General features: G+C 69.8%; 56 protein-coding genes and 2 pseudogenes (1 of these 58 running past the window's edge). 23 read left to right on the top strand and 35 right to left on the bottom strand.

Annotated elements, in window-relative coordinates; all coding sequences use genetic code 11:
* Positions 1-404, bottom strand: partial view of an adenylosuccinate synthase gene (locus tag M2271_RS39125; protein WP_280892223.1) — the beginning only. Its footprint begins 880 nt before the window's first position; 404 of the gene's 1,284 nt are visible here — the first part of the coding sequence; its start codon is at positions 402-404; the stop codon falls past the left edge of the window.
* 210 nt (positions 405-614) lie between these two features.
* Here M2271_RS39125 and M2271_RS39120 point away from each other — a divergent pair, with 210 nt between their 5' ends.
* Both M2271_RS39120 and M2271_RS39115 read left to right on the top strand, forming a co-directional pair.
* Positions 615-1,517 (top strand): diacylglycerol kinase family protein, encoded by a 903-nt coding sequence (locus tag M2271_RS39120; RefSeq protein WP_280892222.1) that lies wholly within the window; start codon positions 615-617, stop codon positions 1,515-1,517.
* Between the two features lie 123 nt (positions 1,518-1,640).
* Complete coding sequence (locus M2271_RS39115; protein WP_280892221.1) at positions 1,641-1,916, top strand: hypothetical protein; 276 nt, start codon at positions 1,641-1,643, stop codon at positions 1,914-1,916.
* Here M2271_RS39115 and M2271_RS39110 read toward each other — a convergent pair.
* On the bottom strand, positions 1,899-3,164 hold the full coding sequence (locus M2271_RS39110) for a cytochrome P450 (RefSeq protein ID WP_280892220.1): 1,266 nt from the start codon (positions 3,162-3,164) through the stop codon (positions 1,899-1,901). The genes M2271_RS39115 and M2271_RS39110 overlap by 18 nt on opposite strands.
* Positions 3,165-3,376: 212 nt before the next feature.
* A complete protein-coding gene (locus M2271_RS39105) occupies positions 3,377-4,702 on the bottom strand; it encodes an alpha/beta hydrolase (protein WP_280892238.1) in 1,326 nt (441 codons plus the stop codon).
* Positions 4,703-4,879: 177 nt separating this feature from the next.
* Here M2271_RS39105 and M2271_RS39100 point away from each other — a divergent pair, with 177 nt between their 5' ends.
* The gene (locus M2271_RS39100; RefSeq protein WP_280892219.1) at positions 4,880-5,044 is read left to right on the top strand and encodes a hypothetical protein; all 165 of its coding nucleotides are present in this window, start codon (positions 4,880-4,882) and stop codon (positions 5,042-5,044) included.
* Between the two features lie 183 nt (positions 5,045-5,227).
* Here M2271_RS39100 and M2271_RS39095 read toward each other — a convergent pair whose 3' ends face one another.
* Positions 5,228-6,169 carry an alpha/beta hydrolase gene (locus tag M2271_RS39095; RefSeq protein WP_280892218.1) on the bottom strand — a complete coding sequence of 314 codons (942 nt, stop codon included), beginning with the start codon at positions 6,167-6,169 and terminating at the stop codon, positions 5,228-5,230.
* 208 nt (positions 6,170-6,377) lie between these two features.
* Between M2271_RS39095 and M2271_RS39090 the strand changes: the two genes are divergently transcribed.
* On the top strand, positions 6,378-6,986 hold the full coding sequence (locus tag M2271_RS39090) for a TetR/AcrR family transcriptional regulator (protein WP_280892217.1): 609 nt from the start codon (positions 6,378-6,380) through the stop codon (positions 6,984-6,986).
* Positions 6,987-7,186: 200 nt separating this feature from the next.
* Here the strand turns inward: M2271_RS39090 and kynU are convergent, their stop codons facing one another.
* The 8 genes and pseudogenes from kynU to M2271_RS39055 form a co-directional block, all read right to left on the bottom strand.
* Positions 7,187-8,422 (bottom strand): kynureninase, encoded by a 1,236-nt coding sequence (gene kynU / locus M2271_RS39085; protein ID WP_280892216.1) that lies wholly within the window; start codon positions 8,420-8,422, stop codon positions 7,187-7,189.
* A 415-nt stretch (positions 8,423-8,837) separates the two neighbouring features.
* Complete coding sequence (locus M2271_RS39080) at positions 8,838-9,032, bottom strand: hypothetical protein (RefSeq protein ID WP_280892215.1); 195 nt, start codon at positions 9,030-9,032, stop codon at positions 8,838-8,840.
* 90 nt (positions 9,033-9,122) lie between these two features.
* Entirely contained in the window at positions 9,123-9,719 is a 597-nt protein-coding gene (locus tag M2271_RS39075; protein ID WP_348539230.1) for a DUF5753 domain-containing protein, read from the bottom strand.
* Between the two features lie 48 nt (positions 9,720-9,767).
* Positions 9,768-9,974, bottom strand: a pseudogene (locus M2271_RS42675) (helix-turn-helix transcriptional regulator); the annotation flags it as partial.
* A 12-nt stretch (positions 9,975-9,986) separates the two neighbouring features.
* Entirely contained in the window at positions 9,987-10,511 is a 525-nt protein-coding gene (locus tag M2271_RS39070) for a DUF6879 family protein (RefSeq protein ID WP_280892213.1), read from the bottom strand.
* Positions 10,480-10,716, bottom strand: coding sequence for a hypothetical protein (locus M2271_RS39065; protein ID WP_348539229.1), 237 nt, complete (start codon positions 10,714-10,716; stop codon positions 10,480-10,482). The genes M2271_RS39070 and M2271_RS39065 overlap by 32 nt, the downstream gene beginning before the upstream one ends.
* A 338-nt stretch (positions 10,717-11,054) precedes the next feature.
* The gene (locus tag M2271_RS39060; RefSeq protein ID WP_280892211.1) at positions 11,055-12,818 is read right to left on the bottom strand and encodes a recombinase family protein; all 1,764 of its coding nucleotides are present in this window, start codon (positions 12,816-12,818) and stop codon (positions 11,055-11,057) included.
* Positions 12,819-12,864: 46 nt separating this feature from the next.
* A complete protein-coding gene (locus M2271_RS39055; protein ID WP_280892210.1) occupies positions 12,865-13,707 on the bottom strand; it encodes a tryptophan 2,3-dioxygenase family protein in 843 nt (280 codons plus the stop codon).
* A gap of 161 nt (positions 13,708-13,868) precedes the next feature.
* On the opposite strand from M2271_RS39055, the gene M2271_RS39050 reads away from it, so the two are divergent.
* Positions 13,869-14,288, top strand: a complete 420-nt coding sequence (locus M2271_RS39050) for a DUF3151 domain-containing protein (RefSeq protein WP_280892209.1) — start codon at positions 13,869-13,871, stop codon at positions 14,286-14,288.
* A gap of 248 nt (positions 14,289-14,536) precedes the next feature.
* On the opposite strand, the gene M2271_RS39045 is transcribed toward M2271_RS39050, so the two are convergent.
* Both M2271_RS39045 and fbaA read right to left on the bottom strand, forming a co-directional pair.
* A complete protein-coding gene (locus M2271_RS39045) occupies positions 14,537-16,003 on the bottom strand; it encodes an MFS transporter (RefSeq protein WP_280892208.1) in 1,467 nt (488 codons plus the stop codon).
* Between the two features lie 69 nt (positions 16,004-16,072).
* Entirely contained in the window at positions 16,073-17,104 is a 1,032-nt protein-coding gene (fbaA, locus tag M2271_RS39040) for a class II fructose-bisphosphate aldolase (RefSeq protein WP_280892207.1), read from the bottom strand.
* Between the two features lie 135 nt (positions 17,105-17,239).
* Between fbaA and M2271_RS39035 the strand changes: the two genes are divergently transcribed.
* Positions 17,240-17,365: a hypothetical protein gene (locus M2271_RS39035; protein WP_280892206.1), complete on the top strand. Its 126-nt coding sequence runs from the start codon at positions 17,240-17,242 to the stop codon at positions 17,363-17,365.
* 21 nt (positions 17,366-17,386) lie between these two features.
* On the opposite strand, the gene pyrE is transcribed toward M2271_RS39035, so the two are convergent.
* The 6 genes from pyrE to M2271_RS39005 form a co-directional block, all read right to left on the bottom strand.
* Positions 17,387-17,935 carry an orotate phosphoribosyltransferase gene (pyrE, locus tag M2271_RS39030; RefSeq protein WP_280892205.1) on the bottom strand — a complete coding sequence of 183 codons (549 nt, stop codon included), beginning with the start codon at positions 17,933-17,935 and terminating at the stop codon, positions 17,387-17,389.
* 48 nt (positions 17,936-17,983) lie between these two features.
* Entirely contained in the window at positions 17,984-18,781 is a 798-nt protein-coding gene (locus tag M2271_RS39025; protein ID WP_280892204.1) for an aldose 1-epimerase, read from the bottom strand.
* A gap of 81 nt (positions 18,782-18,862) precedes the next feature.
* Positions 18,863-19,825, bottom strand: a complete 963-nt coding sequence (locus M2271_RS39020; RefSeq protein ID WP_280892203.1) for an SRPBCC domain-containing protein — start codon at positions 19,823-19,825, stop codon at positions 18,863-18,865.
* A gap of 105 nt (positions 19,826-19,930) precedes the next feature.
* Positions 19,931-21,571, bottom strand: a complete 1,641-nt coding sequence (locus tag M2271_RS39015) for a polyamine aminopropyltransferase (RefSeq protein ID WP_280892202.1) — start codon at positions 21,569-21,571, stop codon at positions 19,931-19,933.
* Positions 21,572-21,676: 105 nt separating this feature from the next.
* On the bottom strand, positions 21,677-22,225 hold the full coding sequence (locus tag M2271_RS39010; RefSeq protein WP_280892201.1) for a DUF2617 family protein: 549 nt from the start codon (positions 22,223-22,225) through the stop codon (positions 21,677-21,679).
* 1,002 nt (positions 22,226-23,227) lie between these two features.
* A complete protein-coding gene (locus tag M2271_RS39005; protein ID WP_280892237.1) occupies positions 23,228-24,358 on the bottom strand; it encodes a transposase in 1,131 nt (376 codons plus the stop codon).
* 80 nt (positions 24,359-24,438) lie between these two features.
* Between M2271_RS39005 and tnpA the strand changes: the two genes are divergently transcribed.
* The 5 genes from tnpA to M2271_RS38980 all read left to right on the top strand — a co-directional run bounded on the left by tnpA (position 24,439) and on the right by M2271_RS38980 (position 28,016).
* The gene (gene tnpA / locus M2271_RS39000) at positions 24,439-24,777 is read left to right on the top strand and encodes an IS200/IS605 family transposase (RefSeq protein WP_280892236.1); all 339 of its coding nucleotides are present in this window, start codon (positions 24,439-24,441) and stop codon (positions 24,775-24,777) included.
* A gap of 372 nt (positions 24,778-25,149) precedes the next feature.
* Positions 25,150-25,608 (top strand): hypothetical protein, encoded by a 459-nt coding sequence (locus M2271_RS38995; RefSeq protein ID WP_280892200.1) that lies wholly within the window; start codon positions 25,150-25,152, stop codon positions 25,606-25,608.
* A 140-nt stretch (positions 25,609-25,748) separates the two neighbouring features.
* Positions 25,749-26,939: a pyridoxal phosphate-dependent aminotransferase gene (locus M2271_RS38990; RefSeq protein ID WP_280892199.1), complete on the top strand. Its 1,191-nt coding sequence runs from the start codon at positions 25,749-25,751 to the stop codon at positions 26,937-26,939.
* A 427-nt stretch (positions 26,940-27,366) separates the two neighbouring features.
* The gene (locus tag M2271_RS38985; RefSeq protein ID WP_280892198.1) at positions 27,367-27,627 is read left to right on the top strand and encodes a hypothetical protein; all 261 of its coding nucleotides are present in this window, start codon (positions 27,367-27,369) and stop codon (positions 27,625-27,627) included.
* Positions 27,624-28,016 (top strand): hypothetical protein, encoded by a 393-nt coding sequence (locus M2271_RS38980; protein WP_280892197.1) that lies wholly within the window; start codon positions 27,624-27,626, stop codon positions 28,014-28,016. The genes M2271_RS38985 and M2271_RS38980 overlap by 4 nt, the downstream gene beginning before the upstream one ends.
* A gap of 48 nt (positions 28,017-28,064) precedes the next feature.
* Here the strand turns inward: M2271_RS38980 and M2271_RS38975 are convergent, their stop codons facing one another.
* Together M2271_RS38975 and M2271_RS38970 are read right to left on the bottom strand one after the other, a co-directional pair.
* Positions 28,065-28,469 (bottom strand): type II toxin-antitoxin system PemK/MazF family toxin, encoded by a 405-nt coding sequence (locus M2271_RS38975; protein ID WP_280892196.1) that lies wholly within the window; start codon positions 28,467-28,469, stop codon positions 28,065-28,067.
* Between the two features lie 490 nt (positions 28,470-28,959).
* A complete protein-coding gene (locus tag M2271_RS38970) occupies positions 28,960-29,688 on the bottom strand; it encodes an SDR family oxidoreductase (RefSeq protein ID WP_280892195.1) in 729 nt (242 codons plus the stop codon).
* Positions 29,689-29,764: 76 nt separating this feature from the next.
* Between M2271_RS38970 and M2271_RS38965 the strand changes: the two genes are divergently transcribed.
* The gene (locus M2271_RS38965) at positions 29,765-30,142 is read left to right on the top strand and encodes a MerR family transcriptional regulator (protein WP_280892194.1); all 378 of its coding nucleotides are present in this window, start codon (positions 29,765-29,767) and stop codon (positions 30,140-30,142) included.
* Positions 30,143-30,190: 48 nt separating this feature from the next.
* Here the strand turns inward: M2271_RS38965 and M2271_RS38960 are convergent, their stop codons facing one another.
* Positions 30,191-31,159, bottom strand: a complete 969-nt coding sequence (locus M2271_RS38960; protein ID WP_280892193.1) for a hypothetical protein — start codon at positions 31,157-31,159, stop codon at positions 30,191-30,193.
* A 282-nt stretch (positions 31,160-31,441) separates the two neighbouring features.
* Positions 31,442-31,646: pseudogene (locus M2271_RS38955) on the bottom strand (DUF397 domain-containing protein).
* A gap of 253 nt (positions 31,647-31,899) precedes the next feature.
* Here M2271_RS38955 and M2271_RS38950 point away from each other — a divergent pair.
* From M2271_RS38950 to M2271_RS38940, 3 genes are read left to right on the top strand one after another with little or no spacing between them, the layout of a single operon-like run.
* A complete protein-coding gene (locus M2271_RS38950; protein ID WP_280892192.1) occupies positions 31,900-33,114 on the top strand; it encodes a cytochrome P450 in 1,215 nt (404 codons plus the stop codon).
* Between the two features lie 43 nt (positions 33,115-33,157).
* The gene (locus M2271_RS38945; protein WP_280892235.1) at positions 33,158-33,352 is read left to right on the top strand and encodes a ferredoxin; all 195 of its coding nucleotides are present in this window, start codon (positions 33,158-33,160) and stop codon (positions 33,350-33,352) included.
* Positions 33,349-34,020, top strand: a complete 672-nt coding sequence (locus tag M2271_RS38940; RefSeq protein WP_280892191.1) for a TetR family transcriptional regulator — start codon at positions 33,349-33,351, stop codon at positions 34,018-34,020. The genes M2271_RS38945 and M2271_RS38940 overlap by 4 nt, the downstream gene beginning before the upstream one ends.
* A gap of 212 nt (positions 34,021-34,232) precedes the next feature.
* On the opposite strand, the gene M2271_RS38935 is transcribed toward M2271_RS38940, so the two are convergent.
* The gene (locus M2271_RS38935; protein WP_280892190.1) at positions 34,233-35,168 is read right to left on the bottom strand and encodes a LysR family transcriptional regulator; all 936 of its coding nucleotides are present in this window, start codon (positions 35,166-35,168) and stop codon (positions 34,233-34,235) included.
* Positions 35,169-35,372: 204 nt separating this feature from the next.
* Between M2271_RS38935 and M2271_RS38930 the strand changes: the two genes are divergently transcribed.
* Complete coding sequence (locus M2271_RS38930; RefSeq protein ID WP_280892189.1) at positions 35,373-36,725, top strand: MFS transporter; 1,353 nt, start codon at positions 35,373-35,375, stop codon at positions 36,723-36,725.
* 302 nt (positions 36,726-37,027) lie between these two features.
* Here M2271_RS38930 and M2271_RS38925 read toward each other — a convergent pair whose 3' ends face one another.
* Positions 37,028-37,561 carry a YbjN domain-containing protein gene (locus tag M2271_RS38925; RefSeq protein ID WP_280892188.1) on the bottom strand — a complete coding sequence of 178 codons (534 nt, stop codon included), beginning with the start codon at positions 37,559-37,561 and terminating at the stop codon, positions 37,028-37,030.
* Between the two features lie 138 nt (positions 37,562-37,699).
* Between M2271_RS38925 and M2271_RS38920 the strand changes: the two genes are divergently transcribed.
* On the top strand, positions 37,700-37,831 hold the full coding sequence (locus tag M2271_RS38920) for a hypothetical protein (RefSeq protein WP_280892187.1): 132 nt from the start codon (positions 37,700-37,702) through the stop codon (positions 37,829-37,831).
* A 143-nt stretch (positions 37,832-37,974) separates the two neighbouring features.
* Here M2271_RS38920 and clpB read toward each other — a convergent pair whose 3' ends face one another.
* The 3 genes from clpB to M2271_RS38905 all read right to left on the bottom strand — a co-directional run bounded on the left by clpB (position 37,975) and on the right by M2271_RS38905 (position 41,509).
* Positions 37,975-40,572, bottom strand: coding sequence for an ATP-dependent chaperone ClpB (clpB, locus tag M2271_RS38915; RefSeq protein ID WP_280892186.1), 2,598 nt, complete (start codon positions 40,570-40,572; stop codon positions 37,975-37,977).
* A 411-nt stretch (positions 40,573-40,983) separates the two neighbouring features.
* Positions 40,984-41,280 (bottom strand): (2Fe-2S)-binding protein, encoded by a 297-nt coding sequence (locus tag M2271_RS38910; RefSeq protein ID WP_280892234.1) that lies wholly within the window; start codon positions 41,278-41,280, stop codon positions 40,984-40,986.
* Positions 41,281-41,320: 40 nt separating this feature from the next.
* The gene (locus M2271_RS38905; protein WP_280892185.1) at positions 41,321-41,509 is read right to left on the bottom strand and encodes a hypothetical protein; all 189 of its coding nucleotides are present in this window, start codon (positions 41,507-41,509) and stop codon (positions 41,321-41,323) included.
* Between the two features lie 170 nt (positions 41,510-41,679).
* Here M2271_RS38905 and M2271_RS38900 point away from each other — a divergent pair, with 170 nt between their 5' ends.
* Entirely contained in the window at positions 41,680-42,648 is a 969-nt protein-coding gene (locus M2271_RS38900) for a helix-turn-helix transcriptional regulator (protein WP_280892184.1), read from the top strand.
* An 81-nt stretch (positions 42,649-42,729) separates the two neighbouring features.
* Here the strand turns inward: M2271_RS38900 and M2271_RS38895 are convergent, their stop codons facing one another.
* Positions 42,730-43,785: a LuxR C-terminal-related transcriptional regulator gene (locus tag M2271_RS38895; RefSeq protein ID WP_280892183.1), complete on the bottom strand. Its 1,056-nt coding sequence runs from the start codon at positions 43,783-43,785 to the stop codon at positions 42,730-42,732.
* A 460-nt stretch (positions 43,786-44,245) separates the two neighbouring features.
* Between M2271_RS38895 and M2271_RS38890 the strand changes: the two genes are divergently transcribed.
* Positions 44,246-44,815, top strand: coding sequence for a TetR/AcrR family transcriptional regulator (locus M2271_RS38890; protein WP_280892182.1), 570 nt, complete (start codon positions 44,246-44,248; stop codon positions 44,813-44,815).
* Complete coding sequence (locus M2271_RS38885; protein WP_280892181.1) at positions 44,812-46,041, top strand: GDSL-type esterase/lipase family protein; 1,230 nt, start codon at positions 44,812-44,814, stop codon at positions 46,039-46,041. Before M2271_RS38890 ends, M2271_RS38885 begins: the two co-directional genes overlap by 4 nt.
* Positions 46,042-46,065: 24 nt before the next feature.
* On the opposite strand, the gene M2271_RS38880 is transcribed toward M2271_RS38885, so the two are convergent.
* On the bottom strand, positions 46,066-46,191 hold the full coding sequence (locus M2271_RS38880) for a hypothetical protein (protein WP_280892180.1): 126 nt from the start codon (positions 46,189-46,191) through the stop codon (positions 46,066-46,068).
* 17 nt (positions 46,192-46,208) lie between these two features.
* Positions 46,209-47,366, bottom strand: coding sequence for a Dyp-type peroxidase (locus M2271_RS38875; RefSeq protein ID WP_280892179.1), 1,158 nt, complete (start codon positions 47,364-47,366; stop codon positions 46,209-46,211).
* 88 nt (positions 47,367-47,454) lie between these two features.
* Between M2271_RS38875 and M2271_RS38870 the strand changes: the two genes are divergently transcribed.
* Complete coding sequence (locus tag M2271_RS38870) at positions 47,455-48,798, top strand: right-handed parallel beta-helix repeat-containing protein (protein ID WP_280892178.1); 1,344 nt, start codon at positions 47,455-47,457, stop codon at positions 48,796-48,798.
* A 7-nt stretch (positions 48,799-48,805) separates the two neighbouring features.
* On the opposite strand, the gene M2271_RS38865 is transcribed toward M2271_RS38870, so the two are convergent.
* From M2271_RS38865 to M2271_RS38855, 3 genes are all read right to left on the bottom strand, one after another.
* Positions 48,806-49,480, bottom strand: a complete 675-nt coding sequence (locus tag M2271_RS38865; protein WP_280892233.1) for a hypothetical protein — start codon at positions 49,478-49,480, stop codon at positions 48,806-48,808.
* Positions 49,481-49,799: 319 nt separating this feature from the next.
* Entirely contained in the window at positions 49,800-52,229 is a 2,430-nt protein-coding gene (locus M2271_RS38860) for an SdrD B-like domain-containing protein (RefSeq protein ID WP_280892177.1), read from the bottom strand.
* 962 nt (positions 52,230-53,191) lie between these two features.
* Positions 53,192-53,725, bottom strand: a complete 534-nt coding sequence (locus M2271_RS38855) for an ATP-binding protein (protein WP_280892176.1) — start codon at positions 53,723-53,725, stop codon at positions 53,192-53,194.
* 238 nt (positions 53,726-53,963) lie between these two features.
* Here M2271_RS38855 and M2271_RS38850 point away from each other — a divergent pair, with 238 nt between their 5' ends.
* Both M2271_RS38850 and M2271_RS38845 read left to right on the top strand, forming a co-directional pair.
* The gene (locus M2271_RS38850; RefSeq protein ID WP_280892175.1) at positions 53,964-54,845 is read left to right on the top strand and encodes a helix-turn-helix transcriptional regulator; all 882 of its coding nucleotides are present in this window, start codon (positions 53,964-53,966) and stop codon (positions 54,843-54,845) included.
* Between the two features lie 10 nt (positions 54,846-54,855).
* On the top strand, positions 54,856-55,001 hold a 146-nt coding region (locus tag M2271_RS38845), incomplete at its 3' end, for a DUF397 domain-containing protein (protein WP_280892232.1).

Genomic DNA, 55,001 nt, shown 5'->3' with positions numbered 1-55,001 from the left:
GTCGGGCCGATGCCGCGACCGGTCGTGCCGATCTTCCGCTTTCCGAGGAAGCGTTCCGTCACCTTGTCGACGGTGACGTTGTACGGCGTGATGACGTGGGCGTTACCACTGATCAGGAGCTTGGACGTGTCGACGCCACGCTCGTTCAGTCCGCTCAGCTCGGAGAGCAGGACCGACGGGTCGACGACGACTCCGTTGCCGATGACCGGGGTGCACCCCGGGGAGAGGATTCCGGAAGGGAGGAGGTGGAGGGCGTACTTCTGATCGCCCACGACTACCGTGTGGCCGGCGTTGTTGCCGCCCTGGTAGCGCACCACATAGTCCACCGAGCCACCGAGCAGGTCGGTTGCCTTTCCCTTGCCTTCGTCACCCCACTGAGCACCGAGCAGCACAAGTGCGGGCACGCGCGTACACCCCTTCCGAGCGGGGCATGTCCAAGGCCAGGGGCGTACGCCACATTGACTGTGCCTCGCACAGCCTGTTTCGTACACCGGCGGCCTTCGTTGGCCGCAACCTGTCGGACCGGATGCCCCGGAACAGACGAAGCCCCTGGCGCAATAGCGCAAGGGGCTCTTGCACAAAGATGCTACCCGAGGAAGCGAGGCAGGACCGAGGTGGTGACTTTCGCGACGTCCGACCAGCTGTTGGTGGTCATAGATCCGATCGCCCGGAGGATGGACGGAGAGTCCGTACGGATCGCGAAAGACGTGCTCAGCGCCGGTGCGGCGAGAACGAAGGTGTGTCTGCCGGAGGATCCGGAGGAATTCGCCCGGGTGCTGGCGCGGCGGGGCTCACGGCGACCGGTGGTCATAGGCGACGACCACGCGCTGGTCCGGACGGTGTCCCTGCTGCACCGGCAGCGGGAGCTGGCGGGGTGCGCGCTGTCGGTCGTGCCGGTGGGGAGCGCGGTGTCCCTGGCCCGCTCCCTCGGGGTGCCGGTCGGGGCCGTGGCGGCGGCGCGGGCGGTGCTGGAGGGGACCGAGCGGCGGCTGGACCTGCTCGTGGACGAGAGCGACGGGGTGGTGCTGGGCTCGCTCCGAATACCGCCGGTACTTGCTCGGGAGGCATCGGCGGCGGATTCGGAGTCGAGGGCGGGGGCGGGGCCTGGGGCGGACTCCGGGCCGGACTCGGGGGCGTCGGCGCGTCCCTGGCTGCGGACGTGCCAGTCCCTCGTACGGACTCTCGTGCCCGCCCGGCCGCTCCGGCCGGCCCAGTCCGTCCCCGGCCCCGCCGGGCCCTCCCGGCTGCGCATCGAGGTCGACGGAGAAATTCTGGTCGACCTGGACCAGCCGGTCGAGGCGGTCTCCGTGACCCCGGACGGCTCCGGTACGGCGGCGGTGGAGGTCCGCCCGGTGTCGGTGGGCGCGGAGGCGTCCCCGCTGCTGGCACGAGGGCGCCTGGTGACCGTCTCGGGAGCGGACTTCCGCTACCGCGCGGACGCGGCGGTCTCGGGGCCGGTACGGAGACGGACGTGGACGGTGTGGGAAGAGGCCTGGAGGTTGACCTTGCCGAGGTGAGGGGCTGGTGATCCCTCACGGTGGGTGATCATGTGCTGGGCCGACGCCCGCCGCCGGCTTGCTGTGGTGGACAGGCTGGACAGGCGTGCGAACCGCGCGGGGGTGACACGCGTCCTCCCGGGCATGAACCGGAATGTCGTGACGTGCGGTGGCTGTGTGCTGTCGATGGTGGGCGCGTTGGCGGCCACACTGCTGTGGCTCTCCTCAGCCCGCACCCGTATCCACCTGGGCCGCGGCTTCGAGAACGAGGGCATGGGCATGAGCGTCCTGTTCACCGAGCTCCCGCTGGCGTTCCTCGCGGGAGCCGTCCTGCCGGCCCTCGTCTACGCCCCGCTCGCACGGGTGCTGGGCGGCAAGCGGGCCGTCTCAGACGATCACCGGTCAGACGATCACAGGTAGGCCCTCCAGGCCCCGGATCACAAAGTTCGGCTTCCTCTCCGGCTCCGCCGCCAGGGCGAGGGTCGGTGCCTTCTCCAGGAGTGCCGTCATGGAGGCCGCCAGCTCGATCCGGGCCAGGGGTGCGCCGATGCAGTAGTGGATGCCCGCGCTGAAGGAGATGTGCGGGTTGTCCCGACGGGTCAGATCGAGCCGCTCGGGGTCCCGGAAGACCTCCGTGTCGTGGTTGGCCGACCCGAAGAGCAGCGCGATCTCCGCTCCCCTCGGGATCGTCGTCCCGGCGATCTCGATCTCGTCCAACACCCAGCGTTCGAAGAGCTGGAGCGGGGTGTCGTACCGCATCAACTCCTCCACGGCGGACGGGACGAGAGAGTGGTCCGCGCGAAGCGCCGCCAGCTGGCCGGGGTTGCGGAACAGCGCCCACCAGCCGTTGACGGTGGCGTTCACCGTGGCCTCGTGGCCGGCGTTCAGCAGCAGCACGCAGGTCGAGATCATCTCCTGCTCGGTGAGCCGGTCAGTGCCGCGGTCGGTGCGGCGGTCGGATTGCCATCCGGTTTGCCGGTCGCTCTCGTCGTGCGCCGCGATCAGCCCGGAGATCAGGTCCTCCCCCGGCTCCTTGCGCCGCTCGGCGATCAGCTCCCGCAGATAGTCCGAGAACTCCACCGACGCCCGTACCGCTCTCGTCGCCGCCTCCTCGGAGGGGTTCAGCTCGTACATCCCGCAGATGTCCGCCGACCAGGGCCGCAGCGGCGCCCGGTCCGCCTCCGGGATGCCCAGCATCTCCGCGATCACCGCGACCGGCAGCGGCTCCGCCACATCGGTCAGCAGATCACCGCCGCCCGCCTCCACCAGCGCGGTCACCAACTCGTCCGCCAGGTCGTGCACATACGGTTTCAGCCGCTCCACCGTGCGCGGGGTGAACGCCTTCGACACCAGGCGCCGGATCCGGGTGTGGTCCGGCGGCTCCAGGTCGAGCAACCCATGGTCGTTGAGCGCGTGGAACGGCTCGTGCTCCTCATGCGGCGCCATCCGCCCGAACTCCTCGTGCGTGAACCGGTGCTGGTACGTCCGCCCCAGCCGTCGGTCCCGCAACAGCGCCGAGACGTCCGCGTGGTGCGGTACCAGCCACTGGCCGGTCGGCTCGTAGTGGAGCACCCGGCCCCTGGCCCGCAGTTCGGCGTAGGCCGGGTACGGGTCGGCGAGGAACCCCGGGTCCCAGGGGTCGAAGGCGAGGGAGGAAGCAGCTGCCATGCACGGACGTTAGACCGGCACCTCCCTCCCTGACCAGGGCCTCCCACCGGCTCCTGGAACCCGAGGACGTCGAAATCCGAGGACTCCGGCATCCGAGGACTCCGGCACCCGGGAGGGCGGGGGCGCGGTCGTCACCAGTGAGAGGGGTCCTTCGCCGTCCCTCTCAGGTACTACGAGTACCGGCTGGTGCGCGCACACGGGGTCGGCGCAGGTCAGTACCCGGAAGGTCGCACCAGCCCCGACTCGTACGCGAACACCGCCGCCTGGGTGCGGTCCCGCAGGCCCAGCTTCACCAGGATGCGGCCCACGTGTGTCTTCACCGTCTGCTCGGCGACCACGAGCCGTTCGGCGATCTCCGCGTTCGACAGGCCTTGCGCGATCAGCGCCAGCACCTCCGTCTCCCGCTCGGTCAGACCACCGACACGTTCCTTGAGCGGGGCGCGGGGACGGTCGTCCAGCCGGGAGAACTCGGCGATCAGCCGCCGGGTGATGCCCGGCGCGAGGAGCGCGTCGCCGGCCGCCACCACCCGTACCGCCTCGGCGAGCTTGTCCGCGGAGGCGTCCTTCAGCAGAAACCCGGACGCCCCGGCTCTGAGCGCCTCGTACACGTACTCGTCGAGGTCGAAGGTGGTGAGCACCAGCACCTTGATGTCCGGACGCTCGCCCGTGATGCGGCGGGCGGCCTCGATGCCGCCGAGTTCGGGCATGCGGATGTCCATGAGGACGACGTCCGGGGCGAGTTCGGCGGCCTTGCCGACCGCGTCCAGACCGTCCACCGCCTGACCGATCACGTCGATGTCCGGCTGGGTGTTGAGCAGCACGGTGAAGCCCTGCCGGACCATCTGCTGGTCGTCGGCGATCAGTACGCGGATGGTGCCGCTCGTCACGGCGGAGTCGGCGCCGGTGCCGGGGCTGCCGACCAGGGCGATGTCGTCCACGTCCAGGCCGGGAGCGGCCCGGCCGCAGACGACCGAGCCGTACGAGTGGCACAGCAGTGAGAGGCGGGCCTTCCGGCCGACGATGCCACGCAGCTGCCGTATGAACTCCCGTAGGTGCGGAGCGGCTTGCTCGGCGCGGCCGGTCGTGGTGACCGTCGTACTGATCGTGCCCGGCGTCTCATAGCCCAGCCAGGCCACGACGGCGGTGCGGGAGGCGACGCCGGCCGTACGGGAGGCGACGCCGGAACGGGAGACGACGCCGGAACGGGAGGCGACGGCAGAACGAAGGGGAGCGCCGGAACGGAGAGGGTCCGCGGAACGAAGGGGGACCGCGTCGCCGGCGGTCTCGGTGGTCCGCTGTGCGGACTGTCGGGTCAGTTCCGTTCGCAGTTGTGTCGCCGTGGCGCGGAAGCGGTCGTATGTGTCGAGTGAGGTGTCCGAACCGGGGACCAGGACCGCAATACGGTCGGCGTGGGCCAGGTCGCCGAGGACCTCCGCCGAACGACCGGAACCGCGGCCGTCGAAGGCGAGGAGGTACCGGGAAGGGGCGGCTATCGCGCGGTCCGCCGCCGCGCGTGCCCGGTCGCCGTGGGCGGCCATTCGGGACGCTGTCTCGGCGTTGACCCGGTTCGCCGCGTACGCCTCGTCCAGCGTGCCCGCGGTCAGGAGACCCAGCGCGGCGGGGGCCGGTGCGGGGACCTCCGGTCGGGTGGCGGCGGAAAGGGGGACCACGACAGCGGCGGTGACGAGCGCGGCAAGGAGACCTCGGCGCCATCGGTGCGCGCGCCGCCGCTCGGCGTCCGCACCATCGTCCATATCGGCGTCCGTATCGGCGTCCGTATCGGCGTCCGTACCGGCGCCCGTATCGGCCCCCGCACCAACGTCTGCATCGTCCGTACCGGCGTCCCCAGCACCGCCCGTACCAGCGTCCGTGCGCCGTAGGTTCTCCGTACGTCGCAGTTCCGCTGACCTGTCACGGGTCTTCAGCTCAATCCCCACGGTCGTCCCCCTCCCAGTCCGCCCGGCCATCGGGCTTGTCTGGAAGGGAAATTACGGATCCGCGCTCGTCGTCCGCGTCCCGCCAGGGAACTCACCTGCGCCGTAGCTCTCAGGTATTACGGGTACTCACCACGCCAGCTGCGCGATCTCCTCCCCCACCACCGCGCACGCGTCCGCCGCCGGGTCGATCAGCGGGAAGTGGCCGACGTCCTCCAGGAGCGTCACGCCCACCACCTCGCCCGCCTTCGCCGCCGCGTCCGCGTAGGACTCGGCGACCGCCTCCGGGACGACCAGGTCGCTGCGGCCCTGGACGAGGGTCGTCGCGATGCCGGTGGGGAGCAGGAGGGACGGGTCGGCGTACGGCCGGCGTTCGGTGAACGCCTCGTCCCCGCCCAGCAGTTGGCGGCAGGCACCTCCGCACACATCCAGCTTCTCCGCGACCTCGAAGTCGGCGATCGGGGCAAGGGCGACCACGCCCCGCAGCGGGGCCGGTCGGTCGGTACGCCACGGGGCGTCGGCGGGGAGCAGGTGCCGGGCCGACACCCACAGCGCGAGGTGGCCGCCCGCGGAGTGACCGGTGACCACCATGCGGCGCGGGTCGGTCTGCGGGAGGGCCGCACGCGCGAGGGCCGGCAGCGCGTCCAGCGCGGCGGCGACGTCGTCGAAGGTGTCCGGCCAGCGACCGGCGACCGGCCCGCTCCGCCCCCCGCTCTGCCCCTCGTCCGCGTCCTCACCCCCACGCCGATACTCCACACTCGCCACCCCGAACCCCCGTCGCGCCAGAAAGTCCGCGAACGGCGAGAGGTGCCGGCGGTCGTACGGTGCCCGCCAGGCACCGCCGTGCAGCAGGACGACCAGCGGCGCCGGACCGCCCGGCCCCGTCCCACCGTGCGGAGCGTAGAAGTCGATCACCTGGTCGGGGTGGTCGCCGTACGCCGCCGTGGCGTCGGGCGCGACCGCCGGGTGCGAGAAGGCCGACTCCTCTTCGGCGGCGGCACGGGCAGCTGCGGCATCATGTGCTGCGACATCACGTGATGCGGCGTCGTGTGCGGCGGCGTCGTCCGGCATGCTCCAACCTCTCAGCGTCGAAACGGATTTGGCGGACCGGGAAGGATTTCCAGAAGGGAAATGCGGCCGTAGGCCGGGACGGTATCAGGCCCATGACGTGCGCGGACCCGGGGATGTCACGCTCGGTGAGGGTCAAACGGTTCCGCTGTTTCGTTACGCTGGCACCGTACCCCCGCACTCGTCCCGTCCGTGCCCCAAGGAGGCCGTTATGTCCGCCGAGCCCGGCACCGTACGTCCCGGAGGGCGCACCGCACGTGTCCGTACGGCGGTGCTGCGGGCGGCCGGGGACGTTCTCGCCGAGCAGGGCTTCGACCGGCTCGACCTCGCGGATGTCGCACGGCGCGCGGAGGTCGGCAAGACGACCGTGTACCGGCGGTGGGGTTCGGTGACCGGGCTGGTCGCCGATCTGCTCGCCGACATGGCCGAACAGTCCCTCCCGCGCGCGCGGACCGGCTCCGTACGCGGGGACCTGAGGGAGAACGCCGCGCTGGTGCAGCGGACGCTCGCCGATCCCCGGCAGTGCGCGCTGTTCCGCGCGGTCATCGCCGCGGCGACGTGCGACGAGCGTACGGCCCAGGCGCTGCGGCGGTTCTACGAGGTGCGGGTGGCCGAGTGGGCGCCCTGTGTGGCGGAGGGCGTCGCCCGCGGGGAGCTGCCCGCCGGGACGGACCCGGGGACGGTCGTACGGGCGGTCTCGGCGCCCCTCTACTACGGCCTCCTCACCACCGGAACCGCTCCCGGCCCGGCCGCCGCCGAACGCGCGGCGGACGCGGCGCTCGCGGCGGCGGAGGCGGGCGTGTACACAGCACCTGCGTGACCTCGCCTGCCCGCCCGCCCGCCCGTCCGCCCGTCCGTCCGTCACCACCGCACCCGCGCACGGCCCGCCCGTACCACCCCGCCCCCGCACCGACACCCGCACGCGCGCCCGCCCGTACCACCCCGCCACCACCCCGCCACCCGCACGCGCGCCCGCCCGTACCACCCCGCCACCCGCACGCGCCCGTCGACGCGTCAGCGTCAGCCGGCCGCCCCTCCACCGGCCCCCAACGTCTCGCCCAGCGCCCGCGCCGCCCGCTCCACGTCCCCGAAACCGACGTACAACGGCGTGAATCCGAAGCGCAGGACGTCCGGGTGGCGGAAGTCGCCGACGACGCCCCGCTCGATCAACCGTTCCATCACCTCGCCCGCGTCCGCGCACCGCAGTGCGACCTGGCTGCCCCGTTCCTCGTGCGCCGCGGGCGTCAGCGACTCCACGCGGCCCGTCGGGACGTACCGGGCCACGCACTCGAGGAAGAAGTCCGTCAGAGCGAGGGACTTGGCCCGGACGCTCTCGACCGAGACCCCGTCCCACACCTCCAGGGCGGCCTCCAGGGCGAGCATGGACAGGATGTCGGGCGTGCCCACGCGGCCACGCAGGGCGCCGTCGGCCGGTTCGTAGTCCGGGCGCATGCCGAAGGGTTCGGCGTGCGAGTTCCAGCCGGGGAGAGGGGAGTCGAAGCGGGCCTGGAGGTCGCGGCGTACGTACAGGTACGCCGGTGAACCCGGGCCGCCGTTCAGGTACTTGTAGGTGCAGCCGACCGCCAGGTCGACCCCGTGTTCGTCGAGCCCGACCGGCAGGGCGCCCGCGCTGTGGCACAGGTCCCAGACGGCGACGGCGCCCGCGGCGTGCACGGCGGCGGTCAGGGCGGGCAGGTCGTGCAGCCGGCCGGTGCGGTAGTCGACGTGGTTCAACAGGACCGCCGCCGTACGGTCGCCCAGGACCCCCGGCACCTCCGCCGGCGTGACCGGCCGCAGGGTGCACCCGGTCATCCGGGCCGCCGACGTGGCGATGTACCCGTCCGTGGGGAAGGTCGTCGCGTCGACGACGATCTCGTCACGACCCGGGTCGCCGAGCCGCGCCAGCCGTACCGCCCCCACAAGTGCCTTGAAGATGTTGACACTTGTCGAGTCGCCGACCACGATCTGCCCGGCCCCCGACCCCACCAGCGGAGCGATCCGGTCGCCGATCCGCTCGGGCGCGGTCCACCAGCCGCTCTCCTCCCAGGACCGGATGCGCAGCTCGCCCCACTGCCGCCGTACGACGTCCTCGACGCGCCCGGGGACGGCCGCCGGCAACGCGCCCAGCGAGTTCCCGTCCAGGTACACCACGTCGTCCAGGACGAACCGCGACCGCACCCCCGCCAGTTCGTCAGAGGCGTCCAACTCACGCGCCTTGAAGGCTGGTTCAGAAGCCCGTCCACCGCTCTCAGACATGTGACCGGGCCGTCCAGAGTACTCGACTATTGGGCACTACTAGCAAGAGGCGCACTGACCTGCGGAAACGTGTTGTCATAGACTCAGAGTAGGCGAGCGAGCCGCACCCTTCTAGGGCCACATGAAAGCCCCGGCTCAGCGCACGGGGAGCGCCGAACCGGGGCCGTATGAGCCCGCCCCTACCGCGCTGCGCCGCCGCAGTCACGGGAGCGGCGGGAGACTATTCGGTCCGCTGCACGCTGCCGGGCGGGGCCGTCCACTCACGACCCCCGCCCTCGGGCCAGAGGAACGCCGTAGCCGCGACACTCGCCGGGCGACTCGGCCGGGTCCTCCCACGCAGGGTCTACCTCCCGCAGGACGCCCACCCGTCCGGCGCCGTCGCGTACGCGCTGCCCGATGTCAGCTTGTGTGACCATCAGTGCCCCTCGGGGTGGCGCCGCAAGTACACGTTGCAGTCAGTCACCGTGGTCATGTCGCCCCCGGCGCGTGCACGGTCCCGCACATTCGCCAGCTCTCGACAACCGGCGCAACCGTCGACCGGCTCAGGGTCGCGCCCGAGTCTCAGCGGCAAGTCGATGGGGCGTTCGGGGTAGGTCATCGGGTTCGTCATCTGCGTCCCCTCGCGTGATCCGATGACAATCACGCTAGAGATGGAGGAGCACCAACTCCTAGCCAGTTCTACGTTGTTGCACGCGACTTCTCAGCGCACCGCATCGAGTGCAGCTGTCACCAGCGCGCGGGCATCCGGGCCGTACACCGCCAGTTCCTTGAGGTCTGCCCATGCCTTCACGTACATCCCCACTTCGCCGGGTGCAGTGAGCGTTACCTGAGCCGTCAGGAGTTCCACATGCACGCGCTGATCATCGAAAATGTCGAAGGTCTCAAGGGTCCACATGCCTCGCTCACGCGCGGCGAACGGGATGATCCCAAGGGAGACAGCGGGCAGCGACATGACGGACAGCAGGTGCCCCAATTGGCCGGCCATTGCTGCGGCGTCGCCCACCTGGTAGCGCAAGACAGCTTCCTCGACCAACAGCGCGAAGCGGTGCGTTCCCTCGTGCAGTACGCGGGCGCGGGCCATCCGGGCGCCTACGGCTTCCGCTGTGTCGTTGGGGGTGCCATGAAACCGGCTGATGGATGAGAGCAGCGCGGCGGCGTAGGCGGGCGTCTGGAACAGTCCCGGCACGACGTGTGAGGCGTAGCCCCGGTGCAGCTTGGTGCGCTGGTAGAGCGGGATGCGAGCCTCTTGCAGCCGACGCAGGCCGGTGCGCTGTAGGCGCTTCCACTCCAGATGCATGGAGTCCGCCGTACGGGATGCGGCCACTATGTCGGCCGCTTCATCATTCGCCCCGCAGGCAGCACACCATGCGCGAATATCCGCGTCAGACGGGGGTGTACGCGCGCTTTCAATCCGAGAGGTCTTGGACTTGTGCCAGCCGCAACGGTCGGCCAGCTCATGCCCCTTCAGGCCCGCGTCTAGGCGTACTTCGCGGAGTCGTGCCGCTACCGCTTTGCGGGCGCTCTCGACACTTGATGACTGGTACTGGGGCATGAGCCGGGACGGTTAGACCGTGTACCTCTCGTGCGGGGTGGCGCGCTGCCACACGGCCTCGAATGCCTCGCTGAACTTCTTGATCACTGCCGGGTCGTCGCACATCTCTTGGCAGTCCAGCGCGCCATTTCCGGTGAAATGCCCGAACCTGATCAGCCGGTCATCGAAGATCCACAGATCAGCGCCCGGCAGGAGGAGGGTTGCGGCGTCCCTTCGCGGCAACCACCGCACCTGTTCCCCGGCTTCCTGGTTGAGGCGTGTTGCCTCGTACTCAAACCGGATGTAGTCGGTGACCGGTTCGGACACGACACGGGCCCGGCGCATCTCCACGCCACGGGCAACCGCTCCCCGCACTAGATCGGTCCACACCCGGAAGTCCTCGACAAAGGCCGGAGTGATCCCGCCCGCCTGCTTCCACTCGGCGAAGCGGCCCCCGTCGTCGTACCCCTCGTACGTGTCCCGCAGTTCGAGGTGCACAGCGGAGCGGTGACAGTCCCCGATCAGCTCACTGAACGGCGGAACGCTGCTCGGCCTCATCACACGCCTTCCTGATCAGATGCACCATGCTCGCTGGAACGCGGATCACTGCCTCAGAGTCGGGGATGTGCCCGACCGTCAGACACTCCGCTTCCGTCTCCTCGTCCGCCTTCCACCCCTGGAACACCATGTCGGCCGACTTCTCGTCTACCCACACGGTGGGGCAGTTGTCGCCGTTGGTATTCGGGTCCTTGCCGAAGAACATTAGAGCCATGACCTTGACCCCTGACCTACTCGGTTCTACCTGGTTGCACGAGCGTCACCCTGTCGGGGGCACAGCGTCAAGACCGCCTGTTTGCATGCCAGTTGGCCCGGCCATGCCGGAGCCCTCGCAGCGATTCGGTGCGGCTGTCCGCCAAGGACCACGAGCGAGCGAGCCAGCCGGTACACGGACGCGAAGTGCAGATGCGCGCCGAAGCCCCCAAGATTCCGGGCGCCGAGTATGGCCGTCCCTACGTCGTGGGTGGTCTCCTGTTCCCTGCATGACGAAGCCCCGCCCGGATCGCTCCGAACGGGGCCCTTCCTCCATCTACTTGACCAGCATCACGCCACTTGGTCGCGCTCCTCGTCGGCAAGGCCCTCAGCGGCCCATGTGATCACCACTCGGTCCCCCTTCCAAGCCTTCCCCCTCACCGCCCGTTCGCGGGTCTCGGCCTTGCGAACGACCACCCGCGTGATGAACAGCTTGACCAATTCGCGCCGCGCGCTGAGGTTCGCCTTGGCCCACCACGTACCGGGCCCGATCGAGTCCCCGTCGTCCTCGCCGTAGGTGTCACGCTCCAGCCATGACGCAATAGGAAGCTCGGGGGTGTCCATGGCGGCCAGTGCGGCAATGCGTTCCTCAGCAGCCTCCATGCGGGCTTCCTGGTCGCTCACGGCCTTGGCGAATCGCCTACGGCCGATCTCGTTGCCCATGTACGACGGCTGCATGTCGTAGAGCGTTTCCAGCGCCCGCGCAGCGTCGGCCCGATCTGCTACCAGGGCAGCGCGCTCCTGGGCAGTCTCCGGCGCTTCCGTGGACTCTCCGAAGCGCTTCTGTGCCTCTTGCAGGATCAGCGAAGCGTCATCATCGTCTTCGGCTGCGCCGATGATCGCGAAGATTCGCCGCGCCACGTAGTCATCCAAGAGGGGCTGCGAAACCGCAGAGGTGCCCTTGTGCTGGCCGGGAATCTCCATGCCTGTCGGGCGCGAGCACCGGTACATGCTCTGCCGTACGTCGCTGCGGACTGCTGCCGACGACTTCATGGAGCGTCCGCACTCGCAGTGCAGCAGCCCGATCGACGTGAGCAGGTTCCGGGATGTGCCGTCCCACTTACGGGATGAGCGCACCTTGATCCACTCTTGGAGCTGCCACCAGTCGGCGGGCGCGAGGATGGGTTCCCACGCTGTGACGGGCTCCCCGTGCTCGTCGCGCACAATCCGGTACTCGGCAACGGTGTTGGTGCGCGTACCGTCCTCACGGAGCTTGTAGACCGCCTCCGTGCGGTATCCGGCAAGGGTGGGGTCCTTGAGAATCCGCGTGAGGGTGTTCGCCCGCCACCCGCTGTTCGCGTGCGCCTTTCCCTTTGAGGCGCCCCTAGTTGGGACTCCGTCCCGGTTGAGCATGGCCGTGATCCATCCGATTGAGCCGGGCACAACCCGCCCTTCGCCGGGCTTGGGCGGGGCGGGGTTCTCCTTGTGGTGCTTGATGAGAGCCCACACGTCCCGGATCACGTCGGCCTCATCGGGGCGGGTCGTGAGGGTCTGCACGACGATCGGACGGCCGTCCGGGGTATAGCGAGTCTCCGGGGTGAGGTCGCGCCCGTACGGGGCAGTCCCGCCGATGTACCCGCCCGCCTCCTTGGCGAGCTGCTTGGCGCCGTAGACCGCCGCGCTGCGGTTCTTGCTCTCGTTGTGGGCAGCGTCAAGGCGCATGATCAGGTGGATCAGGTCCATGAGGTTGCCCTTGCGGAACTCCCCCTCGGTGACACTGACGATCGTGACACCGAGGTTCAACAGCTCCGTGACGACAGGGATTGCGTCCAGCGGCTCCATCCGCGACAGGCGCGAGATGTAGTAGACGATGAGCATGTTCACGCGTCCGGCACGGCAGTCCTTGAGGAGGCGCTCATAGGCCGGGCGTTCCTTACCGCTGAACGCCGAGATGCCTATGTCCTCGTAGTGGCCGACCCAGTGCAGGTCGGCCCCTGCCGCCTTCCGTCGATCCGCTTCGCCCTTGTTCGCAGCACGCTGCGTGGCGGGGCTTGCTTCGCTCTTGTTGGCGCGTGCGGCGGACTGCCGTTCGTACCCGGCTGCGTGGATGCTCATGCCTGTGACCACTCCTGGCGGACTCATGGCCACACGTTACGTGACTTCACGTGGCCAATGTACGAGAACTCCACAGCTCGGGGAACACGTTCTTCCGCGCGCGTTTCTCCAGCCAGGCCACCCCGGCGGAGCCGCCCGTGCCGGCCTTCGAGCCCATGGCCCTGCGCGTGGCGACGAGATGGTCGTTGCGCCAGCGCCACACCAGTTCGGCCACATCGGTCAACGCCTCACCGAGACGGGCGAGTTCGTCGCTCTCGTCACCCGAGTAGAGGGCCGTCCACACCGCCTCGACCTCCTCGGACGGCTCGTACCGCCGTGACACGTCACGCTCCAGGACGGACGCGGGGATCGCGTGCCCGCGCCGTGCCAGCAGCTGCAGCGCCTCGTCGTACAGGCTCGGCTCGTGCAGCGCCTTCTCCAGCTCCGCGTGGACGCGCGGCGCGCCCCGGTGCGGGACCAGCATGGACGCGGACTTGTCGCCGAGCAGGAACTCCATGCGGCGGTACATCGCCGACTGGAAGCCGGAGCCCTCGCCCAGCGCACTGCGGTACGCGTTGAACTGGGCCGGAGTGAGCTGGCCGAGCGGCTTCCAGGAGGCGTTGAGCGCCTCCAGTTCCCGTACGGAACGCTTCAGCGCGGCGACCGCCGTGGGCACGTCATCGGAGCGCAGGGCCCGGGACGCGGTCTCCCACTCGTGGACGATGACGGTGAACCACAGCTCCATCACCTGGGTCGTGACCAGGAAGACCATCTCTCCGGGATCGTCGGAGAGGGTGTGCTGGAGGTGGGTGAGCACGTCCGCCTGTACGTAGTCCTCGTACGGCGTCGTGCCGTGGAAGTCGAGATGCGGGGTCTCGGGCTCTTGCGTTTCGGGAGCCTCGTGGGACATCGCTGTCTCCTGTGTGTACTCCGGGTAGCGGTCCGCCCCTGCCATTACCGACACGGGGGCCCCGGTCTCCGCGGGCATCCTCTTCGATGGTCCACCGAAAAGGCAAGGGCCGCCTCATCGCGCCCACGGGCCCGGGGAGACACAGATGGCAGACTGCTTCCATGACGACGCACAAGAACCTGCTCGGCGGCCCGGAGCCGACGTACCTGCCCGAGAACGAAGAGGCGTACCGCCTCCTGGGTGAGGAGTCCCAGCCTCCGGCCGAGGTCGCGGCGAAGTACCCCACGTTCTCGCTCGCCTGGGCGACGCTCGCGGACGACGCGTTCGAGGCGGGGCGAGTGATCGAGTCGTACGCGTACGCACGGACCGGCTATCACCGCGGTCTGGACGCGCTGCGCCGGGCCGGATGGAAGGGGCACGGCCCCATCCCCTGGGAGCACCAGGCCAACCGCGGGTTCCTGCGCTGCCTCGCCGCCCTCGCTCGGGCCGCGGGTGTGATCGACGAGAAGGACGAGACGGAGCGTTGCTGGCAGTTCCTCAAGGACAGCAGCACCGAGGCGTACACCGAGCTGAAGCGGTAGGTAGTCCCGGGCGGCCCCCGCCCGGGCCCAAGGTGGGCCCCGGGCCGCCCCACCGCGCCGGGTGCGACCCCGGGCGGCCCCGCCCGACCAGATGGGCCCCGGGCGGCCCCGCCGGGCCAGGTCGACCTCGGGCCGCCCCGCCCGACCAGATCCCCGCCAGGTCAGAGGTGGGCCCCTGGCCGCCCCGCCGGGCCAGGTGAGCCCCGGGCGGCCCCGCACCCGCCCGCCCAGCCCCCCGCCCCGTGCCCCTACGCCAGCCGCCTCCGCGCCCGCTCCCCCTCCAGGGGCGGCGCCAGGATGGACCCGTGTGTCCGGCACTCCGGACTCCGGCAGTCCGGTGGAAGCCGCCGTACGGTCGCGAAGGCGACCCCCGCTCCCACCACCAGCACCCCCGCACACACCACCATCGCCCGTCCGAACGCCTGGTCGAAGGCCGTGGCCGACCGGTACGACTGCTCGCCCATCCCGATGACGAGCGGCAGCGCGGCCACCGAGATCAGCCCCGCCGCGCGGGCCGCCGCGTTGTTGATCCCGCTGGCCAGCCCGGCCCGCGCGGTGTCGACGGAGCCCAGCACGGTCGCCGTCAGCGGCGCGACCAGGGTGACCATGCCGAGGCCCAGCACCAGCAGCGCGGGCAGCACATCGGCGACGTACGAGGAGCCCGGACCGACCCGCAGCATCAGCAGCATCCCGGCGGCACTCAGCAGCGGCCCCGCCGTGAGCGGGATACGCGGCCCGATCCGCGCGCCCAGCTCGCCGGAGCGCGCGGACAGCAGCAGCATCAGCGCGGTCGTCGGCAGCAGTGCCGTACCGGCGGCGAGCGCCGAGTAGCCGACGGCCACCTGGAGCTGGAGCGCGGCGAAGAAGAAGAAACCGGCGAAGGCCGCGTACACGCACAGGGTGACCAGATTGACCGCGGTGAACTGGCGGGAGTCGAAGATGTCGAGCGGCATCATCGGATCGGGCCGGCGTTTCTCGACGTACACGAAGGCCACGGCGGCGGCGAGACCCGCGACCGCCGCCGAGACGACCAGGACGGTCCCCGACCGGGCTTCGATCAGCGCGTACGTGACCAGTGCGAGCGCCAGCGCGCCGAGGAACGCGCCGAGCACGTCGAATCGGCCGTGAGCACGGCTGTCCGCGGACTCGGGGACGTGCCGTACGGCGATCGGCGCGCACAGCAGCGCCAGCGGGACGTTGAGGAGGAACACCCAGCGCCAGCCGGGCCCGTCCACCAGCCAGCCGCCTACGAACGGGCCGACCGCCGCGCCGATGCCGCCGAACCCCGACCACAGGCCGACCGCCCGCCCCCGGTCGTCGGGGTGGAAGGAGGCCTGGATGAGCGCGAGGGAGCCCGGGGTCAGGAGAGCGCCCCCGACCCCTTGCAGGGCACGGGCGGCGACGAGGACACCGGAGCTGGGGGCGATGCCGCACAGCAGCGAGGCCGCGGCGAACCAGACGACCCCGACGACGAAGACCTTACGGCGGCCCAGGCGGTCCCCGAGAGAGCCGCCGAGCAGGATCAGCCCGGCCAGCGTCAGCGTGTACGCGTTGACCGTCCACTGCAGGACGGCGAGGTCCGCGTCGAGGTCACGGCCGATGCGAGGCAGGGCGACGTTGACGACGGTCGAGTCCAGCAGAACCATGCTGGAGCCGAGGACGGTGGTCAACATGATCCACTTGCCCTGCGGGGAGGCCAGCCGGACATCGGGCATGCCCCAGGTATACAGCGAGCCCGGTGCCGTGGCACCGGGATCACCGCAAGCCGCCGTAAAAGAAAGGGGCTACTTGATCTTCGTGCCCGCCGAGCGCAGGTGCTTCGTCGCCTCGACGACGCGCGCGGCCATGCCCGCCTCGGCCAGCTTGCCCCAGGTGCGCGGGTCGTAGGTCTTCTTGGAGCCGACCTCGCCGTCGACCTTCAGGACGCCGTCGTAGTTGCGGAACATGTGGTCGGCGACCGGCCGCGTGAAGGCGTACTGGGTGTCGGTGTCGATGTTCATCTTGACCACGCCGTTCTCCAGCGCGGTGGCGATCTCCTCCTCCGAGGAGCCGGAGCCGCCGTGGAAGACGAAGTCGAACGGCTGGGAGCCGGCCGGCTTGCCGTACTTCGCGGCCACGCCGTCGTTCAGCTGCTTCAGCAGCTCGGGACGGAGCACGACGTTGCCCGGCTTGTACACGCCGTGGACGTTGCCGAAGGAGGCGGCCAGCAGGTAGCGGCCCTTGTCGCCCAGGCCCAGCGCCTCGGCCGTACGCACCGCGTCGTCGACGGTCGTGTACAGGGAGTCGTTGATCTCGTGCGAGACGCCGTCCTCCTCGCCGCCGGTCGGGGTGATCTCCACCTCAAGGATGATCTTGGCGGCGCGGGCCTTCTTGAGCAGCTCCTGCGCGATGTCCAGGTTGTCGGCCAGGGTCTCCGCGGAGCCGTCCCACATGTGGGACTGGAACAGCGGGCCGAGACCGGACTGGACACGCTTCTCGGAGATCGCGATCAGCGGACGGACGTACGTGTCCAGCTTGTCCTTCGGGCAGTGGTCCGTGTGCAGCGCGACCGTGACCGGGTACTTCTCGGCGACGATGTGCGCGAACTCGGCGAGCGCGACCGAGCCCGTCACCATGTCCTTGCTGTACTGACCGCCCAGGAACTCCGCACCACCCGTGGAGATCTGGATGATGCCGTCGCTCTCGGCCTCCGCGAAGCCGCGCAGCGCAGCGTGCAGGGTCTGGGTCGAGGTCACGTTGATGGCCGGGTAGGCGAACCTGCCTGCCTTCGCCCGGTCGAGCATCTCGTTGTAGACCTCGGGGGTTGCGATGGGCATCTGTCCGCTCCTTGGTATGTGCGGGTTGGCGTACTGCGTGCTGACGGCCCTGACCTAGACCTTGGGATGCGACGTCATCGTCGTCCCCATCTTCCCAGACATGACCGGCTGGGCGATGCCCCAGGTCAAGTCGTTATGTCAGCCGTCGCGACACTGGCCGTGTCGGTCGTCGCGTCAGTCGTCGCGTCGGTCGTGGTGACACTCGTCATGCGTGTCGTCGCGTCGGTCGTCGTGACACTCGTCGCGTCACTCGTCATGTAATGCGCCGCGTCGCTCGTCGCGTCAGTCCAGGCCCAGTTCGTCCTTGGAGTACGCGAAGAGGTACGGCACCCCCGCGCCCTGCTCGATCTTCTCGGCGGCGCCGGTCGCCCGGTCCACGATGGTCGCGACGGCGACGACCTCGGCACCGGCCACACGCACGGCCTCGACGGCCGCGAGCGGGGAACCGCCGGTGGTGGAGGTGTCCTCGACGACCAGGACCCGGCGGCCCGCGATCTCCGGCCCCTCGACCTGCCGCTGCAGCCCGTGCGCCTTGGCGGCCTTCCGTACGACGAAGGCGTCCAGCTTCCTCCCGCGGGCGGCCGCCGCGTGCAGCATCGACGCGGCCACCGGGTCGGCACCCATGGTCAGCCCGCCGACCGCGTCGAAGTCGAGGTCGGCGGTCAGGTCCAGGAGCACCTGGCCCACCAGCGGGGCGGCCTCGCCGTCGAGGGTGATGCGCCGAAGATCGATGTAGTAGTCGGCCTCGAGACCCGACGACAGGGTCACCTTGCCGTGCACGACGGCCTTGTCCTTGATCTGGTGCAGCAGCGCGCCGCGAACGTCTGTCATGCCTGTCAGCTTAGACAGCGCCGCAGCGCCGCAGCGCCGCAGCGCCGCTCAGCCGGCGTCGAGGCTCCGCCAGGTCCAGGTGGTCGTGGCCTCCAGCGGCTCCAGCGGGGTGACCAGCCGCGGAAGGGTGTTCAGTCCGTTGGGCGGCCCGGTCTGCGGCTCCACGCACACGGCCGCCTCCTGCTCGTCGTACACGACGACCCACTTCTCCCGGCTCGCCACCGTCAGCTCCAACTGGCCCGGCCAGGTGAGGGTGACATCGACCCCGCCAGGCATGCCGAAACAGTCGTCCCAGGGTCCCGGTTTCGGGTCGAGGCGGTTGCCGGTCGGCAGGTGGTCGTCGCCGCGCTCCTCCTGCCAGGCGGGCTCGAAGTCGAGCTGGACGTCCTCCTGTCCCAGGTTCCGGTTGAACCAGGGGTGCCAGCCGATCTGCGCCGGGAAGGAGGAGTCGTACGTCTCCACGGACATGGTCAGCGTCAGGGTGTCCCCGGTGAGGCCCACGACCTGCGTGATCCGACCCGGGTAGGGCCACGGTTCGACGAGGTCGTACGTGATGACCGCCTCGTTCCCGGTGACGCGGGCCGTGCGCCAGGCGCCGTCGCGGGCGGTGCCGTGGATGGCGTGCGGCGGGGAGTTGAGTGGCATCTGGTGGACGGCCGCCCCGTCCCGGAACCGGCCGTCCCTGGTCCGTCCGCACCAGGGAACCATCGGGAAGCAGCCGAAGCGTTCCCCTTGGCGGAGCAGCTCGACCCCGCTCACGCGAAGTCCTCCGATCCGGCCGCCGTTGCCCGGCTGCACGGTCACCTCCGCGTCACCCGCGGTCAGCGTGATCTCTTTGTCGCTCACGGGACGACCCTACTGGGGTGATCAAGAGGGCGCGGTGTCAGCAGCCCCGTGGCCCGGGTGGGGCGGCGCGGGCCGTCGCCTTCACCCGCGTCTGCGCAGCGCCCTCGTCACCACGATCGCGGACGCCAGCGCGACCGCGGCCGCCGGTGCCGCCCACCGCAGGACCGGGTTGGGCGCGATCGTCTGCGGCGCGGGAACAGGGGCGTAGCGGCCGCGCGGCGGGGCGTGGTCGACCTCCTCCGCGCTGCGCCCGATCATCGTCCGCCGCGCGTGCGCCGCCTCGGCGGGCGGTTCCCCGGCCTCGGGGAAACCCTCGGAGAGGGGCGACGGGACCGACGGCGGGACCTCGGACTCGGCCTCGGACTCGGCCTCGGCCTCGAAGACGGTGGGCGGTTCGCCGGGCGGCGGCTGCTCGGGGGCCTTCGGCTCCTTGGAGGCGGGCTGCTCGGGGGCCTTCGGTTCCTCGGAGGCGGGCTGCTCGGGGGCCTTCGGCTCCTTGGGAGCCTGCTCCCCGGCGGTCTGCTCCTTGGGTGCCTCCCGGGCCTCGGGCGTCCCCCGCGTGGTCTCCCCCTCCGCCTCGCCCTCCAGGTACCCCAGGATCCCCGGGGTCGCCAGCTTCCCCAGGTTCTCGGCGAATCGGCTCAGCAGTCGGTTCGCGGCCGAGGCCACCGCGTCGGGCGGCAGTTCCGTGACGCGGCCGTCCGCGGAGGCCGTGCCCTCGAACCTCACCGTGGCGCCGCCGTCCGCCTGCCGCACGGAGAGAATGAGCGCCAGTTCGACCGCGCCGGTGCCGCGGGTCTCGGTCGCGTCACCCTCGACGGCGTACGAACCGTCGTCCTGCCCGGTGATCCGAACGGCACCCCGGTAGGTGACGGAGTGGCTGCCGACGCGCACTTTCAGGCGCCCCGCGACGGGCTGTCCCGCGACGGGCTCGGCGCCGGCGTCCTGCTGGAGCCCCGGAACCGCCCGGGCGACCCGGGCAGGGTCGGCCAGCGCGTCCCTGAGCCGCTCGGCCGGAACCGGAACGAACACCTCATGCTCCATGTCAGCGGACTTTACCCAGTGGGTGCCGTCCTGCACCTCCCTTGACCGAAAGTGACCGCGCGTGGCCCTCCGACACCGTCCGACGCCCTCCGACGCCCTCCGACGTCAGTACCGCGGATGCACCAGCGTCGACACCGGCAGCCCCCCGATCCGCGTGACGGCCGCCGCCCGGGCGTCGGCGGTGAGGTTCGCCTGGGTCAGGGTGAGCGGGCGGGGACCCCGCGGGTCGAGGCACAGCGGCGGGCGGGTGGCGGGGGACGCGAGGACGAAGCCCCAGTCGTGCGGGGCGCGTTCCGGGCCTCCGGCCGTGCGGTCGGGACCCGCGGAGAAGCCGGAGTCGCGGCCGCCGACGCGGTACGGGGCGGTATGCAGGCCGGCCGCGCGGATCGTCGTCTCCACCGTCCAGAACGCGCGCGGGCGGGAGGAGACCGGCCCGGCGTGCACCACCAGCCGCCCGTCGTCGGCCAGCACCCGGCGGGCGAGACCGTAGAACTCCTGCGCGTACAGCTTGGTGCTCGCCGTGATGCCCGGGTCGGGCAGGTCCGCGATCACCACGTCGTACGCCGCCGACGGCGCCCCGCGCAGCCAGCCGAAGGCGTCCGCGATCGTCACGTGCACGCGCGCGTCGCCGTACACATGGCCGTTGGTCTGTGACAGTGCCGGGTCCTGGCGGGCCAGCCGGATGACCGTTTCGTCGAGTTCGACGACGTCGACGCGGCGTACGCCCGGATACCGCAGCACCTCGCGGGCGGCCAGTCCGTCGCCGCCGCCGAGGACGAGCACACGCGCGTGGGGGCCGTTCATCGCGGGGTGGACCAGGGCCTCGTGGTAGCGGTGCTCGTCGCGTCCGCTGACCCGGAGCCGGCCGTCGAGGAAGAGGGCGAGCGGGCGGCCGTCGGTGCCGCCGGTGAGGACGACCTCCTGGACGTCCGTCTGCACCGCCACCCGTACGTCCTTGCCGTACACCGCCTGCCGCGCGGCCCGTTCGAAGTCGTCGACGAGGACGGCGGCCGTGGCGAGGGCGGCCAGGACGGCCAGGTTGACCAGCAGCAGCAGCCAGCGCGCCTGTCGGGTCAGGTCGCGGCGGAACAGGCCGAGGACGAGTACGGCGCCGGCGACCGCGTTGACCGTGCCGGTGAGCAGCGCGCCGGTCAACTGGCCGAGGAGGGGCAGCAGCAGGAAGGGGAAGGCGAGGCCGCCGACGAGCGCGCCCACGTAGTCCGCCGCGAACAGGTCGGCGACCGCGCCGCCCGCGTCCTGACGCCGGATGCGCTGGATCAGCTCCATCAGCAGCGGGACCTCGGCGCCGATCAGCAGACCGATCGCGAGCGAGAAGGCGACCAGGAGACAGCGGGGGCCGCTCTCCCACAGGCCGCCCCAGGCGCCGGTCCAGGCGAACACCGCGTACAGGGCGAGCGCGCTGCAGCCCCCGACGAGAGCGAGCGCCGCCTCGACCGCTCCGAAGGCCGCCGCGGCCCGCCAGCGCAGCCGTTTCGCGAGGAGGGAGCCGATGCCCATCGCGAAGACCATGACGGACAGGACCACGGAGGCCTGGGTGACCGAGTCGCCGATCAAGTACGAGGCAAGGGCGACCAGTTCGAGTTCGTACACCAGTCCGCAGGCCGCGCACACGAAGACACCGGCGAGCACGAAGAACCGGCCCGTGCCGGGGCGGACGGGCAGCCGCGCCGGGCCCGCCCAGGGCGGCGCGGTGCCGGGCGGAGCGGGCGCGTGCGGTTCAATCACATGGCGACGTTACGTTACTGCCACAGCACGCTTCGTCACCCACACGTGTGGAAACTCCGGGCCAGTCGGGCGCCCCGGCGTTCGGGCGCCCCGGCATTCGGGCGGTCACGCACCGGAGCGGCTGAGCCCACGCTGACCGGCGCCGACGGACACCCGGGACCCCACCTTCGTCCGCGTCGCCACCAACTGCCCGTCCTGCGGGTAGGCGTGCCAGGTCCGCCACTGCACCTGCCCCTCGTGACGCTGGGCCAGCATCGCGGTGAAGGCGTACGGGCTGCCGGGGAAGACGCCCGCGAGGCCGTGGGGGTGGTCGGCGACCAGGGCGAGCAACTCCTGGGCGCGGCCCGCGAACTGACCCGGGGAGAGGGCCTCGACGTGGGCGGCGAACTCGTACTCCCAGTCGCCGACGCGCCTGGCCACGCCCAGCGGGAGAGGGGGGCTGCTGCCCGCGATGCACGCCACCGTCTCCGAGCAACTGCCCTGCTCCTCCTCCAGCAGCACCTGGTGGGACGCGCCGAGGAGTCGCAACTGGAGCTTGGCTCCGGTCAGTTCGAGGTCGAGCGCGGCCAGCGCGGGAAGCGGCTCGCGCCCCAGGGCCCAGGCGAGGTCGGCCGCGCGCGTGTCGGTGTAGGAGGTGTTGAGGGTCGTGAGCATGGGTCGGCTCCGCAAGCACGCAAAGAAAAGGGGGAGGAGTAGGAGAGGGGAGGAGAAGGAGAGGAGAGGAGAGGTGTGGGTCCGGCGCACCCGGGTCGGCACCAGGGAATACGGCCCGGTCGGCCCGGTCGGCCCAGTCGGAGTGTCAGAAAAGTTTGTGCGGGACGTCCGAGGGGCTGTGTGGGTGATTGAGAGGAAATCATGAACTGTGACAGTTCCACAGCCTTTTTACCCAACTTAGTGCGGTTTCCATCCCTCAGAGGGCTGCACAGCTCAACTGTTCAACCCTGGCGTACGCCAGGGCGGCCGGGGCGTACGCCATGGCGCCCCGGCGTACGCCGGAGCAGCGCTACGCCCGCCGGGAGCGGTACCCGGCGGGCGTATGAAATGACTGATCCGGAGCGCCATGAGTGACGACGAGCCGGCGGAAGCGGGCCGCCCCTCCCGGAAGCTCAGCTGCCCCGTGTCAGCTGCCTCCCGGGAGCGGCGGCTCGGCTCAGCTGCCGCCGCCCCCGCATCCGCCCCCGCCACCACAGGACGAGCCGCCACCACAGGACGAGCCGCCGCCGCACGAGTGACCGCCGTGGTGTCCGCCTGACGACCCCCCGTCGGACGAACCGCCGGCGCCGGCGGACGCCCCGCCCCCAGCCCACCAGCTGTCCCTGGAGCGGCTCCGCCCGCCCCGCGCGCCATGCCCGCCATCTGCGCCCCCGCGCGCCGCGCGGCGCCGGCGGCGGCGGCCGGGCAAGGCGAGGATCAGTACGAAGCAGGCAATTACCAGGATGATGCCGAAGGCCATGGCGTCACCCTCCTTCCGATTCCCCCGAAGCGGCCCCCCGTGGGCGCCTCACTGGGTGCGTGCGAGGGTGATGCCCCTCCCTCTCGGCAGCCAAAGCAGAGTTGAGGAAGTCCTGAGGGTGTCAACTTGACCCGGCCGTGAAGGACCGGGCTTGGAGGTAGTGCCCAGCTGGCTGCTGGGTTGGCTCCTCCGTCCAGACACCCCTATGGGGTGGCAGGGACGCGTGACTCACGCCCCGCGTTCCACACGCTCTCGCCACGGGTGGCGATGTTGTGGGAAGCGTTCCGGTCGGCGTGGGCAACGACCCCGCACCCCCGGCAGATGAAAAGCCCCTGGTCGACACGGTTTCGCTTGTCGACGTGGCCGCACTCGGCGCACGTCTGCGACGTGTACGCGGGATCAACGAAGACCAGGGGCACCCCGGCCCGCTTGGCCTTGTAGACGATGAAGTCTCCGAGCTGGGCAAAGGCCCAGCAGTGGAGTGCGACCCGTTGGGGCTTGCGGAGCCGTACCCGGTTGCGGATGCCCTTGAGCTCTTCGAGGGACAGGCCGCGCCCGGTGCGTTCAGCCTCGGTCACGATCGTCTTGGAGATGATGTGGTTGGTGTTCGCGGCGTGCCGCGCTTCCTTTCGGGCACGGGCCTTGAGCCGCCGCTTGGCGCTCTTGGTGCGCTTCTTCTGGAGCTTGGCCCGCAGGGCAAGCTGTCGCTTGCGGTACCGGTTGAGCCCCCGCCCGGCGGCGAGGTAACCGCTGGAGGCGGTGGCGATGTTCTCGATCCCGAGGTCCACACCGATGAAGCCGTCCGGCTCGTACTGCTCGGCCTCGGGCACCTCGCAGGTGGCGACGAGGTAGAACACGCCGTCACGCTCGATCAGGTCGGATTCGCCCTGCCGGTGCGCCTGGAGCATCTTGAGCGCGTCCGGGGAGCACGCGAATGAGACGTTCTTGACCCGGCCGTCCACGGTCCAGATGGACACGGTCCGCTGGTCGTACTGCCAGCTCAAACACCGGTCGTCATACGGCTGCGCGGCCTGGGGCCGGAACGTGACCGGCTTGGACTCGGCCTTGCGGCGACGCCTGGAGCCTTCCTTGCCGAGATTCCCGGCCCGGATGTTGGCCTTGAGCGTGGTGTACGAGTCGCGCACCTTCTTGATGACGTGTTGCGCGGCCTGAGCTCCCAGCCCACGGGCTTTGAGTTCGGCGTAGGTGTGCTTGCGCAGCTCGTACTCACGCGGCACGCCGCGTTCGAACGCCACCTTCGACACCCGGTTCGCGGCGTCATTGACCGTGCGCAGGGTGCGCTCGAGCACGGATGCCTGCACGGCATCCGGCATGAGTTTGACCTGCGTCACAATCTTCACGGGAGTGATCGTAACATTACTCCACGTCACCACGCTGGGAGCCAAACCCCGATATCCGCAGGGGCCGTAGCGTCGTTCACACCCTTCGGCGCTGCGAAGAGGTCATGCGCGACGTGTGCACCGACTTCGGCGCGGAACTAAGGGAGTTCAACGGCGAACGCGATCACGTCCACCTGCTTGTGCACTACCCGCCCAAGGTCGCCATCTCCCGACTCGTAGGCTCCCTCAAGGGCGTCTCCGCCCGGCGCCTGCGCCCGGAGTTCCCCAGCCACATCCGCAAATACCTGTCGGGCGAGCACTTCTGGTCGCCCTCCTACTTCGCCGCCTCGTGCGGCGGCGCCCCGCTCCCCGTCATCAAGGAGTACATCGAAAACCAGAAACTACCCGCCTGAGCCGGCTCAGGCCAACAGCGCAGACCCGTGCACCCGCGCCGGTCAGAGCAGCGTCAAGAAGCGCTTCCTCCCGGGCGTGAACGCCCGGGGCTCCGCGCTAAATCATGCTGAAAACAGGGGTGTCCCCTGACCTGCGCACCGAGGCGGACCCGGGGCCACGTATCGCGGCTCGGCCTTGCGGCGCCGCACCGTCCACGCGGCGCTGCACGGGGCCCAGCGCAGCCGTCAGGGCCCTCACAGCCCTCACCCGTTCGGAGTAATCGACAAGCCTTCAGATGGCGTGCTCCTGCGGCCCGGCCAAGGCTGGGTGACGGGGGAAAGATCGTGCCGGGCGCATTCGCCCGGCATGGCGTCGGAAAGGACGGAGAAATCATGTCTGTTCGCGCCATGACCTCAGCGCGGCTCACGGACGGCCGCCCGCAACTCTTCGCAGGAAGCAGCCGGGGCCTCTTCAGCAACTGGAAGGTGGACACCAACCCTGATGCCGGCTGGATCGGTTGGCAGCCGTTCGACTTCCACCACGGCACAGTGGCGTCACTGGCGGCGGCCCCGCTCACGGACGGTCGGCCGCAGGTTTTCGCTGTGACCGACACCGGTGAACTGTGGACCACCTGGAAGGTGGCCACCGACCCCAACACAGCGTGGGCCGACTGGACGAAGTTCAACGGTCTGCCGGGTTCGGCACGCAGCGTAGGCGCGGCAACCCTCACGGACGGTCGGCCGCAGATCGTGGTCGGCACCGACAGCGGATCGGTGTCCAGTTGGAAGGTGAGCATGAACCCCGACGACGCGTGGAGTGACTGGGCCGCCTTCGACGGGCCGCCCGCCTGATCCCGACCAGCACACGGAAACGTGTTCCGGAGGGAGCACCGACTCCCGGGGGAAACTCCGGGAGTCGGTGCTCCCTTGCTCAGAGGAATCCCCAGAGGACTCCTCGGAGGAGTTGAGGAAGTCCAGGGCTTGGGCGCAGGATGCCCGGTATGACCTCCAGCGCACGCCCCCTCCTCAACCGCCGGCTCGCCGAGTTCGGGACGACGGTCTTCGCCGAGATGTCCGCCCTGGCCCTGCGGACCGGGTCGATCAACCTGGGCCAGGGCTTCCCCGACACCGACGGCCCCGAGGAGGTCCGGGAGGCCGCCGTACGGGCGCTGCGGGACGGCCGCGGCAACCAGTACCCGCCGGGCCCGGGCGTCCCGGAACTGCGGACGGCGATCGCCGCGCACCAGGAGCGGCGGTACGGCCTGTCGTACGACCCGGACACCGAGGTACTGGTCACCGCGGGCGCCACGGAGGCGATCGCCGCCGCGCTGCTCGCCCTGGTCGAGCCCGGCGACGAGGTCGTCGCCCTGGAGCCGTACTACGACTCGTACGCGGCCTGCATCGCCATGGCGGGCGGCACCCGCGTCCCGGTCACGCTCCGCCCGCACGAGGGCCGCTTCCGCCTCGACCTCGACGAACTGCGCGCCGCCGTCACCGACCGCACCCGCCTGCTGCTGATCAACACCCCGCACAACCCCACCGGCACGGTCCTCACCCGCGAGGAGCTGACCGCGATCGCCGAACTGGCCGTCGAGCGCGAGCTGTTGGTGGTCACGGACGAGGTGTACGAGCACCTGGTCTTCGACGAGGCCGAGCACGTGCCGCTGGCGACCTTCCCGGGGATGCGCGAGCGGACGGTCTCGATCGGGTCGGCCGGCAAGACGTTCTCGTTCACCGGTTGGAAGGTCGGCTGGGTGACGGCGGCCGGCCCGCTCGTCCTGGCCGTCCGGACGGCCAAGCAGTACCTGACCTACGTCAGCGCGGGCCCCTTCCAGTACGCGATCGCCGAAGCTCTGCGCCTGCCGGACGCGTACTTCGACACCGTCCGCGCCGACCTCCACCGCAAGCGCGACCTGCTGGGCGACGGCCTCCGCGCAGCCGGCTTCGAGGTCTACCAGCCCCAGGGCACGTACTTCATCACCACCGACATCACCCCCTTCGGCGAGAAGGACGCCTACGCCTTCTGCCGCGCCCTCCCCGAACGCTGCGGCGTCGTCGCCATCCCCAACTCCGTCTTCTACGACGACCCCGAGGCCGGCCACAGCCAGGTCCGCTTCACCTTCTGCAAGAGGGACGACGTCCTCACCGAGGCCACCAACCGCCTGCGCGGCCTGGCGTCCTGAACGCGGGCGCCCCTCCATTCGAATGAGGTTCGGGTCGAATGAGGCTCGGGGTGAATGAGGTTCGGTCAGGCACGGGGGAATGGTGGCTGGCACGCGCGGATACGAAACGACCGCAGCGGCACGGCATTGGCTCGGCCAAGGCTGTGGCCGTCGTCCAGGTGTCTCGGTGAGCAGCGATTTCTATGCTGTGACCTGCGGCCACCGACTCCTCGTTCGTCTTCACGGCCACCGATGATCATCGGTGGCCGCGCCGCCCGCGCCCGCGCCCGCGCCCGCGCCCGCGCCCGCCAGCAAGATCACGATCCACTGCTGGAGTATTAAATGACCAATCGGAAGTGACTGCGACCGCTCAACTGGGCAGGTATACTTCCTAGTTGACACTCGCGCGAACGCGGGAACCGCGCCGAATCAGGGGGGAGGTCGGTCGATGGGAGCCAATATTGCCGCCATGTTGGCCGCCGTAATTACTACGTTCATTCCGGTCGGTTGGCGCGCATTTAGACAACTGGCGCAATTACGCCGGTTGAACTCTGTGCAGGTCGATATCACTGGCCACAAAGTCACTTTCGAGGTGAAGGGTCGCGATGCTCATTTGGTGGACCTCGATCTGGCCGACGCAGGCGAAGCGGCCCGGTTTGACCGATTCCTCAATGAGTACGACAGTAGGTCCGCGGGACGTGACGCGTGACAATTCCCCCGCAACGGAACGGTATTACTCAGACTGGACCTGCCGTTCCAACGCCGTTCAACGCTGACGCCCTCAAGGCGTCGCTCGCCGGGGCTGGCGCCGGCGTCGGTCTAGCTGCTTTTGTTGGCGAAAGCTACCAAGACAAGGTAGCGGGCAAAGTATTTCTGTACTTGGCTCCACTGATTGCAGTCCTGCTCTCGGCGTTCTTTGAGTGGATTCTGGTGAATCTGGAACTCGTGAGTCGGCGCAAGAAGGCGAAAATCCGCTACGCCTCCGTGCAGGCAATGCTCAATGTGCAAAACCTGGATCCTGCCCGGAAGGCCGAATTGGATCAGGAGCAAATCGAAATCGAGAATGAGGCCCTTCGCTGGGGCTTTTCGCTCACCTAATACTCCAGCCGTAGATCGTGATCTCGATGGTGAGTGGCATCTCTCCGCCTACCCGAGTTCACCGAGACGGAGAGCGTCCCTTATCTCGCTGAGCTTCGCGGTTGTCGCCGGGGTCCGTTCCTTCGCCTGTTCGCCGAGACGGAGGGCGTCCTCAATCTCGCTGAGCTTCGCGGAGGACAGGACGCCCGCCCGCTCGATCAGGTCGTCCTGGGACACGGTGGTCAGCCACGTGCAGGGGGTAAAGCCCGGGCACGGGAACGCGAACCGCAGCACGCCTTCAAAGGGCAGTCCTTCCATGGCACCTACTTGCACTTCGACGCCCAGACCGCTGATGTCGACGCCCGCAGGAGTGACGACCTGCATCGCCCGGATCCTGGACGTGTCGTCTGCCGCCAGCAGTACGACCAGCCGCCGCTCGTCGAACTCCACCCACCAGACTTCGCCACGTTGCACATGTCCTCCTGACTCAGGACGGCAGGCGGAACTGCGCGACCCTGACGCGTTGTGGAGACGGGTGCGGCCACCGTTGATCATCGTGAGTTGTGTGGACTGACGAAGAGACGGTGGCCGCAGGTCACAGCATAGAATCCACCCGTTGGCGGGACGCGTTCGAGGGCCTGATGGGCCGGATCGCGGGGCGCTTCGCCCGGGTCGAACCCCGTAACCGCAGCACCGGCCCACCGGCTCGGTTGGTCGAACTGGCGACGCCGCCACCAGGCCCGATCCCAAGCCAGCCACTACCGACGACAAACCACTCAGGAATGAAGATCACGAACTACGGCTGGAGTACTGCCTCGCCGAGACCGGCCTGACCATCGGACCCGCCTGACCATCGGACCCGCCTGATCAGCGACACGACGCCACGAGTTCAACCTCAAGTAGAGGAGTTCGAGAGGCCGATGGAGAAGCAGCCGACCGAAGTCCGTGCGGCCCGAGGGGCCCCTCAGGCCGCCATCAGCGCCGCCAGGGCGCGGTCCATTGCGGCGTTGAACTCTTCCGGAGTCAGCGGCAGACGGGACTTGACGTCCCGACTCCACTGGTCGGCGAGGACCTCGGCGGAGCCCGCCTCGACACCGTCGAGCGCCGCGTCGGCCAGGTCCGACGGAGCGATCTTGTCCACGGGCCAGCCCGCGGTCATGTCGGTGTCGGCCAGGCCGAGGTGTACCGCTGTGACGAGCGTGCCCTGGTCGGCGAGCTCCAGGCGGACGCCGTTGGTCATGGCCCAGGCGGCGGCCTTGGTCAGGTGGTAGGCATTGGCGCCCTTGCCCCCGAACCACGACATGGCGGAGAGGACGTTGACGATCGCGCCCCCGCCGTTCCTGGCGAGCGCCGGCGCGAACTCCCGGATCATTCCCAGGTGGCCGAACATGTTGGTCTCCAGCTCGTGCCGCACCGCGTCCAGCGAACCGGTCACCAGGTCGGTCCCTGTACTGATTCCCGCGTTGTTGACGAGTAGCGAGACGTCCGGGGCGGCCTCGGCGGCGGCCCTCACGGATGCGGGATCGGTGATGTCGAGGGGCAGCACCTCGACTCCGGGCAGGTCCACGGTCTCCGGTCGGCGGGCCGTCGCGTAGACCTTGCGGGCGCCCCGTTCGAGCAGGCGCTGGGCGAAGGCGCGGCCCAGGCCGCGGTTGGCTCCGGTGACAAGGGCGACGGAGTTGTTGATGTCCATGGCCGGTACGCTAAAACCTGACGCTAGCGTCAGAGGCAAGTGCTGGTCGCCAAGCCTAGGGGTGAGAGGAATCACCATGACAGTCACCATGGCCGCAGCCGAGCGGTTGATCCGTATCGGCGAGGTGGCACGGGGTGCCGGCGTCTCAGTGCGCGCCGTGCGCTACTACGAGCAGCAAGGGCTGCTCATCGCGGAGCGCAGCCCGTCCGGCCAGCGCCTGTACCGGCAGGAAGCCATCTCCCTGGTCCGCTTCTTCCAGCAGATGTTCGCCGCCGGCCTGACCAGCCGGAGGATCACCGAACTCCTTCCGTGCTGGGACTCCGGGCACACCGACGCCGACCAACGAGCCATGCTGCGAGCCGAGCGCGAGCGCATCCAGGCCAAGATCGACGACCTGCAGGCCGCCCTGGACCACCTCGACGAGGTCATCGCGATCACGGACACGCACCCGTAGGCGCGGTCGGCCAGACGCCTCATCCGCAACAGTTGAAGACCCTTCGCCTCAGGCGGCAGCAGGCAGTTGCTCCTCGGATCGTCGGCAGTCGCGGCAGTGGCCGGGGGCGGGGGCGCGGAAGGCTCGTTCGCAGCCGTCGCAGGTTTGGAAGGGCTGCACGGTTGGTTGTTTTGTGTGCTGGGGGTCGGGGAGTGGGGGTGGGGCGGGGAGGGGTGTTTCGCGGAGGCGGAAGGCGAGGATGCCTGCGGGGCGGGTCAGGAAGTGGTCGGGGAGTCGCGCGGTGAGCAGTGCGGTGATCTGGGAGGGTGCGACTCCGGCGGTGAGCCATTGGGTGACGGACGGCGCCAGGCGTACGGCTTCCTGCTCGGAGAGGACGAGGCGTGGATCGACGCGGCGGAGCGTGGTGAGTACGGCGACTGCCTGGGGGTCGGCGTCGGAGAGTGACGCGGGTTTCTGCGGTTGTTCCTGGGCGGGGAGGGACACCGGCGTCGCTTCATTTGTGGCCGTCGGTGTGGGTGTGGGTGTGGGTGTGGGCGTGGGTGTGGGTGTGGCTTGTTCGGCTGTGGGTGGCTTCCGGGGGCGGGGCGGTTTGGGCGGTTCGGGCGGGCCGTCCTGCTCCGGGTCTGGGTCTGGGTCCCTTTCCGGGTCTGGGGCTGGGTCTGGGTTGCCGTCGGGGATGTCGTAGAAGAATGTTCGGGTGCGGATCTGTCCGGTGGGGCGGCGTTCGCGGCGGCGTTCGAGGTATCCGGCTTCTTCGAGTTCTGTGAGGGCGCGTGAAATGAGGATTTCGCCCTCGTCGAAGTGTTTGCACAGGGCGGCGATGGTGACGGGGGTGCCGTCGGGCAGGGAGAGGATGTAGACCGCGACGCCGGTGGTGACCGCGCTGCCGCGTCGCTGGGCGAGGGCGTTGGAGATCACGGTGAACTCGGCCGTGAGGCGGGTGCGTACGTGGATCACGCCGGAGGTCGGAGCTCCGGCGTCGGCGCGCAGGGGCGCGTTAGACTGCGAGTCAGCCATCGGGAAGGTCAGCTCTTCCTGGTTGGTCAGGCCCTCGTTCGGGATGCCAGTCCCGGCCGGGGGCCGTATTTGTTTGTGGTTGTCGCGGTGAACGTAACCGTCCGTATCCCGCCCCTGCAAGCCGGTCACTCGGACGGGTGACGCGGGCTTCCTGGCCGGGGCGGGTGGGTGGGTGGGTAGTTCTTTCCCCCGGTTCTTTGAGGAGGTCCGTGGCCCGCCGGACCCTCGCGGACAAGGGACCGGCGGGCCCGGAAGACGGGCACTGACCGGGACGTGGTCGACTCAGACGCGGTGCTGACCAGTCCTCAACTCGCCTATGAACGCGGCCCAGGAGCCGGCTTCGAAGCACAGGGCGGGACCGTGAGGGGGCCTTGCTGTCACGGACGGGGACGGCGCCGGGGAACCCGTCGGCCACCTCCACGCAGTCGCCGCCCTCCTGATGGAGAACTTGAAGTGCCGGGGGCGAGCGTCGGAGTTGGCGGATCATGCTTCAGTCCCATGGCTCGTGCTCACTGCCTCTGGAACTTCGGATCGTCGGCGCCTTGATCCGGCTCTACGGCTTGCCCCTCATCCGCATCGTCCACCTGACGACCGAGCGGGCCGTAGACGAGACGCTCCTGCTGCATCGAGGGCCGACCGCCCAGGGCGATTGTCGGCCATCCTTCCTCAGGCGGCCCTCGTTTTAAGGCGAGTGTCTTACGGTGATCACAGGTCATCCCCGACACCGGAGGAGTCCCCCCATGACTGAAGCAATCCCTGACTACCCCTTCGACCAGCCGAACACACTGGAGCCCCCGCAGGAGTGGGCCGAGACGCGGGCGAAGTGCCCCGTGGCACAGGTACGGATGCCCAGCGGGGACGTCGTCGGCCTGCTGACCGGCTACGAAGAGGTCCGTGGGCTGCTGACCGACCCGCGGTTCAGCCGCAATCTCGCCCGGCAGGGCGCCGCACGCATGTCGACCACCGAGGACGGCGGGCTATTCAACCGGCCCGCGGAGGGCGACGTGGACAACCAGGAGGGTCCGGGGCACCGACGGTGGCGCCGACTGATCAGCCCCGCGTTCACGATCAAGAAGATGGAGGCGTGGCGCCCGCGCGTTCAGCAGATGGCCGACGACCTGGTCGATGCGATGGTGGCCGAAGGCTCACCCGCTGATCTCCGTGCGGCCGTGGCACTTCCCCTTCCGGTACGGGTGATCTGCGCGCTACTGGGCGCGCCGAGCGAGGACCAGGACAGGTTCGCCCGCTGGTCGGAGGTCCTGCTGACGCTGACGCGCTACACGCAGTCGGAAGTGGACGACGCGCACCGGGAGTTCCACGCCTACGCCTCGGATCTCGTCGAGCGCAAGCGGACCCACCCGGGAGACGACCTGCTCAGTGAGCTGACCCAGATCTCCGACACCAGGGACGGCCGGCTCAGCCACGACGAACTCATCAACACCGTGGTCGGCCTGCTGCTGGCGGGGCATGAGACCACCTCGAACATGATCCTGAAGATGACGGCCCTGCTGATGGCGCAGCGGGAGCGCTACGAAGCCGTGCGTGCCGATCCGGGGCTGATCCCGAGCACGGTGGAAGAGGTCCTGCGGATGGACACGCTCGGCGGAGTGGGCATACCCCGGTTCATCACCGAGGACACGGCGGTCGGCGGGGTGCCGGTGCGCGCCGGAAGCACGCTGTTCGTCAACCTGCACGCCGCCAACCGGGACGAGCACAAGTTCCCCGACCCCGACCGGTTCGATCCGCGCCGCGAGAACAATGCCCAGCACCTCGCCTTCGGCGCCGGACCGCACTTCTGCGTCGGTCAGACGCTCGCCCGGGTGGAACTACAGGTGTGCCTGGCCACTTTCGCCGAACGCCTCCCCGGTCTTCGCTTGCGGGACACCCCTGACGACCTCCGCGTCCGCGACGGGGTCGCGGCGGGCGGCTTCGAGGACATGTGGGTCATCTGGTGACCGGCGGTGCAGCACGGTGGGCGACCGGGAGGGCAACGATACGATGAAGGTCACGGCTGACCAGGAAGCCTGCTGCGGCAGTGGAATGTGCGTGGCCAGGGCCGAGGGGGTCTTCGACCAACGAGAGGAGGACGGTGTTGTGGTCGTGCTGGACAGTGCTCCGCCGCCGGAGCATGTCGAAGCCGTCCGTGAGGCAGCCGCAGTCTGCCCGACCGGGGCCATTCACCTGACGGAATGACACTTTCCGGCCCGGCTGCCCCGCCTTCTCCCCGCTCGGCGCTCGCGCGCGACAAACTGATGCGCACCGCCGAACGGCTCTACGCCGAGCGTGGCTTCGCAGGCGTCTCGGTCAGGCAGATCAGCGAGGCAGCCGACCAGCGCAACAACTCAGCGGTTCAGTACCACTTCACAACCCGCGACGGGCTCATCAAGGCGATTCTGTCGAGCCACACCGGTCTCGTCGAGACACACCGGATCGCCATGGTGGAGGCAGTCCGCGAGCAGGACACCGTAAGCCTTGAACAGCACTACCGCTGTGTCATCCTGCCGCACATCCAGCACCACATCGAAGCGGGCACACCCACATGGAGTGCCCGCTTCTCCGCCCAGGCCCTGGTCGAGCCCGCACTCCGCGACTACGCTCTGCAGGAGCATCAGAACAGCCCTTCGCTCCGCCTCCTGGACGAGATCGGTGCCATCCGCCGGGACTCCACCAGCCCCGAGCTCCTCGCGCGGCACGGCACCATGGTGCGCCAACTCTCGGTGCACGCCTTCGCCGAGCTGGAGTACGACCTGGCGCACGGCCGTATCGCCCCCGCCGCGGCGGCTGATTCCTGGCGCCTCCTGGGCCAGGACCTGATCACGGCATTGTGCGGGCTCACCACCGCCCTGCTGGGCCCCTCATAACGAGCCCACTCGGCCACCCCGAATAGCGCAGGGTCGGAACACCACCCCTTCACCAGTACGCCAGCGCGTCCAACGAGGCGTTCAACGCGTTCCACCACTCATCCGGCAGTTCCGGGGCGACACTCAACACGGCGGTACCGACGGGGCATCCGGCAGAAGCTCGGTTTCGTCGGCCGGCGATCCGGCCGCGATGATCGCAGACGCGGTGGCGTTCAGCGCGGGATCGCCCAGTCCGGCGTCCAGGTCCCGGTGGTGTCGTGGCCGGCCGTTGTGGCGGTGAGGTGGGCGCGGAGGGTGGGCAGTGCGGGGTGGGGGTTGTCGCGGTGCCAGAGAAGTGAGTGCGGGTAGACGGGCGTCGGGTCGGTCACCGGGATGCGGCGCAGGCCGTGGCCGGCGGGCCAGACGAGGCGGGTCGGCTCGCCCATGAAGGTGGCCAGGGCCGGGGTGTCGGCGATGGTGTCGAGGAGCGCGTCGGAGCCGAAGTTGGGGCCGGTCGCCTCGATGGTGAGGCCGAACTCGGCGACGAGGTCGTCGTAGTAGGCGGCCCACTCGGTACCGGGGACGATGCCGGGCATCCAGATCCGGTGCCCGGCGAGGTCGGCGACGGTCACCGACCGGGCGCCCGCCAGTGCGTGGGCGGGGCCGGTGAGGAGCTGGAGCTGCTCGTCGAGCACCCGGACGGACTCGATGTCCTCGGGCAGGGGCCGGCCGGGCGCGCCGACGGCGCGGAAGGACGCGTCGATCGCACCGGACCGGATGGCGGCGACGGCCGTCTCGATGTCGAACAGCATCATCACGTCGAGCTCGATGTCGGGATGTGCGTGGTGGAAGCCGCGCATCAGGCCCGACTGCGCGCTGCGCGAAGCGATCACGTCGACGCGCAGCGGACGGCGGCCGGTGCGCACGGACGCCACCGCGCGCTCGGCGACGCGCAACAGCTCGCGCGCGTGGGGCAGGAACGCCTGTCCGTCGATGGTGAGCTCGGCGCCGCGCGCGGTGCGGGTGAACAGCCGCACGCCGAGGTTGCGCTCCAGCGCGGCGATGCGCTTGGAGACGGCCTGCTGGGTGACCGCCAGCTCGGCGGCGGCCTCCTGGAACTGCCCCGCGTCGGCGGCTGCGACAAAGGTCCGGACGGTGTCGAGGTCCATGCCGACACCATAGGTGCACGGGGCACAACTGTTGGTTGTGGCTGACGGCCCCGCGGTTGTTAGATCCCTGGGTACGGGGCTCGCTTTGATACTTCGGATTGCTTCCGATCGCTGATCGGTTGTGCGGGTTATTGGCGAGGGGCGGCGGGCATGAGGAGCGGGCACCGGCTGAGGCGGCGGCTCGGACATCGACTGGGGCGGCCGATGGGACATCGGCTGGGGCGGCCGTTCGGGTGGCTGTGGGGAGCGTATGGGACCAGCGCGCTCGGCACGTGGCTCGCCTTCGGCGCGTTCCCGCTGATCGCCATCGAGGTGCTGCACGCCGGACCGGCCGAGGTCGCCGCGCTCTCCTCCGTGGGCACTGCGGTGGGCGCGGCCGTGGCGGCACCGCTCGGGCCGTGGGTGGAGTTCCGTCGCAAGCGGCCGGTGCTGATCGGGATGGACCTGGTGCGGTTCGCGGCGCTGCTGACGATCCCCGCCGCGTTCGCGCTCGGCGTGCTCACCTTCCTTCAGCTCCTGCTGGTCTCGGTCGTCGTCTCGGCGGCCGACATCACCTTCCGCGCCGCCTCCGGCGCGTATCTGAAGACGCTACTGCCGGCCGAGGACCTGCTCGTCGCCAACGCCCGGTTCGAGTCCACGGCCTGGACGACCACGATCATCGGGCCGCCGCTGGGCGGCGCCGCGATCGGGCTCCTCGGTCCGGTGGCGACCGTGGTGGCCGACGCGGTCAGCTACCTGCTCTCGGCCCTGGGCATCCGCGCGATGGGCGGTCACGAACCGCCGCCCGAGCGCCGGGAGTCCGCGCGTGTGCGGGCCGGGGACCTGCTCGACGGTTGGCGGTACATCCTCGCCGACGCGTCGCTGCGGCCGCTGTTCTTCAACACCGCTTTGTTCAACGGCCTGGTGATGGCCGCCCAGCCGCTCCTGGCCGTCCTGATGCTCGGCCGACTCGGGTTCGCACCGTGGCAGTACGGACTCGCCTTCGCCGCGCCCTCGATCGGCGGGCTGCTCGGTTCGCGGCTGGCCCGGCCGCTCGTCACCCGGTTCGGGCAGCATCAGGTCCTGGTCGTGGCCGGGGCGCTGCGCGCGGTCTGGCCCGTCGGCCTGGCCTTCCTGGGGCCGGGCACCGGAGGGCTGCTGCTGGTGATCGGCGTCGAGCTCGGGCTCATCTTCTGCTGCGGGGTCTTCAACCCCGTCTGCGCCACCTACCGCCTCGAACGCACCGCGACCGACCGGGTCGCCCGCACGCTGACCGCCTGGGCGGTGACGACCAAGGCCACGACCGCGCTCCTGACCGCCGCCTGGGGCGTGCTGGGCAGCCTGTTCGGACCTCGTACCGCCATCGGTCTGGCGGGTGTGCTCCTGCTGGCGACCCCGCTGCTGCTCCCGCGCCGCCCGGCAGCGCCTCTCGCCGAGCCGCGGTCGGGGCCGGAGTCGGGGCCGGGGCAGGGGCCTGAGTCGGAGCCGGAGTCGGGGCCGGGGCGGGGGCGGGGGCCTGAGTCGGGGCCTGAGCCGGAGCCGGGGCAGGGGCCTGAGCCGGCACCGAGCCGTGCCTGACGGTCCGCCACGGCCGTCACTCTCGACACGGTCGGTCACCGTCGCCACGGCTGTCACGGCTGTCACCGCCGCCACGGCCGCCACGGCCGCCACAGCGACCGAGCTGCCCCACGCGCCGGTGCCGCCGCGTACGGCGAAAGCCCGGCCCCGGCACGCGGCCGTGATGGCCGGTGCCCTGGCCGGGCTCTCGTCGCGCACGATGCGCTGCCTGCCGGGCAGCATGGTCGTGGGCTTTCACCTACGACGCGTACCTGGCCGGCAAGGTCATGATCGCGAACGCGCCGCTGCAGCCCTGCGAGGGTCTACTCGTCCTCGTTGGCATCGTCGGGCTTGTCGGCGTCGTCGACCTCCTGCTCCAGGCCGAGCTGCTCCACGAGCCACTTGTCGAACTCGATGGCGGCCCGCACCCAGCTCACTGTGGAGGAGACGAAGTGCTCCAGGCTCACCCCGGTGCCGATCAGCATCTGCGCCTCGCCGATGAGGCGGACCGTGCCGTCGTCGTGGGTGTGGCTGTACACCTTGGGCCACAAGGTCCGCCGGTTCCAGTCGTCGATGGACTCCAGCAGCAGGACCTTCTCGTCGATCTTGTGGGGACGGTCGTAGAACGTCCGCACCGAGAAGACCTGCTGGTCGTCTTCACCACGGAACATGAAATACGTACGGAACTGTTCCCACGGCGCCGCGAGGTCACCCTCGTCGTCGACGACGTACTTGAGCTCCATCTGGTCGAGGAGCTGCTTCACAAGATCCTGATCCGGGACGACGGGGCCCGCTGGTCCTTGCTGCGGCTCGGGCTGGCCCCCGAAGTTCGGAATCGAGGACGGGTCGATGGTCACCGTGATTTTCCCTTCGTACGGATCCTGCCATCCTCCCCCATGCGGGGAGGGGGGTGGCAAGCCCGACGGGTACTGTCAGCCGTCGGCTGACAGGATCCGACCGGTGGGGGACCGCCGATGTGCAAAGGGGTGGTGCTCATGACATCGACACAGAGCGGGGCGACGGTGGGAGGGACCAGGTGGTGGCTGGTCGCCCTCATCCTGGGGCTGCCGGCGCTGCTCGTGGCCGGCCTGCTCACCATGATGGTGATCTGGGTACTGGCCTCGTGACACGAGACGTTCCGACAGGAGACGTTCCGACAGGAGACCTTTCTCCCGGATGACTCGGATGACTCCGATGACACGGGGGCCTTTTCGAAGGCCCCCGTGTCGCACGGACATCCCGCTCAGAGTGTTCGGAGTGTTCGGAGTGTTCAAAGCGTCTTGCCGGTCGCAGGCCCCACGATCAGGCCGTCGCCGAACTCGTCCACCCTGACCGTGTCGCCGTCCTTGATCTCGCCGGAGAGGATCTCCTTGGCGAGGCGGTCGCCGATGGCGGTCTGGACCAGGCGGCGCAGGGGGCGTGCGCCGTAGGCTGGGTCCATGCCCTCGGTCGCGAGCCAGGCCAGGGCCTCCTCGGTGACCTCCAGGGTGAGACGGCGCTCGGCGAGCCGCTTGGCCAGGCGGTCGATCTGGAGCCTGGCGATGCGCTGCAACTCGGGCTTGGTCAGCGCCGAGAAGACGACCAGGTCGTCGAGCCGGTTGAGGAACTCCGGCTTGAAGGAGGCGCGGACCACCTCCAGGACCTGCTCCTTCTTCTCCTGCTCACTGGTGATCGGGTCGACCAGGAACTGGCTGCCCAGGTTGGACGTCAGCACCAGGATCGCGTTGCGGAAGTCGACGGTGCGGCCCTGACCGTCCGTCAGGCGGCCGTCGTCCAGCACCTGGAGGAGGATGTCGAAGACCTCCGGGTGGGCCTTCTCCACCTCGTCGAGCAGCACCACGCTGTACGGGCGGCGGCGCACCGCCTCCGTGAGCTGGCCGCCCTCCTCGTAGCCGATGTAGCCGGGCGGGGCGCCGACCAGGCGGGCGACGCTGTGCTTCTCGCCGTACTCCGACATGTCGATGCGGACCATGGCCCGCTCGTCGTCGAAGAGGAAGTCGGCCAGCGCCTTGGCGAGTTCCGTCTTGCCGACGCCCGTGGGGCCGAGGAAGAGGAAGGAGCCCGTGGGGCGGTCGGGGTCGGCGATGCCGGCGCGGGTGCGACGTACGGCGTCGGACACGGCGCGCACGGCCTCGCTCTGGCCGATCAGCCGCTTGCCCAGCTCCTCCTCCATGCGCAGCAGCTTCTGCGTCTCGCCCTCCAGGAGCCGGCCGGCCGGGATGCCGGTCCAGGCGGCGACGGTGTCGGCGATGTCGTCGGAGCCGACCTCCTCCTTGACCATGGTGTCCTTGGCTGCCTCCTCCTCGGCCTGCGAGGCGGCCTCCAAGTCCCGTTCCAGGGCCGGGATCTCGCCGTACAGCAGCTTGGAGGCGGTGTCGAAGTCGCCGTCGCGCTGGGCCCGTTCGGCCTGGCCACGGACCTCGTCGAGCTTCTCCTTCAGTTCACCGACCCGGTTGAGGGACTGCTTCTCCTTCTCCCAGCGGGCGGTGAGGCCCCGCAGCTCCTCCTCCTTGTCGGCGAGGTCGCGGCGCAGCTTCTCCAGCCGCTCACGGGAGGCCGGGTCGGTCTCCCGATCGAGCGCCAGCTCCTCCATCTTCAACCGGTCGACGGCACGCTGGAGTTCGTCGATCTCGACGGGCGAGGAGTCGATCTCCATGCGGAGGCGGGACGCCGCCTCGTCGACCAGGTCGATGGCCTTGTCGGGCAGGAAGCGGGAGGTGATGTACCGGTCCGAGAGGGTGGCCGCGGCGACCAGCGCGCTGTCCGCGATCTGCACCTTGTGGTGGGCCTCGTAGCGGCCCTTGAGACCGCGCAGGATCGCGATGGTGTCCTCGACGCTCGGCTCGGCGACCAGCACCTGCTGGAAGCGCCGCTCCAGCGCCGGGTCCTTCTCGATCCGCTCCCGGTACTCGTCGAGGGTCGTGGCGCCGACCATGCGCAGCTCACCGCGGGCCAGCATCGGCTTGAGCATGTTGCCGGCGTCCATCGCGGAGTCGCCGCCGGCACCCGCGCCCACGACGGTGTGCAGCTCGTCGATGAAGGTGATGATCTGCCCGTCGGAGCCCTTGATCTCGGCGAGGACGGTCTTCAGCCGCTCCTCGAACTCGCCGCGGTACTTCGCCCCGGCGACCATCGCGCCCAGGTCCAGGGCGACCAGCCGCTTGTCCTTGAGGGACTCGGGCACGTCACCCTTCACGATCCGCTGCGCGAGCCCCTCGACGACGGCGGTCTTGCCGACGCCGGGCTCACCGATGAGGACCGGGTTGTTCTTCGTACGGCGGGACAGCACCTGCACGACGCGGCGGATCTCCTGGTCCCGTCCGATGACGGGATCGAGCTTGCCCTCGCGGGCCGCGGCGGTGAAGTCGGTCCCGAACTTCTCCAGGGCCTTGTACTGGCCCTCGGGGTCTGCAGTGGTCACCCGGCGTCCTCCCCTTGCTTCCTGGAAGGCCTCCAGCAGCTTCTTCGCCGTGACGCCCTGTCCGGAGAGTACGTCGCCGGCCGCGCCGCCCTTCGCGGCGATACCGATGAGCAGGTGCTCCGTGGACAGGTACTCGTCCCCGAGGTCCTTGGCACGTTCCTGTGCGTCGGCGATCACGGCGAGGAGTTCGCGGTTCGGCTGCGGCGGCGCGACGGTGGACCCGGTCACGCTGGGCAGGCCCGCCAGCACGCGCTCGACACCGGAGCGTACGGCCGCCTGGTCGGCGTCGACCGCCGACAGCAGGTCGGTGATGTTCTCGTTGTCCTGTCCCTGGAGCAGCGCCAGGAGCAGGTGGGCCGGGGTGAGGTCGGGGTGCCCCTCGGTCACGGCACGGTTGCCGGCCGCGTTGATCGCGTCCCGGCTCCGGTTGGTCAGCTCGGCGTCCACGTTCGCGTTCTCCTCCTTGCGTCGTACTCAGTGCCGTCAGTGCCGTCAGTGCCGTCAGCGCCGACTCAGCTGGCTGACTCAAGCAACGTACACAAACTTGAGTCTATTCCACTCAAGGTGAAGGGCGAAGAAGATCCACACAAGGAGCCGAGTGGAGCCGAGTGGAGCCGAGCACCCCGACAGGAGGAAAAGGCGCCGGGTCCGCGAACCCGAAAAGCGCATGGGCGGTCGGTAAATACCCGCGGGTGATCGGTAAAGGCGTAGAGGTAACGGCCAGTTTCAGCCACCATGGGATTCGGCCGCCATCCTGAAATATCCCGTAAAACTGCAGCGGCGTCACCGTGTTCAGGTCACGGTGACGCCGCTGCGGGGGGAAGCACCTGCGCGATCTATTACGACGGGGGAATCGCGTCAGGCACTGCGGGGGGTGGCTGAGATGGTCCGCGGGACGGGGGTGTCCGACTCCACCAGACGGTGGTCCCGCTGGTCCAGGTTCACAAAGATCATTCCGTACCGGATGGCACACCGTACGGGCTGTGGCGCCCCCCGGGGCTTGCGCAGGCACCGGTACGCTCGCAGGTCATCGTCCTCGTCCCGCGTCACGACGACCGGCTCACCGAAGACGGTCACCATCAACGAGTCACCGGCGTGGGGGATCGCGGTGGCCAGGTCGATGAAGTGCCAGCCGGAGCGGTAGGCGGTCGCCATTTCACGCCGGAAGGAAGGGTCGTCCGGTGGAGTGGTCACGTCAGCTCCCGGATTCCTGTGCCACAGAACCCGCCTCACCGGTGACGACGTCGGAGTTCGCGCCCACGCTCGGCCACACGGTGTTCGCCCGAACCTCGTCCCTCACGTCGGAGAAGCCCCCCAGCACACCGAGGGCGACGACGGCGGAGAAGGCGGCGACAAGCACCGAGCGAAGCATTCTGTTACGCATAGTCGGCTTCGTCCTCACTTGAAGGTCCCCTTTTCCCCCGTCGCATACGACGATGGCTCATTCGGGCACGTCATGGCCACAGGATCGATGCATCATGTTCCTGCATGTTCAGGACCCTGGGGGGTGGAGTTTTGTCAACGAACCATACTAAAGGGACACATCCTCATCCGATGGCGGAGTTGTGCGACGAAGGCGGCCGCATCTACGCCACCGCCCTGCGGTCCGGCCGCGTTCCCCGCGACGACGCGGAGGCAGCTCCCTGCCTCGTGGAGCTCGCCCTTCTCCACCCGGACCCGGACGACCCGGACCTGCTGCGACCCGTACCCCCGGCGGTGGCCCTGGCCCAGCGGCTCAATCCTCTAGAGCGCGAGATCACCGAGCGCCGGCGCCTGTCGTTGCGACTCGCCGACACCTTCGAGCCTTTCATGGCGCTCAGTAATCAGGCCACCACGACGAGCGACGCCCTCATCGTGCTGGAGGGCAGCGACCGGATCAACGCGGCGCTCAACCTCGCCACGGCCCAGTGCCAGACCGAGGTGCTGACCCTGCAGCCGAGCGGCCGCGTCTCCGAAGAGGCCCTGATGCGAGGTCTCGAACGCGACCGGCCGCTGATCGAACGCGGTGTCCGCATCCGCACGCTGTACCAGCACACCGCGCGCTACAACCCGGAGAAGCTGGCCTACGGTGCCCGGCTCTCCAACGGCAAGGCCGAGTACCGCACCACCGACGAGGTGGTGGAACGGATGATCATCTGCGACGAGACGGTCGCCTTCGTCCCCGCCCGCGAGGACCAGCAGGTCGCCCTGGAACTCAGGCACCCCGGCCTGGTCCGGCATCTCATCAAGTTCTTCGAGTACATGTGGGACCGCAGTGTCCCGATGAGCGCCAGCGCACCGTACGACGCCGCGTCCGGCGGCATCACCGACATCCAGTACGCCATCGCCAAGCTCCTCGTGGAAGGGCACGTCGACGAGGCCATAGCGCGCCGCCTGGGCATGAACGTCCGCACCTGCCGCGCCCACATCGCCAAGCTGGCCACGGCCCTGGGCAGCGGCAGCCGGGCCCAACTCGGCTATCTGATCGCCCAGTCGGGGATCCTGGAGCAGGAGCAGGAGCAGGAGCAGAAGCAGGAGCACTGAGCCGGGAGGGGGTGGGAGGGGACCTGTGACCCCGGTCCGCCGCCACGCTCGGCAGCGAGAGCCGGGCGCAGCTCGGCCATCTCATCGGACGGTCCGGGATCCTTGATCAGGAAGGGTGCGGCAGGGGCGGGCAGTCTCTCCCGCGCCGCCTGGTCGTGACAGCCCGTCCAGCCCCACCTGGGAGATCCTGACCCCCAGTTGGGTACGGCTCACCGCGCCCAGCGTCTCCGAGAGCCGCGCGATATGGGCCCGGCAGGTACGGACGCTTATCCCCAGCCGCTCCGCGATCACCGCGTCCTGGTGGCCCTCCGCCAGCAGGGCCGCGATGGACTGTTCCCGGTGGGAGATGCCCTCGATGCCGGTGTCGGGGAGGGGTGCGGTCAGCGGGATCGCCAGGCGCCAGAGGCGTTCGAAGACCGTGACCAGGTAGTCCACCAGCGCCGGGTGGCGCAGTTCCAGGGCGAGGGTGCGGTCCGCGTTGGCGGGGATGAAGGCGACCGTGCGGTCGAAGAGGATGAGGCGTTCGATCACCTCGTCCAGGGTGCGCGCCTGGACGGCGCCGTCCATCAGCTCCAGGTAGTTGAGCAGGCCCTGGCCGTGCCGCGCCACGTGCGTGTACAGGTCGCGCATCCGCACGCCCCGGCCGTGCAGGGCCAGCGCCCGGTGCAGGCCCTCCGTCAGTTCGTGTTCGGGGCGGATGCCACCGGGCTGCACGGTGAGGACCTCGGTCGTGCACGCCTCGGTCGCCTCGTCCATCGCGGCCTGGATACGGGAGAGGCCGTCCAGGACCCGGATCGCGCTGCCCTCGGCGGCGGCCGCCCGTGGTCGCGGGCCGCCGAGACGGGCGTACCACTCGAAGGCCTCGACCGCCGAGCCCACCCTCCGCCGGCTCGCGCTGACCTCGTCGTACATTCCGCGCAGCAGCCGGGTCATGACCTCCTGGGGGGCCGTCGGCACCAGCCAGTCCATGTCGTCGGGGTCGGGGTGCAGCAAAGCCAGTTCCAGCAGGCAGGGGACCGGTTCCGCGTCGCCGCGGGGCACCCGGCCCCGCCGTACGGCGCGGGCGTACACGCGGTCCCCGGCGTCGCACAGTCGGTCGGCACCGTGGGGATGCTCCTCCGTCCCGTGCCCGGCCATCACCCCGCCCCACCCCCGGTTCCCGCGTCTTGTGCAGCGCAACTATGCGCGGACCGGACCGGCTCCGCAACACGGCTCCCCACGCCGCCACCGCAAAAGAAAAGCGGTCGTACGACCTGTTCCATCCGGGACACATCCGGGCCGCACCCGAGCCACATCCGGGCGCATTCGGGCTTCCGTACGGCCCCTTGCAACGACCCGCTCCTTCCGTGCATGAGCCGCCGAGTGCCCGCGGGTGGCGTGAACTCGCGCTCGGACACTCGGACGGCTCGGACGGCTCGGACGGCTCGGACGCTCGGGCACTCGGACGGCTCGGACACTCGGGCACTCGGACGGCTCGGACACTCGGGCACTCGGGCACTCGGCACTCGAAAACCACGGCTAACACGCTCACCCACTTGCCTAAAACTATTAGGAAGAGGAAGATGCGCTATAGCTTCAAGCGAACAGGAGGGCTTCCATGGCGCGCGCAGGACTGACCGCCGAGCGGCTGACACGGGCGGGGGCCGAACTGGCCGACGAGGTCGGCTTCGACCAGGTGACCGTCTCGGAACTGGCGCGACGGTTCGACGTCAAGGTCGCGAGCCTGTACTCGCACGTCCGCAACTCCGAGGACCTGAAGACCCGGATCGCCCTGCTCGCCCTGGAGGAACTCGCCGACCGGGGCGCCGCCGCGCTGGCCGGACGGGCCGGCCACGACGCCCTGACCGCCCTGGCCGACGTCTACCGCGACTACGCCCGCGCGCACCCCGGGCGCTACGCGGCGGCCCAGTACCGGCTCGGTCCGGAGGCAGCCGCCGCAAGCGCCGGCGGACGGCACAGCGCGATGACGCGGGCCATCCTGCGCGGCTACGACCTGACCGAACCGGACCAGACCCACGCGGTCCGGCTGCTCGGCAGCGTCTTCCACGGCTACGTCAGCCTGGAACTGGCGGGCGGTTTCAGCCACAGCGCGCCGGACAGCCAGGAGAGCTGGACGCGGATCCTGGACGCCCTCGACTCCCTGCTACGGAACTGGCCGACACCATGACCTGGATCACCACGCCCCTCGCCGCGGACCTGCTGCGCGGCGCCCTCGACGTCGAGCGCACCGAGCACGGCCTGCTCCCCCACCGGCTGCCCGCCTGGGCCCGCGCCCAGTGCGCCGACCCCCAGCTGGCCATGGCCGAGTCCCAGCCCTCCGGCGTACGGCTGGCCTTCCGCACCCGGGCCACCGCCGTCGAGCTGGACACCCGCCCCACCAAGCGGACCTACGTGGGCGCCCCGCCGCGCCCGGACGGGGTGTACGAGCTGCTCGTCGACGGCCGCCCGGCCGGACGGGGCAGTGTGACCGGCGGCGACACCCTCGCCATCGACATGACCGCAGGAACCGCCGAACACCGGCCCGGCCCGCCCGGCACCCTTCGCTTCACCGGCCTGCCCGACACCGCCAAGGACGTCGAGATCTGGCTGCCGCACAACGAGACCACCGAACTGCTCGCCCTGCGCACCGACGCCCCCGTCGAACCCGCCTCCGACCCGGGCCGCCCGGTCTGGCTGCACCACGGCAGCTCCATCAGCCACGGCTCGGACGCCGCCGGCCCCACCACCACCTGGCCCGCGCTCGCCGCCTCCCTCGGCGGGGTGGAGCTGATCAACCTGGGCCTGGCGGGCAGCGCCCTGCTCGACCCGTTCACCGCCCGGACCCTGCGGGACACCCCGGCCGACCTGATCAGCGTCAAGATCGGCATCAACCTGGTCAACGCCGACCTGATGCGGCTGCGCGCCTTCACTCCCGCGGTCCACGGCTTCCTGGACACCATCCGCGAAGGGCATCCCACCACCCCGCTGCTGGTCGTCTCGCCGATCCTGTGCCCCATCCACGAGGACACCCCCGGCCCCAGCGCCCCGGACTTCAGCTCCCTGAGCACCGGACAGCTGCGGTTCAAGGCGATGGGCGACCCGGCGGAACGCGCGAGCGGGAAGCTCACCCTCGGCGTCATCCGGGACGAGCTGGCCCGGATCGTCGCCCAACGGGCGGCCGACGACCCGCACCTGCACCACCTCGACGGCCGCGAGCTCTACGGCGAGCGGGACCACGCCGAGCTGCCGCTGCCCGACGCCCTCCACCCGGACGCCGCCGCCCACCGCCGCATCGGCGAACGCTTCGCCGAACTGGCCTTCTTCAAGGGCGCCTTCGCCAAGAGGGCCTCCACGAAGGGCGCCTCCACGAAGGGCGCCTCCACGAAGGGCGCCTCTACGAAGTCGGACACCTGACCGCCGAGGGCCGCACACCCAGAACTACCCGAACACCCCGAACCAGGCGCCGATCTCCCCGGACGAGTACGCCCGGTCGGCCAGGACGCGGGCGGTCCGGGTGCGCGGGTGTCCGGCGCCGGTGTACGCGGGGACCTGGATGCGGTCCATGAGGAAGTTGATCGTGATCAGCCGAACAGCTGGGAACCGAGCGGGTGTTGCCGGTCGAAGCCGGGAAGGATCAGGAAGGTCGCGCTGGCGGTTGTGGTGGTGAAGGACAGCAGTGCGTCGGAGGTGTCCATGTGGGTGAGGGTGGCGGTGAAGGTCCGCAGGTCGTTCTGGAAGCTGATGAAGAGCAGGCCGGGGGCGGGCTCGTCGGTGCTGTAGGAGCGGCGGAGCATGAGCCCGACCCCGACCACGGTGGCGTGCGCTCTGCGCACGTGGGCGTCCGCGGGGACGAGATAGCGCCCGTCCGGTGTCTTGGCTCCGAGTTCCGGGCCCGAAGCGGCGGGGCCGCCGGAGAGGGGGACGCCGCTGGCGCGGCGCCGCCCGAAGACCGCTTCCTGTTCGGCCACGGACAGGGCGGCGAACCGCGGCAGGTCGAGTTCCATACCCCGCAGTACGGCAATGGTGCCGCCGGCGACCGCAGGGGGTCCGGCCAGCCACAGGTCGCGTTCCTGTTCTGCGGTCGTGCGCGGGCCCACGATGCCGTCGATGAAACCGAGCGGGTTTCTTGGAGCGGTGAGTCCCCTGCCGACAGGCACGTTCGTGCCGCGGCGTCCGGACTGCCGCCAGCGTTCGTGGAGCCGGTCACCGGCGTGGTCCAGGAGCGCGGCGGCGACGACCGGCAGGAGCAGCGCGTCGCTGGCGCAGATCTGTATCAGCAGGTCACCGCCGCGTGCCCGCGGGGCGATCCGCTCGCGGGAGAACCGCGGGAGGTCGACCGCGCCGGGCAGCGAGGCACCGGCCGTGCGCACTAGCCGGGGGCCCACCCCGACGGTCACGGTGAGGTCGCCCGGCGGCAGGCCCAGCAGCCGCGTGTCGGTCCCCGCTGTGAGTGTGCGGATGGCCTGGCCGAGTTCGGCCAGTAACGGGCCGGGAGCCCCGGTGGCGTCGAGGTCGGCCACCACGGCGAGCAGGTTGGGCTGGGCCGGCTGGGGAAGTGTGATGCCTGCCTGATGGCGGCCCGTCGCCGGAACCGGCATGGGCGTGGCCCCTGGGGTGGGGGCGTGCCGACCAGGCTGGGCGGAGTCCGATGTGCACCCGGCGGTCAGACCGGCGGCCATCATGGCGCCGGTGACATCGAGGAAGGTGCGGCGTGACGGGTGGTGATCGACTCGGCGCATGGGGTGCAGAGTGCCACAACGGAATCGCGCGTGCCGGTCAACCTCCCGATTCTGGCGTGGAATTGGGCGTCATGCCAGACTGGGGACCATGCCTCGATTAGCTCTTCGCGTGCTGGCGGCGGTGGTGGGCACGCTGACACTGGTTGCAGGCTGCGGCGGCGGCGGCGATGAAGGATCGGGCAAAGGCCGGCGACCGGCCGGTGCGCAGGTGACGATCCGAGTACCTGCTGATGCCCCGACGATCTCGGCTGCGGTGTCCCTGGCTCGGCCCGGTGACCTGGTGCTGATCGCTCCGGGTGTGTACCACGAGTCGGTGAGGATCGCCACGGCTCGCATCACTCTTCGCGGCACGTCCCGGGACAAGGTCGTCATCGACGGGCGGTTGAGGCAGCCGAACGGTGTCGTCGTCGCGGCGCCCGGGGTGGCCGTGGAGAACCTGACCGTGGAGAACAACACGCAGAACGGGGTCCTGGTCACCGGTTCGGCGAAGGCGGCCGCCGGCCTATCGGGGGGAAGCGGCGGCTACGACACCGGCGAGGAGCCCGTCACCTTGCTGAAGTCGTTCCTGATCTCGTATGTGACCGCGACCCGCAACGGTCTGTACGGCATCTACGCGTTCTCCGCGCAGAACGGTGTCATCGAGCATTCGTACGCGTCGGGCGGGGCAGACTCGGGGATCTATGTCGGCCAGTGCAAGCCCTGCAACATCGTGGTGCGGGACAACGTCGCCGAACTCAACGCGGTCGGTTACGAAGGCACCAACGCCAGCGGTGACATGTACGTGGTCGCCAACCGCCTGGTCGGCAACCGGGTCGGACTCACCACCAACTCCGACCACCAGGAGAAACTGCTCCCGCAGACGGGCGCCGTCATCGCGGGCAATCTGATCGCCGCCAACCAGCAGACGGCGACCCCGGAGCAGGCGGACGGCGGGTGGGGCATCGGCGCCGGCATCGACGGCGGCAGCGACAACCGGTTCGTCCGCAACCGCATCGCCGGCAACAGCAACGCCGGGCTGATGATCACCGCGACCGCCGACATACCTCCGGTCGGCAACCAGATCGTGGACAACACGTTCACCGGCAACGGCGTCGACATCGGCTGGACGTTCCCCACCGCCACGCGGGGTCGGGGCAACTGCCTGCGGGGCAACGATCTGCGCACCACCGTGCCTGCCCGGCTCGCGACGACCGCGGCCTGCCCGCTTCCGCTCGGCTCGTCCTCGCGGGCGGGCACGTGGGCGGCACCGACGGCACCCGGTGGCATCCCGTTCACCGAGGTCGCGGAGCCTGCTCCGCAGCCGCAGTTCCCCGACGCCGCCACCGCGGGCGCCACCACAGTCCCGCCCGTCCCGGCCCTGCCGGAAACGGAGGGCATCCGGCTGCCGCCGGCGTCCCTGCTCGCCGCGAACGCGCGGGTGCGGACGTCCTGAACAGCGGCTACCGGGTCGGGGTGGTCACGGGGATCGGCTTGACCGGAACGTACGTGTGGGTGTCAAAATCGACGACCACCGGCTCCGGCTGCGAAGCCACGCTGACGCGGACCCGGTACATGGTGCCGTCGGAGCCGATCCAGTAGCGCACGTTGCCCGCCGTACCGGAGTGGCCAGGCGAGGACGGCCCCGTCATGACGTCCACCCGGTGCCCGTCCACCTGCTCCCGCCCCCACCAGGCGGCGCCGTTCTGCGGCAGCAGTTGGGCGTTGTCCGGCCGGTCGCCGCCGAGACCGAGCGCGATGGACAGGGAGGTGTCCAGGGCGCTGCCGGACGACAGCAGCGGACGGTCGTGCCAGCCCGGAAGGGGCGGTGACGCGGGTGCGTGCGCCGGGGCGTCCGTCATCGGGCGGACGTGCACCGAGGTGGGCGTCCACTGGATCAGCCCGTCGCTGGACTTGTCGCGCCCGGTGCCCTGCACCACGCCGTAACCGACCTTGCGCCGATAGTCGACGGACCCGGTGACGGTCAGCCCGCCGGCAGTGCCCGGCACCGTTATCGTCACCGCGCGGCCCTGCGCCTGATAGTTACGGAATCGCGTGATCGCCAGTCGGTTGGCCTCATCCGCCGTCAGCGGGCGCGGACCGCCGGCACCGCCGTCGGCGACCAGGAACGCGGCCACCGCGACGGCCGCGACACCGATGACGGCCGCGATGCCGATGACGGCCGCGGCCGGGCGCGAACGCGGCCATCGGCGCCGGTCAGCCGGACGCCCCGGTGCGGCTTGCCGGATTCTCTCGCTCCGGGCGCGGTTCGACGCTGACACTCTCCGCCTCATCCTTTCGATCACCACACCGTCCGGCCGCCGCGGGCTCGCGGCGGCACTCGGCAGTCCGGCGGCAGACCACGCCAAGGCCGGCCCCGGTGGACCGGCCGAGACGTGATCTGCCCGTCCGCGCCATCCACAACGCGGACGGGCGGATCACTGTTGTGCGGTTCTTTCAGTGGTGCCGGGCGCGACGATCGCGGGCCACGAACGCGATGACCAGGCCCGCGCCCACCAGCAGACCGACGATGCCGATCATCTCCGCCAGCCCGGACGTACCGGTGCTCGCCAGCGAACCCCCGCCTCCACCGGCCGGGGCCGGGTGGTTGGCAGGCGGCGCGGGCGACGGCGGCGTGGAGGCCGCGGGCGGCGTCGGAGTCGGCGTGGAGGTCGAGGTCGAGGTCGGCGTCGGCGTCGGCGTCGGCGTCGGCGTCGGGGTCGGCTTCGGGATGTACACCCCGGCGTCGATCGTGTGATCGACCCCGCCCGGCTTGTCCGGCGCCGTGACAGGCGCGGAGCCGTTGCACAACGGTCCGGTGGTCGGCGGGGTCACATTGGAGTCGTGCGCACGGTCGGCACCGGCCCGCGGGAGTGTGAACCGCAGGTCGCTCGCCGGGGGCTGCTCGGGCACCTTGCTGGTGTCCGCGGTGCACACGTCGAACTGCACCGTGTACTTCGCGCCCGGTGTGAGCTCGTACGCGGCGCCGACACCGCCGAAGTAGTACTCGCCGGCGGCATTGGTCCTGGTCGTGGCGACCTGTTTGCCGTCCGCGTCCATCAGGTTGATCGTCGCCCCCGGCAGCAGCACGTGCCCCGGGTCCTGGATCCCGTTGTGGTCGCCGTCGAACCACACGACGTTGCCGATCTGGATCGGCGCGTTCGCCGCCGCGTACGCGATGTCACCGAGCCCGCCGGCCTTGCCGAACCCGCCTTGCTCCCGGCTGACGAACTGGAACCCGTTGGCGGTCGGGTTGTTGCCCGGGCCCTCACCGGTCGCGATGTTGTGGTACCCGGTTCCTGAGGTCGCGACGTTGACGACCGGGTCGAACTCCGTGCTGACGACCCACTGCTGCTGCGGCATATAGGCCACCGACCCCAGCGCGGTCTCATGGTGCGCGTTGGCGTAGGAGTCGCCCGGGAAGTATTCGACGACATCGGCGCCCTGGCCGCCGCTGTTGGCGGGGGTGGCGTGGTTGGGGCAGCTTCCGGTGCCTTCCCACTGGTACTCACCGGTGGGAGTGGCGCAGACCATGGTGATGTCACCACCGGACATGCCGTTTTCCGGCGTGTCGTTCCCCGGGCGGGGGTCCAGCCCTCCCCAACTGAGCACGTCCATGAACCGGTCGCGGAAACCCAGGATCATCGAGCCGTCGCGGGCGAAGGTGAGGGAGGCCAGCTCCGGCTGCGGGTCGATGAAGGGGTTGCCCGTCTGCCGGTCGTCCCACGTGCCCAGGCTGGTGTTCCACGGGTTCCAGTGAGTGGCCTTGTCGCCGGAACCGATGACGCTGCCGCGTTCCTCCGTGAGCGGGTGGCTCAGCACCGTCGTGAACCGCTTGCCGTCGTAGGTGGAGACGACGGCTTTCAGGTCCGCGCGCTGCTGCGTGCTCTCCGCGCTGCACACGCCGCCGACGTACAGCGTGTTGTTGTGGACCTCGAGACCGAACGGCCGCCAGTCGTCGGCACTCGCGCACCCCGGGTCCGGGATCGGGACCGTCGACTTGGGCGCCCCGGCGGTGGCCCCTGTCGCGTCGAAGCTCACCAGGCTGCGGGTCCGCAGGTTCACCGCGTACAGCGTGGAGCCGTCCTCGGACAGGGTCAGGCCACCGATGCTCTCCTTGCCCGGCGCGTCGGTGAACCCGGGATCTTTGATCATGTTGGCGGTGTCGTGCGGCGTCACCGTGGCGTCCGGCACCCGCGCGAACAGCTCCGGCGCGCCCGAGCCGCTGACCGGCACCGTGTAGATCGCGCCACCGCCCTGTGGTCCGTACGGGGCGTACCGGCGGGCGAACGCACTCTGGAACAGCCGGGTTCGGTACTTGTCGTACGCCAACCCGAACGTCGTGCCCACCTGGTCCTGCGTGGCCAGCGTGCTCGGGCACGCCACATCGGTGGGACACGTGCCCCGGCTCTTCGTCCCGAACGCCACCAGCGCCCGGTTGTCGGTCCCGTTGGCACCGTTGTGGACCGGCACGAAGTACCGCGAGTCCGGCAGCGCGTAGTCGGCCGGATCCCACACCCCCGTCACCACCGAGGCGTTCTTTCCGCCCGACACATCCACGAACGACGTGAAGCTGTCGAAGTGGTTCTCCGCCGTCGACGCGGGCGCCGCCTGCAGATAGCCGCTGTACGGCGCCGGGACGCTGACGTCGACGCGGTACTGGCCGCCGCTCAGCACGTTCGACTGCGACACCGCGACCTTTCCGGTGGCATCCGTGACACCGGTGACAACGTGCCCAGCGGGGTCGGAGATCTCCACCTTCATGCCCCGCTGCGGCACGTCCATCGTCGCGTTGATCACGCCGGTGCCGAAGAAGTCGCGCAGCACCTCAACCGTCAGCGTGCCGTCGGCGGTCGAAGCGACGGCCGGTCCGGCCGTCGCTCCCACGGCGCCGCCTGCCAGCAAAAGCACAGATAACGCGATGCGCGCCGGTGGCTCCACAAGCCTTAAGGCTAACCGGCGCGTGTCTCTGCCGAGTTGGTTCATGGCATCAAACTCCACACTTCTCTTGTCGTGAAAACAAAGAACCCGCTTCTCGCTACACGTCCAATGCGTGACCCCAGGCGCGGACGCCGGGCGCGAACGTCACGGAAGAAAAAAGGGCCCACTGCTGTTGCGTGGACCGTTTCGTGGTGATCATATGAGGATCTCGTGGGTGAGTGGTAAGCGTCGCGGGTCAGGAAAAGCAAACGCGCGTCCACGACCTCGGGCAGGACGGCCCCGGGTTGCGTGTCTGTGCAGCTCAATCACGGTGCCGTCGCCCCCACCCCCGGCCTCACTGACCGCCATCGCGAGCAGCGCGCGATATCCTATCCCCTGGAGTCTCACCGTCACCAGCAGAACCCTCGCATCCATCGGTATCCGCGACAGCCTCCGAGCGCGCAGAGAATGGCGACCGGAATGGGCGACAGGGAAGTGGTGGCCGAATCTGGTCCCGCCCGGTCCGGGCCGGCCGAATGACACGTCCGAAACGTGCTCGTCACACCGGGGCGCCGCGTAGTCGGGATTGATCCGGTTCGGCTGCTGCACAATTGACGTGGCTTGAAAACTGGCATGCGCATCCGAACAACAGCTGGCGCACCCGGCCCGCCCACGTCCTGACCTCGCCCTGACCGACAGGGCGTACTCGTCCGGGGAGAACCCACGAGTTTCCACGCCGGACGCGGCCGGGACGGCGCGCACCTTCGGTCTGACCGCCACCGACCTCGACGTCGCCATCCGCGACCAGGTCCGCGCGATCACGGTCCAGGACCTGTCCGGGCGATTACGTTCGAAAAGTTCGCGGTTGAGCTTGACGGCCGTGCAGGCGCTCTCGAACTTGGCGGAGCAGCGTCAAGAAGCGCTTCCTGTCAGTTGTCACCTGTCAGTCCGAGGACTGCTGCCACCCCTGGTTCACCCGTCCGAGCGAAACCGGAACGATCCACCGCTCCACCGCCGGCCACCCCGCCGCTCACCGCGCAGCCGCCCAACTCGAACCACACCCCCTTCGCGTAGCGCCCCGCCCTCTCATCGGCGACACCCCACACGTCCGCCATCTCCGCGACCAACGCGAGCCCCCTCCCCCAACAGGCGACCACCCCCACGGCGGGGTGCGCCACGACGGGCGGATCCGGGTTCTCGTCGAAGACGCTGACCCGGAAGCGGGCAGGGGTGAGCCGAATACGGAGCATGGTGGTGCCCTTGGTGTGCAGGTGGACGTTGGTGACGAGTTCGGAGGTGCACAGGGCGGCGGGCATGACGAGGTGCTCCCGGTCGTGGGTGAAGAGGACGGCACGTACGAAGTCCCGACAGAGGCGGGGTGCGGTGGCGTCAGCGGGGGCGAACAGGCTGTATTCGTGGGTGACTTGGGCGGGTCGGTGGGCGGCGCGGCGGGATGGGTCCATGGGGCGGCTCCTCCAGGGAGGTGGTGAGGTGCCCGCGATGGCTCCGCCCGGGTCCGGCCGGCTGCCGGTTCGGGTGCACTCTCGCTTGTGGGCAGAAGGAGTTGGTCGGATTCGGAGTGTCATCGATTCCGCACTCACCGTAGCGATAAAAGGCTCTCGCGAGCAACCTGCCAACCAGAATTGATGGACTAACCTCCCCCCAAGGGGCAGACTTTGGGCCGATCACCGAGGAGAACCCGTGGGACTGCGCACCACTATCAGCGAACGACAGCGACGGCTCGGCTTCGAACTCAAACAACTGCGCGAACAAGCGGGATTGACCACCAGCGAAGCCGCCGAGCGGATCGGCATGACGCGCGGCCAACTGGGCCACATCGAGGCCGGCCGAACCTCGGTCCTCACCGAGCGATTGCTCGACCTCTGCCGCACATACGGTTGCTCAGAGGAGCCCTATATCGAGGCACTGGTAGCCATGTCCGAATCCACCGGAAGAGGCTGGTGGCGCGCGTACAGGAAGCACATGGGTCCCGACCCTCTGAATCTGGCCGAGCTCGAATCAGAGGCCGTGGCCATCAGGACGCACGAACCCGTGTTCATCCCGGGCCTTTTCCAGACCGAGGACTACACGCGCTCCATCTTCACGAGCCCAGACCTGGGTTTCACGAACATCGAAGAAGGGTTGCGGTTCCGCATGGAACGGCAGCACATCCTGACGCGCGACGATCCGCCCTCCGTGGACGCCATCATCCACGAGTCCGCGTTGCACATGCGGTTCGGCAGCACCAAGGTCGTTCGGGAGCAGTTGCTGCGCCTGATCGAACTGGCGCGACTGCCGAACGTGACCATCCGGATCTATCCGTTCACGGCCCAGGCACACGCCGCCCTCACCGGAAATTTCGCGCATGTCGTCTCCGCCAACCCGAGGTTGGGCACTGTTGTGGTCGAACAGCTCTTGGGTTCCCACTACTTGGTGCAGCAGAGTCAGTTGGAGGAGTACAGCGCCCTGTTCAACCGCATCGCGGAGAACGCCCTCCCGCCCATCGACGTATCGTTGGCCCCAGAAACACACTCAGTAAAGGACTCGCTGGCCCTTGTCCAGCATGTGCTCTACGCCCTCTGAGGAGTCTCGGATGCCCGATCTGCACTGGCAGAAGTCGTCGTACAGCGGGGGCCCCGAAGGCAACTGCCTCTACCTCGCCACCACCCCCAGAGGAACGATCCGCCTCCGCGAGAGCGACGCCCCCCACGTCGTCCTGACCGCCGCCCCCGAAGGCCT

It is taken from the genome of Streptomyces sp. LBL, assembly GCF_029893585.1.
In the GTDB taxonomy this organism is placed as follows: domain Bacteria; phylum Actinomycetota; class Actinomycetes; order Streptomycetales; family Streptomycetaceae; genus Streptomyces.
This window is presented reverse-complemented; position numbering and strand designations above follow the sequence as displayed.

Excerpts from the sequence above, each read along its gene's own strand:
- M2271_RS38885 (WP_280892181.1), top strand. The coding sequence starts at position 44,812 with ATGACCTGGATCACCACGCCCCTCGCCGCGGACCTGCTGCGCGGCGCC.
- M2271_RS39050 (WP_280892209.1), top strand. The coding sequence starts at position 13,869 with ATGACGACGCACAAGAACCTGCTCGGCGGCCCGGAGCCGACGTACCTG.
- M2271_RS38930 (WP_280892189.1), top strand. The coding sequence starts at position 35,373 with ATGGGACATCGGCTGGGGCGGCCGTTCGGGTGGCTGTGGGGAGCGTAT.
- M2271_RS39070 (WP_280892213.1), bottom strand. The coding sequence starts at position 10,511 with ATGAGGCCGAGCAGCGTTCCGCCGTTCAGTGAGCTGATCGGGGACTGT.
- M2271_RS38895 (WP_280892183.1), bottom strand. The coding sequence starts at position 43,785 with ATGGCCGGGCACGGGACGGAGGAGCATCCCCACGGTGCCGACCGACTG.
- M2271_RS39095 (WP_280892218.1), bottom strand. The coding sequence starts at position 6,169 with ATGCCGGACGACGCCGCCGCACACGACGCCGCATCACGTGATGTCGCA.
- M2271_RS38960 (WP_280892193.1), bottom strand. The coding sequence starts at position 31,159 with ATGGCTGACTCGCAGTCTAACGCGCCCCTGCGCGCCGACGCCGGAGCT.
- fbaA (WP_280892207.1), bottom strand. The coding sequence starts at position 17,104 with ATGCCCATCGCAACCCCCGAGGTCTACAACGAGATGCTCGACCGGGCG.
- M2271_RS39105 (WP_280892238.1), bottom strand. The coding sequence starts at position 4,702 with ATGGCCGCCCACGGCGACCGGGCACGCGCGGCGGCGGACCGCGCGATA.
- M2271_RS38995 (WP_280892200.1), top strand. The coding sequence starts at position 25,150 with ATGTCTGTTCGCGCCATGACCTCAGCGCGGCTCACGGACGGCCGCCCG.
- M2271_RS38890 (WP_280892182.1), top strand. The coding sequence starts at position 44,246 with ATGGCGCGCGCAGGACTGACCGCCGAGCGGCTGACACGGGCGGGGGCC.
- M2271_RS38920 (WP_280892187.1), top strand. The coding sequence starts at position 37,700 with ATGACATCGACACAGAGCGGGGCGACGGTGGGAGGGACCAGGTGGTGG.
- M2271_RS38945 (WP_280892235.1), top strand. The coding sequence starts at position 33,158 with ATGAAGGTCACGGCTGACCAGGAAGCCTGCTGCGGCAGTGGAATGTGC.
- M2271_RS38935 (WP_280892190.1), bottom strand. The coding sequence starts at position 35,168 with ATGGACCTCGACACCGTCCGGACCTTTGTCGCAGCCGCCGACGCGGGG.
- M2271_RS39020 (WP_280892203.1), bottom strand. The coding sequence starts at position 19,825 with ATGGAGCATGAGGTGTTCGTTCCGGTTCCGGCCGAGCGGCTCAGGGAC.
- M2271_RS39045 (WP_280892208.1), bottom strand. The coding sequence starts at position 16,003 with ATGCCCGATGTCCGGCTGGCCTCCCCGCAGGGCAAGTGGATCATGTTG.
- M2271_RS39090 (WP_280892217.1), top strand. The coding sequence starts at position 6,378 with ATGTCCGCCGAGCCCGGCACCGTACGTCCCGGAGGGCGCACCGCACGT.
- M2271_RS38900 (WP_280892184.1), top strand. The coding sequence starts at position 41,680 with ATGGCGGAGTTGTGCGACGAAGGCGGCCGCATCTACGCCACCGCCCTG.
- M2271_RS39065 (WP_348539229.1), bottom strand. The coding sequence starts at position 10,716 with ATGTTCTTCGGCAAGGACCCGAATACCAACGGCGACAACTGCCCCACC.
- M2271_RS38990 (WP_280892199.1), top strand. The coding sequence starts at position 25,749 with ATGCCCGGTATGACCTCCAGCGCACGCCCCCTCCTCAACCGCCGGCTC.
- M2271_RS38910 (WP_280892234.1), bottom strand. The coding sequence starts at position 41,280 with ATGGCGACCGCCTACCGCTCCGGCTGGCACTTCATCGACCTGGCCACC.
- M2271_RS39110 (WP_280892220.1), bottom strand. The coding sequence starts at position 3,164 with ATGGCAGCTGCTTCCTCCCTCGCCTTCGACCCCTGGGACCCGGGGTTC.
- M2271_RS38940 (WP_280892191.1), top strand. The coding sequence starts at position 33,349 with ATGACACTTTCCGGCCCGGCTGCCCCGCCTTCTCCCCGCTCGGCGCTC.
- pyrE (WP_280892205.1), bottom strand. The coding sequence starts at position 17,935 with ATGACAGACGTTCGCGGCGCGCTGCTGCACCAGATCAAGGACAAGGCC.
- M2271_RS38905 (WP_280892185.1), bottom strand. The coding sequence starts at position 41,509 with ATGCGTAACAGAATGCTTCGCTCGGTGCTTGTCGCCGCCTTCTCCGCC.
- M2271_RS39060 (WP_280892211.1), bottom strand. The coding sequence starts at position 12,818 with ATGAGCATCCACGCAGCCGGGTACGAACGGCAGTCCGCCGCACGCGCC.
- M2271_RS39115 (WP_280892221.1), top strand. The coding sequence starts at position 1,641 with ATGAACCGGAATGTCGTGACGTGCGGTGGCTGTGTGCTGTCGATGGTG.
- M2271_RS38950 (WP_280892192.1), top strand. The coding sequence starts at position 31,900 with ATGACTGAAGCAATCCCTGACTACCCCTTCGACCAGCCGAACACACTG.
- M2271_RS39080 (WP_280892215.1), bottom strand. The coding sequence starts at position 9,032 with ATGACGAACCCGATGACCTACCCCGAACGCCCCATCGACTTGCCGCTG.
- M2271_RS38875 (WP_280892179.1), bottom strand. The coding sequence starts at position 47,366 with ATGCGCCGAGTCGATCACCACCCGTCACGCCGCACCTTCCTCGATGTC.
- M2271_RS39075 (WP_348539230.1), bottom strand. The coding sequence starts at position 9,719 with ATGCATCTGGAGTGGAAGCGCCTACAGCGCACCGGCCTGCGTCGGCTG.
- M2271_RS39035 (WP_280892206.1), top strand. The coding sequence starts at position 17,240 with ATGTCAGCCGTCGCGACACTGGCCGTGTCGGTCGTCGCGTCAGTCGTC.
- M2271_RS39010 (WP_280892201.1), bottom strand. The coding sequence starts at position 22,225 with ATGCTCACGACCCTCAACACCTCCTACACCGACACGCGCGCGGCCGAC.
- M2271_RS38880 (WP_280892180.1), bottom strand. The coding sequence starts at position 46,191 with ATGGACCGCATCCAGGTCCCCGCGTACACCGGCGCCGGACACCCGCGC.
- M2271_RS38985 (WP_280892198.1), top strand. The coding sequence starts at position 27,367 with ATGGGAGCCAATATTGCCGCCATGTTGGCCGCCGTAATTACTACGTTC.
- M2271_RS38870 (WP_280892178.1), top strand. The coding sequence starts at position 47,455 with ATGCCTCGATTAGCTCTTCGCGTGCTGGCGGCGGTGGTGGGCACGCTG.
- M2271_RS38970 (WP_280892195.1), bottom strand. The coding sequence starts at position 29,688 with ATGGACATCAACAACTCCGTCGCCCTTGTCACCGGAGCCAACCGCGGC.
- kynU (WP_280892216.1), bottom strand. The coding sequence starts at position 8,422 with ATGTCTGAGAGCGGTGGACGGGCTTCTGAACCAGCCTTCAAGGCGCGT.
- M2271_RS38965 (WP_280892194.1), top strand. The coding sequence starts at position 29,765 with ATGACAGTCACCATGGCCGCAGCCGAGCGGTTGATCCGTATCGGCGAG.
- M2271_RS38855 (WP_280892176.1), bottom strand. The coding sequence starts at position 53,725 with ATGGACCCATCCCGCCGCGCCGCCCACCGACCCGCCCAAGTCACCCAC.
- M2271_RS39055 (WP_280892210.1), bottom strand. The coding sequence starts at position 13,707 with ATGTCCCACGAGGCTCCCGAAACGCAAGAGCCCGAGACCCCGCATCTC.
- M2271_RS39005 (WP_280892237.1), bottom strand. The coding sequence starts at position 24,358 with ATGCCGGATGCCGTGCAGGCATCCGTGCTCGAGCGCACCCTGCGCACG.